At 70.5% G+C, this 57,671-nt stretch carries 47 protein-coding genes and 2 pseudogenes (1 of these 49 only partly in view); 32 read left to right on the top strand and 17 right to left on the bottom strand.

The genetic code is table 11. The annotated features are described in order from the left end of the window. Window positions 1-168 precede the first annotated feature (168 nt). Window positions 169-1,512 carry an amidase family protein gene (locus ABZ396_RS24025; RefSeq protein ID WP_358916967.1) on the bottom strand — a complete coding sequence of 448 codons (1,344 nt, stop codon included), beginning with the start codon at window positions 1,510-1,512 and terminating at the stop codon, window positions 169-171. A 254-nt stretch (window positions 1,513-1,766) separates the two neighbouring features. On the opposite strand from ABZ396_RS24025, the gene ABZ396_RS24020 reads away from it, so the two are divergent. Next, window positions 1,767-4,142: an alpha-L-fucosidase gene (locus ABZ396_RS24020; protein ID WP_358916998.1), complete on the top strand. Its 2,376-nt coding sequence runs from the start codon at window positions 1,767-1,769 to the stop codon at window positions 4,140-4,142. Window positions 4,143-4,189: 47 nt separating this feature from the next. Here ABZ396_RS24020 and ABZ396_RS24015 read toward each other — a convergent pair whose 3' ends face one another. Continuing rightward, the gene (locus ABZ396_RS24015; protein ID WP_358916966.1) at window positions 4,190-5,236 is read right to left on the bottom strand and encodes a LacI family DNA-binding transcriptional regulator; all 1,047 of its coding nucleotides are present in this window, start codon (window positions 5,234-5,236) and stop codon (window positions 4,190-4,192) included. Window positions 5,237-5,463: 227 nt separating this feature from the next. Between ABZ396_RS24015 and ABZ396_RS24010 the strand changes: the two genes are divergently transcribed. The 6 genes and pseudogenes from ABZ396_RS24010 to ABZ396_RS23985 all read left to right on the top strand — a co-directional run bounded on the left by ABZ396_RS24010 (window position 5,464) and on the right by ABZ396_RS23985 (window position 13,351). Further along, window positions 5,464-6,756 (top strand): sugar ABC transporter substrate-binding protein, encoded by a 1,293-nt coding sequence (locus ABZ396_RS24010; protein ID WP_358916964.1) that lies wholly within the window; start codon window positions 5,464-5,466, stop codon window positions 6,754-6,756. A gap of 10 nt (window positions 6,757-6,766) precedes the next feature. Then, the gene (locus ABZ396_RS24005) at window positions 6,767-7,654 is read left to right on the top strand and encodes a sugar ABC transporter permease (protein WP_358916963.1); all 888 of its coding nucleotides are present in this window, start codon (window positions 6,767-6,769) and stop codon (window positions 7,652-7,654) included. Continuing rightward, complete coding sequence (locus tag ABZ396_RS24000; protein ID WP_358916961.1) at window positions 7,651-8,517, top strand: carbohydrate ABC transporter permease; 867 nt, start codon at window positions 7,651-7,653, stop codon at window positions 8,515-8,517. Before ABZ396_RS24005 ends, ABZ396_RS24000 begins: the two co-directional genes overlap by 4 nt. Before the next feature lie 25 nt (window positions 8,518-8,542). Continuing rightward, window positions 8,543-9,781, top strand: a complete 1,239-nt coding sequence (locus ABZ396_RS23995) for a glycosyl hydrolase (protein WP_358916959.1) — start codon at window positions 8,543-8,545, stop codon at window positions 9,779-9,781. A 251-nt stretch (window positions 9,782-10,032) separates the two neighbouring features. Next, window positions 10,033-10,305 (top strand): annotated as a pseudogene (locus ABZ396_RS23990) (fibronectin type III domain-containing protein); the annotation flags it as partial. A gap of 28 nt (window positions 10,306-10,333) precedes the next feature. Continuing rightward, window positions 10,334-13,351 (top strand): glycoside hydrolase family 38 C-terminal domain-containing protein, encoded by a 3,018-nt coding sequence (locus tag ABZ396_RS23985; RefSeq protein ID WP_358916957.1) that lies wholly within the window; start codon window positions 10,334-10,336, stop codon window positions 13,349-13,351. A 23-nt stretch (window positions 13,352-13,374) separates the two neighbouring features. Here ABZ396_RS23985 and ABZ396_RS23980 read toward each other — a convergent pair whose 3' ends face one another. Beyond that, complete coding sequence (locus ABZ396_RS23980) at window positions 13,375-14,076, bottom strand: FadR/GntR family transcriptional regulator (protein WP_358916956.1); 702 nt, start codon at window positions 14,074-14,076, stop codon at window positions 13,375-13,377. Window positions 14,077-14,239: 163 nt separating this feature from the next. Here ABZ396_RS23980 and ABZ396_RS23975 point away from each other — a divergent pair, with 163 nt between their 5' ends. The 8 genes and pseudogenes from ABZ396_RS23975 to ABZ396_RS23940 all read left to right on the top strand — a co-directional run bounded on the left by ABZ396_RS23975 (window position 14,240) and on the right by ABZ396_RS23940 (window position 21,955). After that, window positions 14,240-15,310 carry a sugar ABC transporter substrate-binding protein gene (locus ABZ396_RS23975; RefSeq protein ID WP_358916954.1) on the top strand — a complete coding sequence of 357 codons (1,071 nt, stop codon included), beginning with the start codon at window positions 14,240-14,242 and terminating at the stop codon, window positions 15,308-15,310. Then, window positions 15,307-16,800: a sugar ABC transporter ATP-binding protein gene (locus ABZ396_RS23970; protein ID WP_358916952.1), complete on the top strand. Its 1,494-nt coding sequence runs from the start codon at window positions 15,307-15,309 to the stop codon at window positions 16,798-16,800. Before ABZ396_RS23975 ends, ABZ396_RS23970 begins: the two co-directional genes overlap by 4 nt. Then, window positions 16,793-17,818, top strand: a complete 1,026-nt coding sequence (locus ABZ396_RS23965) for an ABC transporter permease (RefSeq protein ID WP_358916950.1) — start codon at window positions 16,793-16,795, stop codon at window positions 17,816-17,818. Before ABZ396_RS23970 ends, ABZ396_RS23965 begins: the two co-directional genes overlap by 8 nt. 37 nt (window positions 17,819-17,855) lie before the next feature. Next, window positions 17,856-19,205 (top strand): L-fuconate dehydratase, encoded by a 1,350-nt coding sequence (locus ABZ396_RS23960; RefSeq protein WP_358916949.1) that lies wholly within the window; start codon window positions 17,856-17,858, stop codon window positions 19,203-19,205. Further along, on the top strand, window positions 19,202-19,957 hold the full coding sequence (locus ABZ396_RS23955) for an SDR family oxidoreductase (protein WP_358916947.1): 756 nt from the start codon (window positions 19,202-19,204) through the stop codon (window positions 19,955-19,957). Before ABZ396_RS23960 ends, ABZ396_RS23955 begins: the two co-directional genes overlap by 4 nt. Then, complete coding sequence (locus ABZ396_RS23950) at window positions 19,954-20,940, top strand: aldo/keto reductase (RefSeq protein ID WP_358916945.1); 987 nt, start codon at window positions 19,954-19,956, stop codon at window positions 20,938-20,940. Before ABZ396_RS23955 ends, ABZ396_RS23950 begins: the two co-directional genes overlap by 4 nt. Next, window positions 20,937-21,077: pseudogene (locus ABZ396_RS23945) on the top strand (L-rhamnose mutarotase); the annotation flags it as partial. The gene ABZ396_RS23950 and the pseudogene ABZ396_RS23945, both read left to right, overlap by 4 nt. Window positions 21,078-21,124: 47 nt before the next feature. Beyond that, the gene (locus ABZ396_RS23940; protein WP_358916943.1) at window positions 21,125-21,955 is read left to right on the top strand and encodes an amidohydrolase family protein; all 831 of its coding nucleotides are present in this window, start codon (window positions 21,125-21,127) and stop codon (window positions 21,953-21,955) included. Here the strand turns inward: ABZ396_RS23940 and ABZ396_RS23935 are convergent. After that, window positions 21,943-23,364, bottom strand: coding sequence for a lipase maturation factor family protein (locus tag ABZ396_RS23935; RefSeq protein WP_358916941.1), 1,422 nt, complete (start codon window positions 23,362-23,364; stop codon window positions 21,943-21,945). The two genes, ABZ396_RS23940 and ABZ396_RS23935, sit on opposite strands and share 13 nt — an antisense overlap. A gap of 156 nt (window positions 23,365-23,520) precedes the next feature. On the opposite strand from ABZ396_RS23935, the gene ABZ396_RS23930 reads away from it, so the two are divergent. Both ABZ396_RS23930 and ABZ396_RS23925 read left to right on the top strand, forming a co-directional pair. Next, on the top strand, window positions 23,521-25,611 hold the full coding sequence (locus tag ABZ396_RS23930) for a SpoIIE family protein phosphatase (protein ID WP_358916940.1): 2,091 nt from the start codon (window positions 23,521-23,523) through the stop codon (window positions 25,609-25,611). Window positions 25,612-25,642: 31 nt separating this feature from the next. Then, the gene (locus ABZ396_RS23925) at window positions 25,643-26,506 is read left to right on the top strand and encodes a DNA-formamidopyrimidine glycosylase family protein (protein WP_358916938.1); all 864 of its coding nucleotides are present in this window, start codon (window positions 25,643-25,645) and stop codon (window positions 26,504-26,506) included. 7 nt (window positions 26,507-26,513) lie between these two features. Here ABZ396_RS23925 and ABZ396_RS23920 read toward each other — a convergent pair whose 3' ends face one another. From ABZ396_RS23920 to ABZ396_RS23910, 3 genes are all read right to left on the bottom strand, one after another. Then, window positions 26,514-27,170 carry a zf-HC2 domain-containing protein gene (locus tag ABZ396_RS23920; protein ID WP_358916936.1) on the bottom strand — a complete coding sequence of 219 codons (657 nt, stop codon included), beginning with the start codon at window positions 27,168-27,170 and terminating at the stop codon, window positions 26,514-26,516. Window positions 27,171-27,318: 148 nt separating this feature from the next. Continuing rightward, window positions 27,319-27,834 carry a hypothetical protein gene (locus ABZ396_RS23915; RefSeq protein ID WP_358916935.1) on the bottom strand — a complete coding sequence of 172 codons (516 nt, stop codon included), beginning with the start codon at window positions 27,832-27,834 and terminating at the stop codon, window positions 27,319-27,321. Between the two features lie 143 nt (window positions 27,835-27,977). After that, a complete protein-coding gene (locus ABZ396_RS23910) occupies window positions 27,978-28,526 on the bottom strand; it encodes a sigma-70 family RNA polymerase sigma factor (protein ID WP_358916933.1) in 549 nt (182 codons plus the stop codon). Between the two features lie 221 nt (window positions 28,527-28,747). On the opposite strand from ABZ396_RS23910, the gene ABZ396_RS23905 reads away from it, so the two are divergent. Then, the gene (locus ABZ396_RS23905; protein ID WP_358916931.1) at window positions 28,748-29,908 is read left to right on the top strand and encodes a CapA family protein; all 1,161 of its coding nucleotides are present in this window, start codon (window positions 28,748-28,750) and stop codon (window positions 29,906-29,908) included. 6 nt (window positions 29,909-29,914) lie between these two features. On the opposite strand, the gene ABZ396_RS23900 is transcribed toward ABZ396_RS23905, so the two are convergent. Further along, complete coding sequence (locus tag ABZ396_RS23900) at window positions 29,915-30,388, bottom strand: MarR family transcriptional regulator (protein WP_358916929.1); 474 nt, start codon at window positions 30,386-30,388, stop codon at window positions 29,915-29,917. Window positions 30,389-30,486: 98 nt separating this feature from the next. Between ABZ396_RS23900 and ABZ396_RS23895 the strand changes: the two genes are divergently transcribed. Further along, window positions 30,487-31,302, top strand: a complete 816-nt coding sequence (locus tag ABZ396_RS23895; RefSeq protein WP_358916927.1) for an alpha/beta hydrolase — start codon at window positions 30,487-30,489, stop codon at window positions 31,300-31,302. Here the strand turns inward: ABZ396_RS23895 and ABZ396_RS23890 are convergent. Further along, window positions 31,299-32,711, bottom strand: coding sequence for an amino acid permease (locus ABZ396_RS23890; protein WP_358916925.1), 1,413 nt, complete (start codon window positions 32,709-32,711; stop codon window positions 31,299-31,301). The genes ABZ396_RS23895 and ABZ396_RS23890 overlap by 4 nt on opposite strands. A gap of 60 nt (window positions 32,712-32,771) precedes the next feature. After that, complete coding sequence (locus ABZ396_RS23885) at window positions 32,772-33,722, bottom strand: LysR family transcriptional regulator (RefSeq protein WP_358916923.1); 951 nt, start codon at window positions 33,720-33,722, stop codon at window positions 32,772-32,774. Window positions 33,723-33,825: 103 nt separating this feature from the next. Here ABZ396_RS23885 and ABZ396_RS23880 point away from each other — a divergent pair, with 103 nt between their 5' ends. Beyond that, entirely contained in the window at window positions 33,826-35,082 is a 1,257-nt protein-coding gene (locus tag ABZ396_RS23880; protein WP_358916921.1) for an MFS transporter, read from the top strand. Here ABZ396_RS23880 and ABZ396_RS23875 read toward each other — a convergent pair. Then, complete coding sequence (locus tag ABZ396_RS23875; protein ID WP_358916919.1) at window positions 35,018-35,473, bottom strand: universal stress protein; 456 nt, start codon at window positions 35,471-35,473, stop codon at window positions 35,018-35,020. The genes ABZ396_RS23880 and ABZ396_RS23875 overlap by 65 nt on opposite strands. Window positions 35,474-35,561: 88 nt before the next feature. On the opposite strand from ABZ396_RS23875, the gene lysX reads away from it, so the two are divergent. Beyond that, entirely contained in the window at window positions 35,562-38,834 is a 3,273-nt protein-coding gene (lysX, locus tag ABZ396_RS23870; RefSeq protein WP_358916917.1) for a bifunctional lysylphosphatidylglycerol synthetase/lysine--tRNA ligase LysX, read from the top strand. Window positions 38,835-38,983: 149 nt separating this feature from the next. Continuing rightward, window positions 38,984-39,817 carry a polysaccharide deacetylase family protein gene (locus tag ABZ396_RS23865; protein WP_358916915.1) on the top strand — a complete coding sequence of 278 codons (834 nt, stop codon included), beginning with the start codon at window positions 38,984-38,986 and terminating at the stop codon, window positions 39,815-39,817. A 54-nt stretch (window positions 39,818-39,871) separates the two neighbouring features. Here ABZ396_RS23865 and ABZ396_RS23860 read toward each other — a convergent pair whose 3' ends face one another. Together ABZ396_RS23860 and ABZ396_RS23855 are read right to left on the bottom strand one after the other, a co-directional pair. After that, window positions 39,872-40,546: a class F sortase gene (locus ABZ396_RS23860; RefSeq protein WP_358916913.1), complete on the bottom strand. Its 675-nt coding sequence runs from the start codon at window positions 40,544-40,546 to the stop codon at window positions 39,872-39,874. A 344-nt stretch (window positions 40,547-40,890) separates the two neighbouring features. Next, window positions 40,891-41,457: a hypothetical protein gene (locus ABZ396_RS23855; protein ID WP_358916911.1), complete on the bottom strand. Its 567-nt coding sequence runs from the start codon at window positions 41,455-41,457 to the stop codon at window positions 40,891-40,893. A 6-nt stretch (window positions 41,458-41,463) separates the two neighbouring features. Between ABZ396_RS23855 and ABZ396_RS23850 the strand changes: the two genes are divergently transcribed. After that, window positions 41,464-41,769 carry a hypothetical protein gene (locus tag ABZ396_RS23850; RefSeq protein ID WP_358916909.1) on the top strand — a complete coding sequence of 102 codons (306 nt, stop codon included), beginning with the start codon at window positions 41,464-41,466 and terminating at the stop codon, window positions 41,767-41,769. Window positions 41,770-41,850: 81 nt separating this feature from the next. Here ABZ396_RS23850 and ABZ396_RS23845 read toward each other — a convergent pair whose 3' ends face one another. From ABZ396_RS23845 to ABZ396_RS23835, 3 genes are all read right to left on the bottom strand, one after another. After that, entirely contained in the window at window positions 41,851-42,516 is a 666-nt protein-coding gene (locus tag ABZ396_RS23845; protein WP_358916907.1) for a hypothetical protein, read from the bottom strand. Between the two features lie 220 nt (window positions 42,517-42,736). Further along, the gene (locus ABZ396_RS23840) at window positions 42,737-43,501 is read right to left on the bottom strand and encodes a DUF4239 domain-containing protein (protein ID WP_358916905.1); all 765 of its coding nucleotides are present in this window, start codon (window positions 43,499-43,501) and stop codon (window positions 42,737-42,739) included. A 30-nt stretch (window positions 43,502-43,531) separates the two neighbouring features. Then, on the bottom strand, window positions 43,532-43,660 hold the full coding sequence (locus ABZ396_RS23835) for a hypothetical protein (RefSeq protein ID WP_358916904.1): 129 nt from the start codon (window positions 43,658-43,660) through the stop codon (window positions 43,532-43,534). Between the two features lie 733 nt (window positions 43,661-44,393). On the opposite strand from ABZ396_RS23835, the gene ABZ396_RS23830 reads away from it, so the two are divergent. The 3 genes from ABZ396_RS23830 (at window position 44,394) to ABZ396_RS23820 (ending at window position 48,643) form a co-directional block, all read left to right on the top strand. Continuing rightward, window positions 44,394-45,365 carry an SCO0930 family lipoprotein gene (locus tag ABZ396_RS23830; RefSeq protein WP_358916902.1) on the top strand — a complete coding sequence of 324 codons (972 nt, stop codon included), beginning with the start codon at window positions 44,394-44,396 and terminating at the stop codon, window positions 45,363-45,365. Between the two features lie 324 nt (window positions 45,366-45,689). Then, the gene (locus tag ABZ396_RS23825; RefSeq protein ID WP_358916900.1) at window positions 45,690-46,502 is read left to right on the top strand and encodes an SAM-dependent methyltransferase; all 813 of its coding nucleotides are present in this window, start codon (window positions 45,690-45,692) and stop codon (window positions 46,500-46,502) included. Continuing rightward, window positions 46,499-48,643 (top strand): EAL domain-containing protein, encoded by a 2,145-nt coding sequence (locus ABZ396_RS23820; RefSeq protein ID WP_358916898.1) that lies wholly within the window; start codon window positions 46,499-46,501, stop codon window positions 48,641-48,643. The genes ABZ396_RS23825 and ABZ396_RS23820 overlap by 4 nt, the downstream gene beginning before the upstream one ends. Window positions 48,644-48,665: 22 nt before the next feature. Here ABZ396_RS23820 and ABZ396_RS23815 read toward each other — a convergent pair whose 3' ends face one another. After that, a complete protein-coding gene (locus ABZ396_RS23815; RefSeq protein WP_358916896.1) occupies window positions 48,666-48,989 on the bottom strand; it encodes an L-rhamnose mutarotase in 324 nt (107 codons plus the stop codon). A gap of 257 nt (window positions 48,990-49,246) precedes the next feature. On the opposite strand from ABZ396_RS23815, the gene ABZ396_RS23810 reads away from it, so the two are divergent. The 6 genes from ABZ396_RS23810 to ABZ396_RS23785 form a co-directional block, all read left to right on the top strand. Next, complete coding sequence (locus ABZ396_RS23810) at window positions 49,247-50,074, top strand: FadR/GntR family transcriptional regulator (protein ID WP_358916894.1); 828 nt, start codon at window positions 49,247-49,249, stop codon at window positions 50,072-50,074. Between the two features lie 152 nt (window positions 50,075-50,226). Then, window positions 50,227-53,454: a discoidin domain-containing protein gene (locus tag ABZ396_RS23805; protein WP_358916892.1), complete on the top strand. Its 3,228-nt coding sequence runs from the start codon at window positions 50,227-50,229 to the stop codon at window positions 53,452-53,454. Window positions 53,455-53,505: 51 nt separating this feature from the next. Then, window positions 53,506-54,603: an enolase C-terminal domain-like protein gene (locus ABZ396_RS23800; protein ID WP_358916890.1), complete on the top strand. Its 1,098-nt coding sequence runs from the start codon at window positions 53,506-53,508 to the stop codon at window positions 54,601-54,603. A 25-nt stretch (window positions 54,604-54,628) separates the two neighbouring features. Further along, complete coding sequence (locus ABZ396_RS23795; protein ID WP_358916888.1) at window positions 54,629-56,014, top strand: extracellular solute-binding protein; 1,386 nt, start codon at window positions 54,629-54,631, stop codon at window positions 56,012-56,014. Next, a complete protein-coding gene (locus ABZ396_RS23790) occupies window positions 56,011-56,943 on the top strand; it encodes a sugar ABC transporter permease (RefSeq protein WP_358916886.1) in 933 nt (310 codons plus the stop codon). Before ABZ396_RS23795 ends, ABZ396_RS23790 begins: the two co-directional genes overlap by 4 nt. Further along, window positions 56,940-57,671, top strand: the 5' portion of a protein-coding gene (locus ABZ396_RS23785) for a carbohydrate ABC transporter permease (protein ID WP_358916884.1). Its footprint extends 183 nt past the window's final position; only the first 732 of its 915 coding nucleotides appear in the window; its start codon is at window positions 56,940-56,942; the stop codon falls past the right edge of the window. The genes ABZ396_RS23790 and ABZ396_RS23785 overlap by 4 nt, the downstream gene beginning before the upstream one ends.

The following is a 57,671-nucleotide window of genomic DNA, read 5'->3' as shown; positions in this document are numbered from 1 at the left end:
GCCTCGTGACCATGGTGCTCGCCGCCGCCAGGCCTGGTTCTGGGCCGCCGAGGGCGTCGAGGGCGTCGCATCCAAGGAGGTCAGCGAGTCCTGGCCGCGGCAGCGGCCGGCCCGGCACCGCGCGGCGGTCGTCGACGCGGCCCGCCGGATGACCGCGCCGAAGCGGCCTCAGTCGACAGGCGCCGTCCGCTGCCACGGCCGCAGGGTCTCCAGTGTCTGGGCCACCTCCAGCAGAACCGCCTCCGAGCCCGGCCGTCCCACCAGTTGTACGGCACAGGGCGCGCCGGAGGGCAGCGTGCCGAACGGGACCGACATCGCCGGCCAGCCGGTGAGATTCCAGGCCGGCGTCAGCGGCGAGTAGCGGGAGTCGGCCAGCGCATTGCGCAACCAGCCGCGCTCGTGCCAGGGGGCCGCCGCCGGAGCGCGGCGCGCCAGGGCCGGGGTGAGCAGCACGTCGTACTCGGCGAAGAACGGGGTGAGCCGGGCGCGCAGCCGCTCCCTGGAGTCGCTCACCCGGACCCCGCGCAGGAAACGGCGGCCGATCGCCGCGTGCACCCGGGTCCGCCGGCTCAGCAGCGCCGGGTCCAGGCCGGCCGCGTCCACGGCCGTGCCCGCGGTCCAGTGCCGGAGCGCGGTGACACCGATCGATATCGGGTACGGCGGCTCGGCTCGCCGCACCTGGTGCCCGGTGCCCGCCAGCAACCCGGCCGCCTGCGCCACCGCGTTCGTATACGGCTTGCTCACGGTCACCCCGGCCAGCGGGCTGCGCCGCGAGACGGCGATCTTCAGCGGTGCCGGCCTCCCCCCGCTCTCGAACACCTTGCCGGCGAGGACGGTCAGCACCAGCCGGGCGTCCCCGACGCTGGTCGCCAGCGGCCCGTTCTCCGACATGCCGAACCAGTCGCCGTTGCCGATCCCGGCCGGGACCACCCCGAACCCCGGCTTGATGGTGACCAGACCGCAGTTGGCCGCCGGGATGCGCAGCGAGCCCATACCGTCGTTGCCGAGGGCGATCGGGGCAAGCCCGGCGGCGACCGCGGCCGCGCTGCCGCCCGAGGAGCCGCCCGCACTGCGCGGGGCGTCCCACGGGTTGCGGGTGATGCCGTGGACCCCGTCGGTCGTACCGAAGACGCACAGTTCGGGTACGTTCGTCAGGCCCACGACCACCGCGCCCGCCGCCCGCAGCCGCGCCACGGTGACATGGTCGGCGTCGGCGGGCTTGTCCGGTGTCGCGGCCGAACCGTCCAGATGTGCCTCGCCGCGCACCGCCAGATTGTCCTTCACAGCCAACGGCACACCGGCGAGGGGGAGTTCGGTGAGGTCGGTGCGGGCCGCGACCTCGTCGGCCTCGGCGAGCGCCGCGTCGGCCCGGACCTTGCGGAACGCGCCGATCCGCCCGTCCAGCCGCGCGATCCGCTCCAGATGCTCCGCCACCACCTGCCGGGGGGTGACCCGCTTCTCTCGTACGGCGGCGGCTATCTCGGCGGCGGTCCTGCCGACCCAGCTGGTCACGGGCGCTCCTGGAAGTGCGGGAAAGAGGCGTACTCGTCGGTATGGAAGGGCACTCTGCCCCGCCGTGGGCTTCGCGTCGAGAGTGTTCGCTGCGGGACATTCGGGTGGGTGCGCCGCGGGCCGGTCGTCGGTTTCCGCGCTGTTCTCACAGGTCCTCCGACCACTTCCTCAACTCTCGTGCGTGCCTGCCCCATTGACAGGCTTCTGAGCCCGCTCAATCATCAGACATCCGATGAATGGAGCCGCGCATGAACATGTCTCCCTTTCCAAGACGTCAGGTTCTGGGAGTCGCGGCGGGTGCCGCCGCGGCGGCCGCCCTGCCGCTCGCCGCGACGACCCAGGCCCAGGCCGCCGAGCCGGCCGAGGCTCGCGCCGCCGGTTCGGCCGGTGCGGGCGCCGCATCGCCATGGGTCCCCGTCCCCGCTCCGGTCCCCGTACCGCTCGACTCCCTCTACGACAACGACGGCATCGACACCGCCACTGCCCCGGGCGGTGACTTCGACGGCTCCGGCTACACGTTCCCGGGCGAGGAACTCCCGGGCGGCCGCGTCGAGGTCGACGGCATCCCCTTCGACTTCCCCACCGCGGCGGCGGGCGCCAAGAACAACGTTGTCGCGCTCGGCCAGCGCGTCGACCTGCCCAAGGGCCACTACCTGTCCGCCGTCTTCCTCACCGCCGGCAGCTACGGCACCGCCTCCGGCCGGGCCACCGTCCACTACGCCGACGGCACGACCACCACCGCCGGCCTGAGCGGCGGCGACTGGTACTCGGTGGGCGGCCCGCTGGCGGCGCCGTACCGCTACCGGCCGGACGGCGGCAAGGACGAGCACGGCGTCGGGATCGGCACCTCGGAGGTGTGGATCGACCCGCAGCGCGAGGCCGTCGCCATCACCCTGCCGGTCACCAACCCGGCCGAGGCCGGCAAGAGCGCCCTGCACGTCTTCGCGCTCTCCCTCCAGCCCGTCGCCCAGGGGCGGGCGCTGGCCCTGCGCGACGCCCGCTCCACCAGCTCCCTGCTGGACTCCACCGGCGCCCAGAGCGTCGAGGCCACCGTCGTCAACGCGGGCACCGTCGCGATCCTGGCCGGCGACGCGGTGTCCGTGCGCGTCGACGTCCCCGGCGCCCGCACCACCGAGCCCGCCCGCATCCGCCGCCTCGACCCAGGTGAACAGGCACGCGTCCACGTCGGCATCCGCAACCGCACCGGCACCGCGCCCGGCACCGATCGGGACGGCACGGTGAGCGTGCATGGACGGGGCGCCCAAGTCGCCTCCAGTGAGCGCACGTTGACGCTCGGCACCGCCGACTACCAGCCCAGCGAGACCTCGTTGGCCGGTCATCAGGCACCGTACTGGTTCAGCGAAGCCAAGTTCGGCATCTTCATCCACTGGGGCGTCTACTCGGTGCCCGCGTGGGCGCCGGTCGGGGTGCAGTACGCCGAGTGGTACTGGGACCAGATGCAGGACCCGAACAACCCGACCTACGCCTATCACCGGGACACCTACGGCGAGGACTTCGCCTACGACGATTTCATCCCGCGCTTCACCGCCGAGAAGTTCGACCCGCGGGCGTGGGTGGAGCTGTTCCGGGACGCAGGCGCCCAGTACCACGTACTCACCTCCAAGCACCACGAGGGCTTCGCGCTGTGGGACACCAAGGTCTCCGACCGCAACGCCGTGAAGCTGGGCCCGAAACGGGACCTGATCAAGGAGCTGTTCGAGGCGTCCCGGCGCTACACGCCCGAACTCCACCGCGGCCTCTACTTCTCCATGCCCGAGTGGTTCAACCCCGACAACCCCTGGATGGGCCACGCCCCGCGCAACCCGTACACGCTGGATCCGCTGCCGTACACCGGATACACCGCGGGCAAGGACTATGTGAGGGACCTTCAGGCCCCGCAGATGCTCGAACTCATCCACGGCTACGACCCGGAGATCATCTGGTGCGACATCGGCGGCGCGAATGACAGCGTCCATGTCCTCGCCGAGTACTTCAACCATGCCAAGAACCGCGCCCGTCCGGCCGACGTGATCGTCAACGACCGCTCGGGCATCGGCTTCCACGACTTCACCACGCCCGAGTACACGACGTACGCCGACACGGTCGTCGCCAAGTGGGAGGCCAGCCGTGGCCTTGACCCCCGCAGCTACGGTTACAACCGGGCGACCCCGGACGCCGCCTATATGACCGCCGAGGAGGTCGTGCACAGCCTGGTCGACGTCGTCTCCAAGAACGGCAACCTCCTGCTCGACATCGGCCCGCGCGCCGACGGCACCATCCCGGAGATCATGCAGACCCGGCTGCGGGAGACGGGTGCCTGGCTCGCGGTCAACGGTGAGGCGATCTACGGCACCACGTACTGGTCGCGCATGGCCCAGCTCGGCGAGGACCTGCGGTTCACGGTCCGTCCGAACGAGGCCTTCTACATCCACTCCCTGACCCGGCCGGGCGCCAGGCTCACCGTGGAGGCACCGGTGCCGGTCCGCGCCGGCGACAAGGTGACCCTGCTCGGCCACGACCGGCCGCTCACCTGGACGGTCAGCAACGGAGCACTGGTGATCGAGGTGCCCGAGTCGGCCCGGAGGGCGGGACAGCACGTGTGGGTGTTCAAGGTGGAGTGGAACGGCTGAGGCCGTGAAGGGCTGACCAACCGGGCGTCGCAACAAGGGGTTCTGGTCTACGGGCGAGCGGCGGGTGCGGTGCTGCCACGCACCGTGAGGCTCGGCACGGGTACGCGTACGGCCCGTGCCGAGCCGCCGTCCAGCAGGGCCGTCAGCTCGTGTGCCGCCACCCGCCCGAACTCGGCGCTGTCCCGGGAGAGCGCCGACAGCCACGGCTTGACCAAGCGGCACAGGGCGGAGTCCTCCCAGGAGACGACGGAGACGTCGTCCGGCACCGAGTAGCCGAGTTCGGCCGCCGCCGCGACTCCGGCCACCGCCATCACGTCGTTGTCGTAGATCAGGGCCGTCGGGGGCGGGGTCGCGCGCAGGACGCGCCGGGTGACGGCCGCGCCCTCGGCGTCGGAGTAGTCGGTGGTGACCGAGCGGACCTCGGTCAGGCCCCGGCCGTCCGCCTCCGTGCGCAGGGTGCGGATCCGGCGCTGGGTGTGGGCGAGGCCGGGGAGGCCCGCGATGTGCACGATCCTGTGGTGGCCCAGCGCCGTGAGCTCGTCGACCACCGAGGCCATCGCGGCCGCGTCGTCCGCCCAGACCGTCGACAGTCCGGGGTGGCGTTCGTCGGGGGCGCCGCCGATCACCACCGCGGGCAGGCCGAGTTCGTCGAGCAGGCCGGGGCGGGGATCGTCGGCGCGCGGGTCCGCCATCAGGATGCCGTCGACGCGGTGTTCCGCCCACCAGCGGCGGTAGACCGCGCACTCGTCGGCCACGTCCTCCGCCATCTGGAAGAGCAGGCCGAGATGGCGTTCGGCGAGTACTTCCTGGACGCCGGAGACCAGTTGGAGGAAGAAGGAGTCCACGCCCAGGGAGTGCGCGGGGCGGGCGAGGACGAAGCCGACCGTGGCCGCGCCCTCGCCGGACAGGGCGCGGGCGGCCGTGCTGGGCCGCCAGCCGAGCTGCTCGGCGACCCGGCGGACCCTGGCCCGGGTCGTCTCGGAGACCCCGGGGCGGTCGTTCAGCGCGAAGGAGACCGCGCTCTCGGAGACTCCGGCCCGGCGTGCGATGTCCTTCATCGTCGGCCGGCGCGCGGGCGAGCGTTTCTCCGTCAAGTCACTTCCTCATTCGGTCGGGACCGTGATCCGCTAATGCGCTTGAGCTCAAACACCCTAAAGCGCATTAGTGATCGGCCGCAATACGCTCGTAACACGTTACTGAGCAGGGGTTTTGAGCCACTAATGACTTTAGTTGTGTCGAATCCATTGACTCGTCGGGAAAACGGCGTGCAAGGTCTGGCGCGGCACCTTCGGCCGCCCCCGCTGCAAAGGAGCAACGGACCATGCGTATCTCCCGCAGAGCCCTCGCCCTCACCGCTGCCGCCGTCCTCGCCCTGCCGCTGAGCGCCTGCGGTTCCGGGGGAGACGGCGGCGGTTCCACCGACGCCTCGGGCAAGGTCGAGGGCGACATCACCTTCCAGACCTGGAACCTGCGCGCGAACTTCAAGTCGTACTTCGACGGCCTGATCGCGGACTTCGAGAAGAAGTACCCGGACACCCGGGTGAAGTGGATCGACCAGCCGGCCGAGGGCTACGCCGACAAGATCAGCGCGGACGCGGCCGGCGGCACCCTGCCCGATGTCGTCAACGTCTCCCCGGACCTCGCCGCCCCGCTCGCCAAGGCGGGCCTCGCCCTTGACCTCGACAAGGTGGCGAGCACGTACAAGTCCGAGTATCTGTCGGGGGCTTGGGCCAGCCATCGGATACCGGGGATGAGCGGGACGTACGCCTTCCCGTGGTATCTGAACACCGGGCCGCTCTTCTACAACAAGGCCCTGTTCAAGCAGGCCGGACTCGACCCCGAGCAGCCGCCGAAGACATACGACGACCTCTTCGCCGACGCCCTGAAGATGGCGCGGCAGAGCGACGGCAAGGTGGCCACCCTCGCCAGCATCCCCAGCGTCGAGGACTTCGGGCGCTACGGCGTCGAACTGATGGACAGGCAGGGGACCGGTTTCGCCTTCAACGACGCCAAGGGAGTCGAACTACTCACCAAATACAAGGAGTTGTACGACGCCAAGGCACTCGACCCGCAGGCGCTGACCGCGACCCCGGAGTCCTCCGGCAAGAAGTTCCTCACCGAGGCCGTCGCCATGAACCCCGGCAGCGCCCTCGACCTCGCCAACTTCAGGAAGCAGGCGCCGAACCTGTACAAGAACATCGGCATCACCGACCAGATCACCAGCACCGGCCACGTCAACATGTACGTGATGGGTGTGATGGTCAACTCCAGGACCAAGCACACGGCGGCCTCCGTCGCCTTCGCGCACTTCGTGACCGACGCGCGGAACCAGATGTCCTTCGCCAGGAAGGTCGCCATCTTCCCCAGCACCGCCGGCTCCCTCGACGACCCGTACTTCACCAAGGAGGACGGCACCGACGAGACCCGGGTGCGCATCGCTGCCGCCAAGTCCCTGAAAACGGCGGTCAATTACACGCCGGTGCTGTTCAGCGACCAGATGAAGACCGCGCTGCGCAACGAGGTCGCCAAGGCGTTGCAGGGCAAGCAGAGCCCCAAGGCGGCTCTGGACAACGCTGTCAAGGCCTGCGACCAGCTGCTCCAGCAGCAGGGCTGAGGGACGGGCCATGGCCGGCATCACTCGCGTGCAGCGCCAACTGCCCACCAGCCCCTGGCTGTTCGCCGCTCCCGGGCTGCTGGTCGTCGGCGCCTTCGTGCTCTATCCGTTCGTCTCGACGGTGGTCAACTCCTTCACCGACCGCCGCACCCTGATACCGGGCCGGTTCGTCGGCCTCGCCAACTTCCGTGAACTGGTCCACGACGACATGTTCTGGACTGGCCTGCGCAACAGCACGCTGTACGTCGTCGTGGTCGTACCCGCCCTCGTCGTACTGCCGCTGCTGCTCGCGTTGCTGGTGCAGAAGAACATCCCGGGCATCACCTTCTTCCGCTCCGCCTTCTACACCCCGGTCGTCGCATCGATCGTCGTGGTCGGGCTGATCTGGGTCTGGCTGCTCGACGAACGCGGCCTGGTCAACTCCCTGCTGGAGACGGTCGGGATCGGCCGGATCGGATTCCTCAGCGACCAGTGGCTGCTCCTGCTGAGCGCGATGGCGGTCACGGTCTGGAAAGGCCTCGGCTACTACATGATCATTTATCTGGCCGCGCTCGCCAACGTGCCGCGCGAGCTGCACGAGGCCGCCGCCGTGGACGGTGCGGGGGCGGTGCGCCGCTTCCTCACCGTCACCGTGCCCGCCGTGCGTTCCACCATGGTGCTGGTCGCCGCGCTCTCCTCGGTCGCCGCGTTCAAGGTGTTCTCCGAGGTGTACCTGATGGCGGGCCCGAGCGGCGGCCCGGCCGGCGAGGACACCACCCTCGTGATGCTCGTCCAGCGCACCGGCACCGGACTGACCGGCCGCGTCGGCTACGCCTCGGCCCTCTCCGTCGTCGTCTTCGTCGTCACCGTCGCGCTGATGCTCCTGGTGCTGCGCGCCGACCGGAGGGAGCGCCCATGAGCGCCACCCGGGCACGCTTCACCGACGAGCACGGGCGCCGCATCCGGATCGGCGAGCTGGTCCTGCGGTACGCGCTCCTGCTGCTCGTCCTCGCGGTCACCGTCGGGCCGTTCCTTTGGCAGCTGTCCACCTCGCTCAAGGGCCCGACCGAGGACATCTTCAGCGCGCCCCCGAGCTTCCTGCCCGAGCAGCCCACCCTGCACAACTACCAGCGGGTCGCCGACACCATCCCCGTCTGGGACTACGCCCTCAACTCACTGAAGGTGGCGGGCGCGAGTGTCGTCACGAACTGCGTCGGCTCGGCGCTCGCGGGATACGCCCTGGCCCGGCTGCGCTACCGGGGACGCCGGATCGCCACGCTCGTCTTCGTCCTCGCGATGCTCGTGCCGGTGGAGGGGATCATCATCGCCCAGTTCACCACCATGCGTGAACTAGGCCTCAACAACACCCTGATCGGTGTCGTGCTGCCCGGCTCCATCGGCGCCATGAACGTGCTGCTGATGCGCAACGCCTTCCTCAACCTGCCCTACGAGATCGAGGAGGCGGCCTACGTCGACGGCGCCGACGTCTGGCAGCGGTTCCTGCGGATCGCCCTGCCGTCGGTCAAGGGCACCGTCGCCGTCGTCGCGATCTTCGCCTTCATGGGCGCCTGGGACGACTTCCTCTGGCCGCTGATCGTGCTCAGCGACCCCTCCAAGTTCACGCTCACCATCGGCCTCAACTATCTGCACGGCACCTTCGCCAACGACGAACGCCTGGTCGCCGCCGGCACCGTGATCGCCGTGGCCCCGCTCATCGCCCTGTTCGCCTGTCTCCAGCGGTACTTCTTCCGCGGGGTCGGCGAAGGCGCCGTCAAGGGCTGAACCCCCTTCCCCGCAAGGAGACCGCATGCCTCCTGCCGTGCGCTTCGGCGTCAACTACACCCCCAGCGAAGGGTGGTTCCACCACTGGCTTGACTTCGACCTGGACTCGGTGCGCGCCGACCTCGACTCGATCGCCGCTCTGGGACTGGACCACATCCGGGTCTTTCCGCTGTGGCCCTATTTCCAGCCCGATCGCACCCTGATCCGGCCGCGCGCGGTCGAGCAGCTCGTCGCCCTCGCCGACGCGGCCGCCGAACGTGGTCTCGACGTCAACGTGGACGGTCTGCAAGGGCACTTGAGCAGCTTCGACTTCCTGCCGGCCTGGACCCGGACCTGGCACCGGCGCAACCTCTTCACCGACCCGGAGGTCGTGGCGGGGGAGGCCGCCTATCTCCGCAGCCTGGCCGCGGCCCTCGCGGACCGGCCCAACTTCATCGGGATGACGATCGGCAACGAGGTCAACCAGTTCGCCGCCGGCCCTCATCCGGATCCGGACCGGGCCACCGAGGAGGAGGCGGAGCGCTGGCTGGTACGGCTGCTGGCCGCCTGCGCCGAGGCCGCCCCCGGCCGGCTCCATCTGCACGCCTCCTACGACGCCGCCTGGTACCAGGACGACCAGCCTTTCACCCCCGCCCACTCGGCCCGCCTCGGCGACCTCACCGCCGTGCACTCCTGGGTGTTCAACGGCACCGCCCAACGCCACGGCCGCACCGCCCCGCAGACCGAGCAGCACGCCGCGTATCTGGTGGAGCTGAGCAAGGCCTGGGCCGAGGACGCGCACCGGCCCGTATGGCTCCAGGAAGTGGGTGCGCCCGCGCCGCTGATCCCCGCGGAGCACGCGGCCGCGTTCACCGAGGCGACCCTCACCGCCGTACTGGACTGCCCCGATCTATGGGGTGTCACCTGGTGGTGCTCGCACGACGTCAGCCGGAGCCTCGCCGACTTTCCCGAACTCGAATACGGTCTGGGTCTGTTCACCAACGACCGCAAGCCCAAGGACCTCGCGCACGCCCTCGCGGCGGCCGAACCGAGAGCGGCGAAAGTGCGCGGCACGGCGCTCGTCGTGCCCTCCGACCCGGCCCGGCGCTCCCGGTGCGCGCCAGGCGGGCCCGTCTTCGACGCCTGGTTCCGGCTCGTCGCCGACGGCGCGCGCCCTACCACAGTGCTGGACGCGCACGCCGCCGACCAGGAACACCTTGCCGCTCGCGGCATTACTGAGGTCGTCACACCCGACCAGGTACTCCCCACCGTTCCTGAGCGGTGAGCGGAATGAGTCCGCGCACCGGCACGCCCCGAACGGTCTTGGGCGCACTGGTCGTCTGCTTTCGCAACCGGGCGGCGACACGGATCCTGTCCGTGGTCCGACCCCGGAAGGGCAGAGTCCCTCATGACCTGGCCCGTGAGTGCGGCCAGAGGCGACGGGGAGGCCCTGATTCATCTCGCTGGTGGAGCAGGGGCCCCGTACGCTGGCGTCGCACGCGGCGTCCCAGATCGCGTGATCACCGTACTCCGTGCCCCGCCGCACCCGCCAACCCGCAGATCACAGCGGCTAGCGGCGGCGATCTGCGTCTCGCCTGGGACGCGGCACCCGGAGACGTACGGCACTGCAGCCTGCACCGGCTGCTCCCGGACGGCACCCGGCGCTTCCTCGGCGCCACCGGCCAGCGGGCCTACTTCCTGACCGGGCTCCAGCCGGAGCAGGGCGAGGTGACGGCACGGTTCGAAGTGCGTGCCGTAGGGGAGCTGTACACCTCGTCGGATCCCGTGACCGTCACGCACACCTGGTAACCGGTAACGAACAAACGGAGCACCCCGCATGCATGACGACCGCAGCCTGGTCGAAGCCCGCCTCAGGCGCGTCCTCGACGAGCGCATCCGTCCCGCCGTATACCCCGAGTCCGTGCCGCTCGACGTCGCCGTGTGGCACGCGCCCGGCGAGCCCGTACCGGTCGCCGAGGGGCTCGCGGCCGAGCCCGCGCCGATCGAGGTGGGCGCCCGGTGGGGTGCTCCATGGGGCACCAGCTGGTTCCGGGTGACCGGAACCGTCCGCGACGAGTGGGCCGGGCGTACCGTCGAGGCCCTCCTCGACCTCGGATTCGACGAGAACATGCCCGGCTTCCAGTGCGAGGGCCTCGTCTACCGGCCCGACGGCACGCCGGTGAAGGGCCTCAACCCACGCAACCAGTGGGTCCGCGTCGGCGCCCCGGTGGCGGGCGGCGAGGAGGTGCGGCTGCACATCGAGGCGGCCTCCAACCCCGTCATCCTCGACTACCACCCCTTCCGGCCCACCTGGCTCGGCGACAAGGACACCGCCGGGCACGAACCGCAGTACACGCTCACCCGGATGGACCTCGCCGTCTTCGACGAGACCGTGTGGCAGCTGGTGATCGACCTGGAAGTGCTCGGCGAGCTGATGGCCGAGCTGCCCGCCGACGCACAACGCCGCTGGGAGATCCTGCGCGCGGTAGAACGGGCCCTGGACGCGATCGACCTCCAGGACGTCAACGGCACGGCGAAGCAGGCGCGTTCACGGCTCACCGAGGTCCTGTCCGCCCCCGCCGCGCCCTCCGCGCACCGGATCAGCGCGGTCGGGCACGCGCATATCGACTCGGCGTGGCTGTGGCCGCTGCGTGAGACGGTCCGCAAGGTCGCCCGTACGACCTCCAACATGACCGCCCTCATCGAGGACGAGCCCGACTTCGTGTTCGCCATGTCCCAGGCCCAGCAGTGGGCGTGGGTGAAGGAGCACCGGCCCGAGGTGTGGGCGCGGGTGAAGAAGGCGGTCGCGGAGGGGCGGTTGGTGCCGGCTGGCGGGATGTGGGTGGAGTCGGACACCAACATGCCGGGCTCCGAGGCGATGGCCCGTCAGTTCGTGCATGGCAAGCGGTTCTTCCTCGACGAGTTCGGCATCGAGAACGACGAGGCCTGGCTGCCGGACACCTTCGGCTTCGCGGCGGGCCTGCCGCAGATCATCAGGGCGGCGGGTTCCACCCGGCTGCTCACCCAGAAGATCTCCTGGTCCCAGACGAACAGGTTCCCGCACCACACCTTCCAGTGGGAGGGCATCGACGGCACCCGCATCTTCACGCACTTCCCGCCCGTCGACACCTACAACTGCTCCATGAAGGGCAGCGAACTCGCCCACGCCGCCCGCAACTTCAAGGACAAGGGCCGCGCTCGGCACTCCCTCGCGCCGACGGGCTGGGGTGACGGAGGCGGCGGCACGACCCGGGAGATGGTCGCCAAGGCGGCCCGGGCGCGGAACCTGGAGGGCTCGCCGACGGTCGTCTGGGAGACCCCGGAGGAGTTCTTCAAGAAGGCTGAGGCCGAATACCCGGACCCGCCCGTCTGGGTGGGCGAGCTCTACCTCGAACTCCACCGCGCCACCCTCACCAGCCAGGCGAAGACCAAACAGGGCAACCGGCGCAGCGAACACCTCCTGAGGGAGGCCGAGCTGTGGGCGGCGACGGCCACCGTCCGCACCGGATTTGCCTACCCCTACGAGGAGTTGGACCGCCTCTGGAAGACGGTCCTGCTCCACCAGTTCCACGACATCCTGCCGGGTTCGTCGATCGCGTGGGTGCACCGTGAGGCCCGGGCAACCTATCAGCGGATCGCCGCCGAACTGGGCGAGATCATCGACGCGGCCCAGCGGGCACTTGCGGGGGAGGGCGACCGGCCACTGCTGTTCAACGCGGCGCCGCACGGCAGGAACGGCGTGCCGGCCGGCGGCGCGAGCGTGGAGCAGCCGCCCGAGGGGGCGACGGTGTCGGAGCGTCCCGAGGGCGGACAGATCCTCTCCAACGGCCTGCTGCGGATCGAGATCGACGCCCGGGGCCTTGTCGTATCCGCGTACGACCTCGCCGCAGACCGCGAGACCATCGCCCCCGGTACGGCCGCCAACCTGCTCCAACTCCACCCGGACTTCCCGAACATGTGGGACGCCTGGGACGTCGACGCCTTCTACCGCAACGCGGTCACGGACCTCACGGACACCGAGGGGCTGTCGGTCGGTGAGGACGGCCGTTCGGTGCGGATCGTACGGTCCTTCGGCTCCTCCCGCGTCACCCAGGTGCTGTCGCTGCCGCCGGGGGAGCGCCGCCTGGTCATCGACACGGAGGTGGACTGGCACGAGACGGAGAAGTTCCTGAAGCTGGCCTTCCCCCTGGACCTGCACGCCGAACGGTACGCCTCGGAAACCCAGTTCGGGCACTTCCACCGCCCGACCCACACCAACACCTCATGGGAGGCGGCGAAGTTCGAGGCCTGCAACCACCGCTTCATCCACCTGGACGAGCCGGGCTGGGGCGTGGCGCTCGTCAACGACTCGACGTACGGCCACGATGTGACGCGCACCGTCCGCACGGACGGCGACCGGGGTACGACGACCACCGTCCGTGTCTCGCTGCTGCGCGCACCCCGCTTCCCCGACCCCGAGACCGACCAGGGCATCCACCGCTTCCGGCACGCACTGGTGCCGGGCGCGGCGATCGGGGACGCGGTCCGGGAGGGCTGGCGGATCAATCTGCCGGAGCGAAGGGTCAACGGCGCCGGGGAGGTGACCCCGCTGGTCACGGTCGACAACGACGCGGTCGTCGTCACGGCGGTAAAGCTGGCGGACGACGGCAGCGGGGACGTGGTGGTCAGGTTCCATGAGGCGCACGGGGGCAGGGCCCGCGCGACGCTGACGACCGGCTTCGAGGCCACGGGTGCCACGGTGACGGACTTGTTGGAGCGACCGTTGGACACGCCGGCCCCGGACCGGGACGGTGACAGCATGACGGTACGACTGCGCCCGTTCGAACTGATGACCTTGCGCTTCAAAAGGACCTGAGCCCACCCGCCGTCGCCACAGCGTCAACCCCCGAGCTGCGCGCGCAACCACTCCTCCACCTCACCCACATGAGCCGCCGCCGCAGCCCTCGCCGCCTCCGGATCCCGGGCGACGAGGGCCCGGTGAATGGCGGCATGCTCCCTCCGGGTCCGTGCGAACGCCCCTTCCTCCTGATACCCCCGCCACACCCGGGCCCGGAAGGTCCGCGACGACAACCCCTCCAGAATCGCGGCCATCGTGTCGTTCCCGGCGGCGCCGGCGATCACCCGGTGGAAGGCGAGGTCGTGGGCGAGGATCTCCTCCGGATCGTCCGTGGCGTTCATCGCCGTCACGTGCTTCTCCACCTCGGCCAGCTGGTCGGCCGTGATCCGCGCGGCGGCCAGCGCCGTCGCCGTCGACTCCAGTACCCGCCGCACCTCCAGCAGCTCCACCAGCCGCGGCCCACGTGACAGATCGGCGACCACACCAAAGGTCTCCAGCAGGTCACCCGCCTCCAGCTGGGTGACGTAGATGCCGGAGCCGTGCCGCGCCTCCAGGACGCCCAGGACCGTCAGCGCGCGGATCGCCTCGCGCATGGAGCTGCGGGAGATGCCCAGCTGGACGGCGAGATCCCGTTCCGTCGGCAGCCGCTGGCCCGGCTCCAGGCGGCCCTCCGCGATCATCGCCTTGATCCGCTCGATGGCGCGCTGCGTCACCGTGCCCTTCTGTGGGGCTGTCTCGTCCACACCGCTCCTCGAGTCGCCGGTGCGCCGCAGTCTAACCAGCGATGTGGTCGGACCACTACGACTCGTTTCGCCGAAAAAACGCATCCGCAGGGTGTTGAAAGCGCTGAGTGGTCTGATAAGTATGCGGGCATCTGCTCGAACACGCTCGATGAGGAGCTGCCAGATGCCCGGCAGAACGCTGAGGAAGCGGAACAGGTCCCAGATCATCGGTGCGACGGCCCTGGCCGTCGGAGCCTCGCTCCTGCTCGCCGCATGCGGCAGCACCAAGGACACCGGCAGCGGCAGTGCCGGAGGCGGCGGCACCGGCAAGGTCGGGGTGGTCCTGCCCCTGCTGACCTCGCCGTTCTGGCAGTCGTACAACGACTATGTGCCCAAGATGGCGACGTCCGAGGGTGTCGAGGCGCTGAAGACGGTCAACTCCAACAGTGACCCCTCCCAGCAGATCACCGACATCAACAACGAGCTGAACCAGGGCGTGAAGGGGCTGGTCGTCGCCCCGTTGGACAGCGCGGCCATCCAGGCGGGGCTCGACCAGGCCGAGCGCAAGGGCGTGCCGGTGGTCGCCGTGGACGTAGCGCCCGACAAGGGCAAGGTCGCCATGGTGGTGCGCGCCGACAACGTCGCCTACGGCACCAAGGCCTGCGACTATCTCGGCCAACACGTCACCAGCGGCAAGGTCGTGCAGATCATGGGCGACCTGGCCTCGGTCAACGGCCGGGACCGCTCCGAGGCGTTCCGCTCCTGTGTGAAGCAGAAGTACCCGAAGCTCAAGGTGCTGGAGGTCCCCGCCAAGTGGGAGTCCGACACGGCCGCCTCCAAGCTGGACACGCTCCTCAACGCCAACCCCGACATCAAGGGCATCTACATGCAGGCCGGCGGTGTCTACCTCGCCCCCACCCTGCAGACCCTGAAGTCCAAGGGCATGCTGAAGACGGCCGGGCAGAGCGGCCACATTGTGATCGTCTCGAACGACGGCATCCCGCAGGAGTTCGACGCCATCCGCAAGGGCCAGATCGACGCGACCGTATCCCAGCCCGCCGACGCCTACGCCAAGTACGGCATGTACTACATCAAGGCGGCGATGGAGGGGAAGACGTTCAAGCCGGGTCCGACCGACCACGACTCCACGATCGTCAAGCTGCCCAGCGGCATCCTGGAGGACCAGCTCCCCGCGCCGCTCGTCACCAAGGACAACGTGGACGACCCGAAGCTGTGGGGCAACACGGTCAAATGAGCACGCCACTTGTTGAGGCCCAGGACATCGTCAAGCGGTACGGCCCCACCGTCGCCCTCGCCGACGGCCGGCTCACCGTCCTGCCCCGCGAGTCCCACGCCCTCGTCGGCCGCAACGGCGCCGGCAAGTCCACCCTGGTCAACGTCCTCACCGGCCTCCAGGCCCCCGACGAGGGCACGGTCCGCTTCGACGCCGAACCCGCGCCCCCGCTCGCCGACCGGGACGCCTGGCGGAGCAAGGTCGCCTGCGTCTACCAGAAGCCCACCGTCGTACCCGAACTGACGGTCGCCGAGAACCTCTTCATCAACCGGCAGCCGCTGCAGCGGGGTTTCATCAGCTGGCGGCGGCTGAGGAGCGAGGCCGCCGCTCTCCTCGACACCTGGGACGTGCATGTCGACCCTGAGGCGCGGACCGCCGACCTCAGGGTCGAGGACCGTCAAATGGTGGAGATCGCCAGAGCGTTGAGCTTCGGCGCCCGGTTCATCGTGCTCGACGAACCGACCGCCCAGCTCGACAACCGGGAGATCGAGCGGCTGTTCAGCAGGATGCGGGCGCTCCAGGACTCGGGCGTGACCTTCCTGTTCATCTCGCACCACCTCCAGGAGGTCTACGAGGTCTGCCAGACCGTCACCGTGCTCCGGGACGCCCGCTGGATCACCACCGCCCCGGTCGCCGACCTGCCGAGGGCCGCCCTGGTGGAGGCCATGGCGGGGGAGACCGTCACCCGGCAGGAGCAGCGGGCCCGGGACGCGGTGCCCGCCGAGGCGCCCCTCGTGCTCGATGTCCGTGGGCTCACCTCCGAGACGTACGACGGCATCGATCTCACCGTCCGCAGCGGCGAGGTCGTCGGCCTCGCCGGCACCAGCGGCAGCGGCAAGATCGAGCTCGCCGAGACCGTCGCCGGGTTGCGTACCCCGACCGGTGGCACGGCTCGACTGGCCGACCGGAAACTGCCGTTCGGCGATGTGCGGGCCGCGCTCAAGGCGGGTGTCGGCTTCGTGCCCCGCGACCGGCACGACCAGGGACTGGTCCCCGGCATGAGCATCGGCGACAACGCCACCATGACCGTGCTCGAACGGCTCGGCCGCGGCGGGTTCGTCGGCACCGACCGCAAGCGCGGCTTCGCCACCGGACTGATCGAACGCCTCGACATCCACGCCGAGGGACCCGACCAGCCCGTCTCCGACCTGTCCGGCGGCAACGCGCAGAAGGTCGTCATGGCCCGCGCCCTCGCCTCCGGCCCCCGGCTGCTCGTCCTGGTCAACCCCACCGCAGGCGTCGACGTGAAGTCCAAGGAGTCCCTGCTGGCCCGCGTGGACAGCGCCCGTGAGGACGGCACCGCCGTGCTGGTCGTCTCCGACGAACTCGACGACCTGCGCCGCTGCGACCGCGTCCTCGTCCTCTTCCACGGCCGGATCGTCGCCGAACACCCGGCCGGCTGGCACGACCACGAGCTGATCGCCTCCATAGAAGGAGTGGACCATGGCTGACACCAAGGCCCCGCCGCTCACCCCGGTGCGCTCCCCGGACCGGCGCGCGGCCCGTACCGTCATCCTGCGCCGCGCCCGTGAACTGGCCCTTGTTCCGGCCCTGTTGCTGCTCATGGTGCTCGGTGCGGTGGTCAACGACTCGTTCCTCACCGAGCGCAACCTGATCTCCATCCTCGGTGCCTCCGCCGCCCTGGCGATGGTGGTGCTCGCCGAGTCGCTGGTCCTGATCACCGGCAAGTTCGACCTCTCCCTGGAGTCGGTCGTCGGTATTGCGCCCGCCGTCGGCGCCCTCCTCGTGCTGCCGTCCGCAAAGTCCGGCTGGGGTACCGAATTCCCCGCCGGAGCGGCCCTGTTGGCGATCCTCGTGGTCGGCGCGGCCGTCGGCGCCTTCAACGGCATCCTCGTCGTGAAGTTCAAGCTCAACGCGTTCATCGTGACGCTCGCGATGCTGATCGTGCTGCGCGGTGTGCTGGTCGGCGCGACCAAGGGCAAGACTCTGTTCGGGATGCCCGACAGCTTCTTCTCCCTGGCCACCACCACCTTCCTCAGCGTTCCCATGTCGGTGTGGCTGGCGGCGGCCGCCTTCGCCATCACCGGGCTCGTCCTGAAGTACCACCGCGTCGGCCGTGCCCTCTACGCCATCGGCGGCAACTCCGACGCGGCCCGCGCCGCCGGCATCCGCGTCGACCGCGTGATGCTCGGGGTGTTCGTGGTCGCTGGGGTCCTCGCCTCCGTCGGCGGCATCATGCAGACCGGGTACGTGGGCGCGATCAGCGCCAACCAGGGCAACAACATGATCTTCACCGTGTTCGCGGCGGCCGTGATCGGCGGCATCAGCCTGGACGGCGGCAAGGGCACCATGTTCGGCGCCCTGACCGGCGTACTCCTTCTGGGTGTCGTACAGAACCTGCTCACCCTGGCGCAGGTCCCGTCGTTCTGGATCCAGGCCATCTACGGCGGCATCATCCTCGTCGCCCTCATGATCGCCCGTGTCACCACGGGACGGGCACAGGACTGACCCCGCGACCCGAACCCCCCTGACGGAAAGGCAATCCGTGTCCCCGAGTCCCGGCCCCTCTTCTCGCGTCACCGCGGTCGACACCTACGACATCCGCTTCCCCACCTCGCGCGAGCTCGACGGCTCCGACGCGATGAACCCGGACCCCGACTACTCGGCGGCCTATGTCGTGCTGCGTACCGACGCGGCCGACGGGCACGAGGGGCACGGGTTCACGTTCACCATCGGGCGGGGCAACGACGTCCAGGTCGCCGCGATCGACGCGCTGCGGAACCATGTGCTCGGCCGCCCGGTCGACGAGATCTGCGACGACCCCGGATCCCTCTTCCAGGTCCTGATCGGCGACAGCCAGCTGCGCTGGCTCGGCCCCGAGAAGGGCGTGATGCACATGGCGATCGGCGCGGTGATCAACGCCGTCTGGGACCTCGCCGCGCGCCGGGCCGGCAAGCCGCTGTGGCAGCTGCTCGCCGACGCCGAACCCGAGTGGATCGTCCGCCAGATCGACTTCCGGTACCTCACCGACGCCCTCACCCCCGAGGAGGCCCTCGGCATCCTGCGCCGCGCCCGCGAAGGCGCCGGCGAGCGCCGGACCCGGCTGCTGGAGCGCGGCTTCCCCGCCTACACCACCTCCGCCGGCTGGCTCGGCTACGACGACGAGAAGCTCACCCGGCTCGCCGCCCAGGCGGTCGCCGACGGCTTCCAGCAGATCAAGCTGAAGGTCGGTGCCGACCTGGCGGACGACATCCGGCGCTGCCGGGTCGCCCGCTCGGTCATCGGCCCGGACATCCGCATGGCCATCGACGCCAACCAGCGCTGGAACGTGGACGAGGCGATCCAGTGGACCAAGGCCCTCGCCGAGTTCGACCCGTACTGGATCGAGGAGCCCACCAGCCCTGACGACGTCCTCGGCCACGCCGCCGTCCGCCGGGCGGTCGCCCCGGTCAAGGTCGCCACCGGCGAACATGTGCAGAACCGGATCGTCTTCAAGCAGCTGCTCCAGGCCGGCGCCCTCGACATCGTCCAGATCGACGCGGCCCGGGTCGCCGGCGTCAACGAGAACCTGGCCATCCTGCTGCTGGCCGCCAAGTTCGGCGTCCCCGTCTGCCCGCACGCGGGCGGTGTCGGACTGTGCGAACTCGTGCAGCACCTCTCGATGTTCGACTACCTCGCGGTCGCCGGCACCACCGACGACCGGGTCATCGAGTACGTCGACCATCTGCACGACCACTTCCTCGATCCGGTGGTGATCAGGGAAGGTCACTACAGGGCACCCACCGCACCGGGCTTCTCGGCCGCCATGCGACCGGAGTCCATCGCGGAGTACACCTATCCGGGCGGCACCTTCTGGGCCGCCGACGCACAGACGCAGAAGGGACAGGCGGCATGACCGACTTCGAGGGTCTGAAGGCACTGGTCACCGGCGGGGCCTCCGGGATCGGCCGGGCAACGGCCGAACTCCTCGCCGATCGCGGCGCCCAGGTCGCCGTCCTCGACCTCGATCCGTCCTCCGTCGAGAAACCGCTGCTCGCCTTCCGGGCCGACGTCACCGACGACGCGTCCGTGCGTACGGCCGTGGAGGGCGCGGCCGAGGCCCTCGGCGGCCTCGACGTCCTGGTCAACAACGCGGGCATCGGCGCGCAGGGCACGGTCGAGGACAACGACGACGACGAATGGCGCCGTGTCTTCGACGTCAACGTCCTCGGCATGGTCCGCACCGCCCGCGCCGCCCTCCCGCACCTGCGCCGCTCGGCACACGCGGCGATCGTCAACACCTGCTCCATCGCCGCCACCGCCGGGCTGCCGCAACGCGCCCTGTACAGCGCCACCAAGGGCGCCGTCTACTCCCTCACCCTGGCCATGGCCGCCGACCACGTCCGCGAGGGCGTCCGCGTCAACTGCGTCAATCCCGGTACGGCGGACACCCCGTGGATCGGCCGCCTGCTCGGCAAGGCCCCCGACCCCGACGCCGAACGCGCCGCCCTGGAAGCCCGCCAGCCCACCGGACGCCTGGTTTCCGCCGCCGAAGTCGCGGGCGCCATCGCCTACTTGGCCAGCCCGCTCTCCGGTGCCACCACCGGCACCTCACTTGCGGTCGACGGCGGCATGCAGGGCCTGCGGCTGCGCCCGGCGGGCCAGTGAGCACCCTCGGCCGAAGCGGCGTCCGGGTCAGCCCCCTGGGCCTCGGCGCCGCCGTGATCGGCAACCTCTACACCGAAGTCCCCGACCAGCAGGCGCACGACACGATCACCGCCGCCTGGGAACAGGGCATCCGCTACTTCGACACCGCCCCGCACTACGGCCTCGGCCTGTCCGAACGGCGGCTGGGGGAGGCGCTGCGGGACTACGACCGGGACGCCTTCACCCTCTCCACCAAGGCCGGCCGCCGCCTGGAGTCAGGGCCCGGAGACGGCGACGACCTCGCCAACGGCTTCGCTGTGCCCGATACCTACCGCCGGGTCTGGGACTTCACCGCCGACGGCATTCGCCGCACCCTGGAGTCCAGCCTGGAACGGCTCGGCCTCGACCGGGTCGACGTCGTCTACCTCCACGACCCCGACGACCACGCCGAACAGGCCTTCCGGGAGGGCTACCCGGCCCTGGAGAAGCTCCGCTCCGAGGGGGTCGTGGGGGCGATCGGCGCCGGTATGAACCAGACGGCGATGCTCACCCGGTTCGTGCGCGACACCGACGTCGACGTGGTGCTGTGCGCAGGCCGCTACACCCTCCTCGACCAGAGCGCCCTCACCGACCTGCTGCCGGCCGCCGAGGAGCGCGGTACCTCGGTGGTGATCGGCGGGGCCTTCAACTCAGGCCTGCTGGCCGATCCGAAGCCGGATGCCACCTACAACTACGCCCAGGTCTCGAACGAGTTGCTCGCCCGCGCGCTGCGCCTCAAAGCGCTCGCCGAACAGCACGGCACCACGCTCCGCGCGGCCGCCCTCGCCTTCTGCGCGGCCCACCCGGCCGTGGCGAGCGTCCTGGTCGGCGCCCGCTCGGCGGCCGAGATCGAGGACGGAACACGGCAGTTCACCACTCCGGTCCCCGCCGCCTTCTGGCAGGAACTGAGCGACAGCCGGCTCCTGCCCGCGGACACCCCGCTCCCGACGGAGGAGCCGTCATGAACGTCGCCCTGCACACCGAGATCCGCGCGGACCGCGTCGCCGAGTACGAGGCCGCCCACCGCCAGGTCCCCACCGAACTCACCGACGCCGTCCGCGCCGCCGGCGCCACATCCTGGGCCATCTGGCGGTCGGCGTCCCCCCGCGCGAGCGAAGACGCCGACCTGCCCGTCGTATGGGAGCTGCCATGACCGTCGACGCCCACCACCACGTCTGGGACCTCTCGGTACGGGACCAGGACTGGATCGCGGGGCCGGAACTCCGGCCGCTCAGAAGGAACTTCACCGTCGAGGATCTCGAACCGGAGGCACGGGCGGCGGGAGTCACCCGCACGGTGCTCGTCCAGACGATCACCGTCCTGGATGAGACCCCCGAGTTCCTGGCCCTCGCCGACGCCCACGACCTGATCGCCGGGGTCGTCGGCTGGACCGACCTGACCGCCCCGGCGATCTCCGACGAACTGGCCCGCCTCCGCGAACTCCCCGGCGGCGCCTACCTGAAGGGCATCCGCCACCAGGTCCAGGGCGAACCCGACCCGGAGTGGCTGCTGCGACCGGACGTCCACCGTGGTCTGACCACGATCGCCGACGCGGGCCTCGTCTACGACCTGATCGTGCAGCCCCACCAGCTTCCGGCCGCCGTCAAGGCGGCTGAGTCCCACCCCGAACTCACCTTCGTACTCGACCACTTGGGCAAACCCCCGATCGCCTCCGGAGCCCTCGGCCCCTGGGCCACCGCCGTACGCGCCCTCGCCGCCCTGCCCAACACCGTCTGCAAGCTCTCCGGCATGGTCACGGAGGCCGACCCCGCCTCCTGGTCGGTCGACGGCCTCCGCCCGTACGCCGAGACGGTCCTGGACGCCTTCGGCCCGGACCGCCTGATGTTCGGCTCGGACTGGCCGGTGTGCACCCTCGCCGGCACGTACGGCGAAGTCTTCGACGCGGCAGTCGAGTTGATCGGCCCCGACGAACGCACTCGTGTCTTCGAGACCACCGCCACCCGTGTCTACCACCTCTGAGCCGCCTCCGCCAGCCGCGTCGGCGGCATGTACTCCCGCACATACGTCCGATCCCAGCACGCGCCCGTCTCCCGCAACTCCCGCCAACTGGTGAAGCGGTAGCGGAAGAGACGGGCGCGGACGAACCGCGGGGGCCGGTCCGGTGGGAAGGGGGAGCGGCGCAGCAGCCGTAGCGTGTCGCGGTCGTTCTCCAGGAGGCGCTCCACCAGGCCGCCGAACCAGTCGCCGGCGTACGCGGGGGAGAGGGCGGCGAACCACATCAGCCAGTCAAGGCGGAGGTGATACGGCGCGAACTGGCGTGGCCAGTACCGTGGATCCCCCGGCTTGCCCTTGAACTCGTACTCCCGCCAGTCCGAGTCCTCGCGCGGTGCGTCGTCCAGCGTGCCCTCGATCACCACCTCGTACCGCACCCGGCTGACGCTGCCGAACGCGCCGTAGGTGTTGACCAGGTGGAGCGGGTCGAAGGAGCGGTTCATGACCTGGCGGCGGGAGACCATGTTCACCACCGGGCGGTAGCTCAGGAAGAGCAGCAGCGCGGCCACGGCGAGGACGACGATCTCGTACCAGAGCGGGGCGGGGGCCGCGGAGATGTGGTCGGTCGGCAGCCGCAGCGCCGACAGGGCCAGCACGATGGTGATCCAGTTCAGCCAGGAGAAGTTGCCGGAGGCCACCAGCCACAGCTGGGTGAGGATCATCAGCGACGCGGCCGCCGTCGCGATCGGCTGGGGAGTGAACAGGAGGAAGGGGACCACGAGCTGGGTGAAGTGGTTCGCGGCCACCTCCGCCTTGTGCACCGGTTTCGGGAGGTGGTGGAAGAACCAGCTCAGCGGGCCCGGCATCGGCTGGGTCTCGTGGTGATAGTGGAGGCAGGTCAGCTTGCGCCAGCAGGCGTCCCCGCGCATCTTGATCAGGCCCGCCCCGAACTCCACCCGGAACAGGATCCAGCGCAGCAGGAACAGGACGACGACCGGCGGGTCCACCTTGTCGTTGCCGAGGAAGGCGGCGAGGAAACCGACCTCCAGGAGCAGTGACTCCCAGCCGAACGCGTACCAGGTCTGGCCGACGTTGACGATCGAGAGATACAGGGCCCAGGGGATCAGCCACAGCACCATCCCGGCCCACAGCGGGAGCCAGGAGTCCAGCCCGGCCAGCAGCGCCACCGACACCGCGCAGCCCGCCCAGGCGCAGGCCGCGAAGAAGCGGTCCGAGTAGTGCAGGTGGAAGAGGCTCGGCGCCCGCCTGAAGGGGACCCGGGCGACGAACCTGGGGATCGGCAGCATGCCGCGCTCGCCCAGCAGGGCCCGGAACTGGAGCGCCGCCACCAGGAACGCGAAGAGATACACACCGGCCAGAGCCCGCTGGAAGACCAGCCGGCTCAACCAGTACTCGGGTGCGGTGAACCAGTCCACGGCCGTGCGCTCCTGCCTGTCTCCGGTGTGCGGCCCCGGTGTCGGGAAGGGCCTGTCACCCTGTGTACCGCGCGGCTCCGGTCCTGTAACCCGAGCGAGTGAAGTGGACAAATAGGAGAAATTGCCCGGGAAGGGTTCCCCTGGCAAGGTGGCCCCATGGCTGATCGGGGAGCGAGTGCTCCGTCACTCCCGGACGACTGGCCCGCCCACCCGGACCACCCGATCCTGGCGCTCAACCGCATGGGCACCTTCGACTGGGACCTGGACGCCGGGCTGTTCCATATGGACGCCCAGGCGTACGAGGTGTTCGACCTGACCCCCGAGGAGTACGACGGGCGCCCCGAGAGCCTCGCCATCCGGGTGCCCCTGGCGGAGGGAAGCCGGCTGGACGCGGTGGTGTCCCAGGCCATCAAGGACGGCAGCGAGAACTACGGGGCGTACTTCCGCATCCGCCGCCGCGACGGCACCCCCCGCTGGACCCACACCCAGGGCTACATCCGGCGTGACGAGACGGGCCGCCCCCGCCGGGTCGTCGGGGTGGTCCGGGACGCCACCCAGGAGCTTGAGGACAGTGAGGCGCGCAGCCTGCGGGCCGCCAAGGACCAGGCACTGCGCCAGCAGACCGGTGTCGTCCAGGTGGTCACCGCGGCCCTCGCGCACGCCCGCAGCGTCCAGGACGTCATCGACGCCCTCAAGGACACCCACGGCATTCCCAACCTGGGCGCGACCAGCCTGGTGATGGGACTGGTCGAGGCCGGCCGGATCCGGCTGGTCGCGGAGGGACCGGCGGGCAGCTTCGTGCCCGGCACCCGGATCACCCGGATAGACGAGCCCTACCCGATGGGCGAGGTGGTGCGGACCCTCACCCCGCGCTTCATCGAGTCACCGGAGGAGTTCGCCAAGGGCTATCCGATCCTGTGGCCGCACATCACCGACCTGCACATCACCTCAGCCGCCTACCTGCCCCTGATCGCCCAGGCCCGGCCGATCGGCGCCATGGGCCTGCTCTACAACGACCGGCTCGGCTTCTCCACCGAGGAACGCGCCGTCCTGGTCGCCCTCGGCAGCAGCATCGCGCAGAGCCTGCAGCGGGCCATGCTCTACGAACAGGAGAAGGACCTCGCCCAGGGCCTCCAGCAGGCGATGCTGCCGCGCACCATCCCCAGTGTGCGCGGTGCCGAGGTCGCCGTCCGCTACCGCTCCGCGACGGCCGGCGGCGCCCTGGGCCGGGACATCGGCGGCGACTGGTACGACCTGATCCCGCTGCCCGGCGGCCGGGTCGGGGCGGTCATCGGGGACGTCCAGGGGCACGACACGCACGCGGCGGCCGTCATGGGCCAGCTGCGTATCGTGCTGCGCGCCTACGCCGCCGAGGGCCACGCCCCGGCCACCGTGATGGCCCGTGCCTCCGTCTTCCTGGACGAACTCGACACCGACCGCTTCGCCACCTGCCTGTACGCCGAGGCCGACCTGTCCACCGGCGTCGTCCAGGTGGTCCGCGCCGGGCATATCGACCCGCTGGTCCGCGCCGCCGACGGGAGCTGCCGCCGGGTCCCCGTCGAGGGCGGGCTGCCGCTCGGCCTGTCCGCCGAGTTCAAGAGCCTGGAATACCCGGTGTCCACCCTGGAGCTCGACCCCGGCGAGACGCTGCTGCTGTGCACCGACGGGCTCGTCGAGCAGCCCGGCACCGACCTCGGGGACGGCATGAAGGCCCTGACCGAACAGGTCTCGCAGGGGCCGGAGGACGTGCGGGGCCTCGCCGACCGGCTGATCGAGATCGCCGAGGAGCGGGGCGGCGACGACGACGTGGCCCTGCTCCTGCTGCGCCGCCGCGGCCCCGACACCGCTCAGGCCGTCGGCCGTCTCCGGCAGCATGTGGCCTCCGGCGACCCCGAGGCGCTCACCCTGGCCCGGCACATGGTCCGTGCCGCCGTCCGCGCCTGGGGCGCCGGGGACCGCGCCGACGAGATCGAGCTGGTCGCCGACGAACTGATCACCAACGCGCTGATGCACACCGAGGGCTCCGCGATCGTCACCCTCAGGGTCCTCGGCGGCGGCGACCGCCGGCTCCGCGTCGAGGTCGAGGACTCCTCCAGCGCCCTGCCGCGCCGACGCGAGGCGGGGGAGGACGGGGTGTCCGGGCGGGGGCTGGTGCTCGTCGACGAGATCGCTGACGTGTGGGGCGTGGAGGCACGCGGCGGCGGCAAGGCGGTGTGGTGCGAGTTCCGGATGCGGGAGCCCGGCTGACCCCGGCCGCCACGGATGGCACCCTGGACGCATGCCCGAACTGCCCGAGGTCGAAGCGCTCAAGGACTTCCTGACCGACAACCTGGTCGGTCATGAGGTCATGCGCGTCCTGCCGGTCGCCATCAGCGTCCTGAAGACGTACGACCCTCCCGTCGGCGCCTTCGAGGGCAGCGCGGTCGTCGCCGTGCACCGGCACGGCAAGTTCCTGGACATCCAGGGCGACGGCGGTCTGCGGTTCATCACCCATCTGGCACGTGCGGGCTGGCTCCAGTGGAAGGACCGGCTGCCGGACGGGCCGCCCCGGCCCGGTAAGGGCCCTCTCGCCCTGCGGGTGGCCCTGGAGAACGGTGCGGGCTTCGACCTCACCGAGGCCGGCACACAGAAGAAGCTCGCCGTGTACATCGTCCACGACCCGCGGGAGGTACCCGGCGTCGCACGGCTCGGCCCGGACCCGCTCGCCGCCGACTTCGACGAGGCCCGGCTCGCCGCCCTGCTCAAGGACGAGCGACGGCAGCTCAAGGGCGCTCTGCGCGACCAGAGCCTGATCGCAGGGGTGGGCAACGCCTACAGCGACGAGATCCTGCACGCGGCGAAGATGTCCCCGTTCAAGCTGGCCGCTGCCCTGACGCCCGCGGAGGTCCGCGGGCTGTACGAGGCTCTGCGCACCACCCTCACCGAGGCGGTGGAGCGCTCCCGCGGCCTGGCGGCGGGCCGGCTCAAGGCGGAGAAGAAGAGCGGGCTGCGCGTCCATGGCCGGACCGGCGAGCCCTGCCCGGTCTGCGGCGACACCATCCGCGAGGTCTCCTTCAGCGACTCCTCGCTGCAGTACTGCCCGACCTGCCAGACCGGCGGCAAGCCGCTCGCGGACCGACGGATGTCCCGGCTGCTCAAGTAGCCGGCGGTCACTTGGGGTCGAGGGTCACGAGGAGTTGCCCGTCGGCGCTGCGCACCTCGTAGCGGTCGATCTCGGCGGGGTGCATGGAGGAGCCGCCCGTCATGGTGGACACCCGGTCGTCGTGGTCCCGCTCGGCCCAGGTGGTCACGGTCTGCTCGGATCCGTCCCTGCCGACGGCGACCAGCCGGCAGGAGCGCGGCCCGTCGGCGTCCTTCACCTGCAACTCGAGCGTGCTGCCCGAGTCCGTGTCCGCCGACTTCACCTGCGCCCACACACCCGACCGCGCGTCGGTGGCCGCGGTGACCTGCACGACGGGCGGGGCGTCATGAGCGGCGTAGGTCATGATGCCGGGGCCGGCGGTCGCGAGCACGACCGAGGCGGCGAGGCCGTAGAGAAGCCTGCGGCGCTTGGCCCGGTGCCGGCTCGCGACCTCGGCGAGCAGCCGGTCCAGCAGCCGGGGACCGGGATGGGCCATGGGGTGCACGAAGCGCGGCGTGGCGCTGCGATACAGCATCAACTGCCGTGCTGTGGGGCCGAATTCGGACACGTGTGCCGCGCAGCGAGGGCACTCCATGAGGTGGTCCTCGAAGCGGAAGGCCTCCGCCTCGTCCAGCACGCCGAGCGCGTACGCGCCGGCGTCGCGATGCCTTTCCAGGGACCTCATGCCGAATCCTCGTGCCTATGGGTGCGGGTGGGGTTACTCATTGCTCCTTGCTCCCACCCGTACGCACCCGGCAGCCGATTCACTCAAGGCGTGCACAGAATCGTAATCAACGGATTCGGAGCGGCCGGGGCCGCGGATTGGTGCTGAATCAAAAAAGATGGATGGCGAGATGTCCGAGGGGCAGACCGAGCCGCCAGGCCGGGGTCCACACCTTCGGCCCGTCGTCCTCGCCGAACACCGAACCGCCGCCGGGCACCGCGTCCAGGTCGGGCGCGAGCAGCTCGGTCTCCTCCAGCCAGCGCCAGGCCGCCGTGGCCAGATCCAGGTCCGGGGAGGGCCCGCCCGACTCGAACGCCTCGGCGGCCAGCCCGGCCATACGTTCGCTCACCCAGTCCTGCCACGGCTGGTCGTACGCCGTCAGTGAAAGCCAGTTCTCCAACTGGGACACGACCCGGATGCCCGACAGTTCGCCGTCCGTGTCGGAGAGGAAGATCGTCAGCGCCAGCGCGTCCCGGCCGGCCCGGAACTCGAAGGACGTCGGTGGCATGAGATCGCCGGTGCGCAGCAGTTCGTCGGCGATGTACTCGGCGTACAACCAGGCCATCGGGACCGCCAGTTCCCCGCTCCCGGCCCCGTCCGTGCTCTCTTGACCTCTGTGCAGCATCCCGTCCTGCCTTCCTCCGATGCGCGCGTGGCCCCGACCCCGGGTCCGTCCCTCTCCCGGTGCGGAACACGGATGAAGACAGCTGATTGCTCAAACATGGTCCTCAGCAAGGCGCTTTACCGAGGTTTGACCTGATGTAGGTTTCATCGCAGATCGGATGCGTAACCGGGCAGGACCCGGCGCAGGGCGCGCAGCGCGTAGTACGCCCGCGACTTCACGGTACCGGGTGGAATCCCGAGGATCTCGGCGGCTTCCGCAACACTCGCCCCTTGGAAATACACCAGCACCAGGACTTCACGGTGTTCCGGGGTGAGAGTCTTCACAGCCTCCCGCACGTCGAGCGTCGCTGCGGCGCGTTCGGCGTGGTCGCCGGCGGCCCGGGTGTTCTCCAGGACGGCGTCGTGGACCTCGGGCGGCCGCGCCTGCCGGGCCCGGCGCGCGTCGATGGCGAGCCGCCGCCCGACGGTCAGCAGCCAGGGCAGTACGGAGTCGAAGTCGTCGGCGCGCAGTGCCTCGGGGTGCTGCCAGGCGCGGACCAGGGTCTCCTGCACGAGGTCCTCGGCCCGTTGCCGGTCCCCGTCGCTGAGCCGCAGCAGCAGCGCGAAGAGCGGGCGGCCGTGCTCGCGCTGGAGGGCGGCTAGCTCATGCTCGGCGGTCGTCGTCCCGTGGGGAAGGGTGGTTCCGGCCGTCATGGGCGTATGGCATCGCAGGGCCGGGCCGGGGGACAGGGGGCGCACAGGGAAGTGCGACGGACGGTCGATCGCGTCGGCGAACGGTGCGACGAACGGTCCGTCACACCCCGTACCCGACCCGGATGGGTCAATCGGGGCGCCTGAGTTGTTTGCGACCCCTCCTGGATTCGTACCCATTGATCTGTAAATCGGACAAGGCTTGCGACTCTGGGGTGCTCCTGATGATCAATCGCAGACGCCAGGCGGCCCTGGCCCTGACCGCCCTGCTCGCCACCGCAGCCGCCTGCCAGAACCAGGTACGGCAGGAACATGCCGCCCCGCCCGGCAACCCGGCACCGGCCGTGCCCGCCTCCGGCGGCTTCACTCTCGTCGCCTCCGGTGACGTGATGCCACAGAACTCCGCGATCGACCACGCGAACTTCGACGCCGGCGGCAACGGCCACGACTTCGGCCCGATGCTCGCCGGCGTCGAACCCGTCGTCGCCCACGCCGATGTGGCGCTCTGTCATCTGGCGACCGTGGCCGACGCGGACGGCGGGCAATCCGGCCCGTCCGGCGTGACGTCCCCGCCACAGCTCGCGGCGGGCCTGGCCGCCACCGGTTACGACGGCTGCTCCACCGCCTCCGACCGGGCCCTCGACGACGGCGCCGGAGGCGTCCAGCGCACCCTGGACGCCCTGGACCGGGCGGGCCTGCGGCACGCCGGCACCGCCCGCACCGAGGCGGAGGCGGGCGCCGTCACCCTGCTCTACGCGGGCCGCGCCAGAGTCGCCCACCTGTCCTACACCTTCGACGTCAACGGCAACACCCTGCCGCCCGGACAGCCCTGGGCGGTCAACCTCCTCGACGAGAACCGCGTCCTCGCCGACGCCCGCGCCGCCCGGCAGGCCGGCGCCGACGTGGTCGTCCTCTCCGTGCACTGGGGCACCGACGGACAGGACGCCCCCGACCAGCAGCAGCTCACCCTCGCCAAACGGCTCACCGCCGCCCGGACCGGCGGCCGCCCCGACATCGACCTGATCCTCGGCACCCACGCCCACATCCCGCAGGCGTACGAGAAGGTCAACGGCACCTGGGTGGTCTACAGTCTCGGCGACCAGCTCGCCGGCGAGCTGTACAACCGCCAGGGCCACCAGGACCCGCGCGGCAACGAATCCACCCTCGCCCGCTTCACCTTCACCCCGCCCACCCGCCCCGGCGGCCGCTGGGAGGTGGCCAAGGCCGAGTTCATCCCTCAGCTGTACGACCTCGACTCCGGCCGGGTCGTCGACCTCAACGCTGCCATCGACCAGGGCGCCGACTTCACCGCCGTACGCGACAGCATCCGGGACGTGGTGCTCAGCCGCGGAGCCGCCAAGGACGGGCTGGTGATGGGGGAGTAGCGGCGGTCACTCGACGTCGACGTGGTCGAACGTCCTCAGCAGCTGCTTCAGCACCCGTACGCACGCCGTGATCTCGGCGTCGGTCAGATCGCCACCGACCTGCCGGTTCAGCGCGTGCTCGCGGGCGAGGATCGCGGTGATCGTGGTGCGGCCCTCGGCCGTGAGCCGGATCAGGGAGGAGCGCTGGTGTGCCGGGTTGGGGACGACCTCGGCCCAGCCGCGCGCCACCGCGTCGTTCACCATGCGCTGCACGAACTGCCGGCTCAGCGCCATGATCCGGCCCATCTGGGGCACCGTCATGGGCTCGTACCGGCGCAGCAGGTCCAGCACGGAGCGCACGCCGACGGAGGCGCCCTCGATCTGCTCGCCCTGCTCGATCTTGCGGAAGGCGCGCCGGTAGAGGGGGCCGATGAGGTCGTACACCTCGGTGATGCGCTCGCCCAGCTCGTCGGGGGCGAGGGGCTTGTCGTTGTCGTTCACCCGGCCATCATGCACCGAGCCATTGCGACAACCGGGGTGTCAAAGTCATCATGACAACTCGGTTGTCAAACCCTGCTCGAGATGACACCTTGGTTGTCATGAATGGTGCTGCGGACGTCCGCTTCTTCCCGTCCTCCGACGGCGACCTGGCCTACCTCGACACCGGCTCCGGCGACCCGGTGGTCCTGCTCCACCCCGGATACGTCGACCACCGCTTCTGGGCCGGACAGATCCCGGCCCTCGCCGCCGGGTACCGGGTGATCGCCCCGGACGTGCGCGGCCACGGTTCCTCCGCCAACGCGAGCAAGCCGTTCCGCTGGGCCGACGACCTCGCCGAACTGCTGCGCCACCTCGGCGCCGGGCCCGCGGTCCTGGCCGGCGTGTCGATGGGCGGGGTGATCGCCACCGACACCGTGCTGGAACATCCCGAACTGGTCAGGGCGGTGGTCACCTGCGGCGCCGTCACCGGCGACTTCCAGTACACGGATCCATGGCACCAGGAGCTCCAGGCCGAGTACGCCCGCACGCTGGCCGCCGGTGACATCGAGGGCTGGCTCGACGCCTTCGTGCGTGTGGCGTCGGGCGAACACCGCGACCTCGACGCCTTCGACCCGGAGATCGCGCGCCGGCTCCGGGAGATGGCCCGCCACACCCTCTCCAAGCACGCGCCCGGCGAGACGGACTGGCATGTGCGGGTGACCGACTCCTGGCCCCGGGTGCCGAAGATCGACGTCCCGGTGCTCACGATCAACGGCAGCCTGGAGCCCGCCGATCTGCTCGCCGCCGCCGACCGCCTGGCCCGCGCGGTCCCCGACGGCCGCGCCGAGATCGTCGAGGGTACGGACCACTACCCGAACCTGGAGAAGCCGGAGATCTTCAACTCGATCCTGCTCGGCTTCCTGCGCAGCCTCTAACGCCCGGCCAGCCGGGACCTCTTGTACGAGTAGCCGAAGTAGATCACGCACCCGATCACGAACCAGATCGCGAACCGCACCCAGGTCTGCCACTTCAGGAACGTGATCAGCCAGACCGAGAAGACGACACCCAGCGCCGGCACGAACGGCATCCACGGCGTACGGAAGGTGCGCGGCAGTTCCGGCTGCCGGTAGCGCAGCACGATCACCGCCGCGCACACCACCACGAACGCCAGCAGGATGCCGATGTTGGTGAGTTCGGCGGCCTCGCCGATCGGCACGAAACCGGCGAGGAGGGCCGAGGCCACCCCGACGATCCAGGTCACCCGCGTCGGCACATGCCGAGTCGGGTGCGTCTTCGCGAACCAGGCCGGCAGCAGTCCGTCCCGGCTCATGCTGAACCACACACGGGTCACGCCCAGCATGAACGTGAACATCACCGTGAGGATGCCGATGATCGCGCCCACCGCGATCACGTCCGCGAGCCCGCTCAGCCCCACCGACTTGAACGCCGTCGAGAAGCCGCTCTCCGGATCGATGTCCTTGTAGTTCTGCATGCCCGTCAGGACAAGACAGGCCGCCACGTACAGCACCATGGAGATCGCCAGCGAGTAGATGATCGCCTTCGGCATGTGCTGCTGCGCGTCCCGCGACTCCTCGGCCGCCGTGGACATCGCGTCGTACCCGAAGACCGCGAAGAACACCGTGGCCGCACCTGTGAACGCCCCGCCGACACCGAAGGGGAAGAAGGGGTGGTAGTTCGCCGAGTTGATGTGGAACACACCGACGCCGATCACCATCAGCACCACCAGCACCTTGAGCACCACCACGACCGTCTCGAACCGGGCCGCGCTACGGATACCGAGGTTGAGCAGATAGGCGATCAGCAGGCAGAGCACGGCGGCGAACAGATCGACCCGGTGGCCGGCCCCGGAGCCGGGCGCGCCCAGCATCCACCGCGGCAGCTCCGCGCCCATCTCCGCGACCAGGAAACCGAAGTACCCGGAGATGCCGATCGCGACCACCGCCACGATCGCCGTGTACTCCAGCAGCAGGTCCCAGCCGATGAACCAGCCCGCGAACTCGCCCAGTACCGCGTAGCCGTAGGTGTACGCCGACCCCGCCTTCGGGATCAGCCCGGCGAACTCGGCGTACGACAGCGCGGCGCAGGCGCTCGCCACACCGGCGATGAGGAAGGAGACCAGGACCGCCGGTCCCGCCGTGCCGTGGGCGACCGTGCCGGCGAGGGTGAAGATGCCCGCGCCGATGATGCCGCCCACGCCGATCGCGGTCAGCTGCCACAGCCCGAGCGATCTGTCGAGCCGGGTCCCCTCGCTGACCTCGGTCTCCTCGATGTGTTCGATGGGTTTGCGACGGAGAATTCCTTCACCCATGCGGAGTTTGGCCATGTGCCTCACCTCTTCGCCGATCGCGAACGGCTGACGGCGGATCATGATGGCTCAGGGGCGTCACGGACGGAAGACGCCACGCACGCTCCCGGCCCAGCCGGGCACCCAGGTCCGGGCCGCCGGGCGGGGCGGCCGGGTGCCGTCGAGACGGGCACGCAGGGCGACGAGCGCCGGGTGCGGGTTGGCGGCCGCCCACAACAGGGAGTGCGGGTAGACGGGGGTCGGGTCGAGCAGCGGGATACGGCGCAGGTCGTAGCCGGCCGGCCAGACCAGCCGGGTCTGCTCACCGACCAGCGTCGCCAGGGTGTCGGAGCCGGCGACCGCCTCCTGCACCGCCCCGGTGAAGTTGGGGCCCGAGGAGTCGATGGTGAGGCCGAACTCGGCGGCGAGGGAGGCGTAGTAGGCGGCCCACTCGGTGCCGTCCACGAGGCCCGGCATCCAGATCCGGTGCCCGGCCAGCTCCCCGGGCGAGACCGAGCGGCGGCCGGCCAGGGCGTGCCCCGGGCCGGTGAGCAGCTGCACCGGCTCGTCGTACACACGGGCCGCCTCGACGCCCCTGGGCAGTGGCCGGCCGGGCATGGCGACGGCACGGAAGGACGCGTCGATCGCACCGGAGCGCAGTGCGGTGAGCGCCGAGTCCACGTCGAAGAGCGTGACGACGTCCAGGGCGATCTCCGGGTGGGCCTCGTGGAAGCCGCGCAGCAGCGCCGCCGGGGCGAGCCGCGCGCCGATCACATCGACCCGCAGGGCGCGCCGCCCGGACCGGACGGAGGCGGTCGCGCGCTCCTCGGCCAGCAGTAGCTCGCGGGCGTGCGGCAGAAAGGTCCGGCCGTCGGCGGTCAGGTCGGCGCCCCGGGCGGTACGGGTGAACAGCCGCACCCCCAGTTCCTTCTCCAGCGTCGCGATCCGCTTGGAGACGGCCTGCTGGGTGACCGCCAGCACCGCGGCGGCTTCCTGGAACTGTCCCGAGTCGGCGACCGCGACGAAGGTGCGTACGGCTCTGAGGTCCACGCCCGCCACCGTACAACCGCTGGTTGTGGCAGGTGGCCCATGAGTTGTTTGATTCGGCGGCCACCTGCACGTTTTCATGTCCCGGGGCAACGGGAGGTTGTGCATGGGGCGGCGGTTCGGGTGGCTGTGGGCCGCGTACTCGGTGAGTGCGCTCGGCACCTTTCTCGCCTTCGACGCGTTCTCGGTGATCGCGGTCATCGCGCTGCAGGCCGGGCCCGCCGAGGTGGCGCTGCTCGCCGCGACCGGGCCCGCCGTGGGCGCGGTCGCGGCGGTGCCGCTGGGGCCGTGGGTGGAGTTCCGGTGCAAGCGGCCGGTGATGATGGCGATGGACCTGGTCCGGTTCGCCGCGCTGCTGACCGTCCCCGCCGCCTACGCGCTCGGCGGGCTCGGCCTCGGTCAGCTGCTGCTGGTCTCGGTGCTCGTGGCAGCGGCCGACATCACCTTCAACGCGGCCTCCGGCGCCTTCCTGAAGAGCCTCGTACCCGCGGACCGTCTGCTCACCGCGAACGCGCGGTTCGAGTCCTCGAACTGGACCGCGCTGGTCCTCGGACCGCCGCTCGGGGGTGCCGCGATCGGCGTGTTCGGCCCGGTCACCACGGTGGTGGCGAACGCCGTCAGCTTCCTGCTGTCGGCGTTCGGCATCCGGGCCGTCGGCGGCGGCGAGCCCCGCCCCCGGCGCACGACCTCGGAGCGCCTGCGCGCCGCCGACCTGCTCGACGGCTGGCGGCACATCCTCGGCAGCCCGGAGCTTCGGCCGCTGTTCTTCAACAACCTCGCCGGCAACGCCCTGATCATGGTCGCCGCGCCGCCGCTGGCCGTCCTCATGCTCGGCCCGCTCGGCTTCGCCCCCTGGCAGTACGGCCTCGCTTTCGCCGTGCCCTGCCTGGGCGGCCTCCTCGGCTCACGGATGGCCCGCCCGCTGGCGGCCCGCTACGGACAGCGGCGGATGTTGCGCACCGCGGCCACCCTTCGCACCGTCTGGCCCCTCGGGCTGGCCTTCGTCCGGCCCGGGCTTCCCGGCCTGCTACTGGTGATGATCCTGGAGTTCGGGGTGATCACCTGCTCGGGCGTCTACAGCCCGCTGTACGCCACCCGCCGCCTGGAGTGCACCCCCAACGACCGGGTCGCCCGCACCCTGTCCGCCTGGTCGATCACCGGCAAGGCCACCACGGCCGCGCTCACCGCCTTGTGGGGCCTGCTGGCCGGCCTCACCGGCCCCCGCACCGCCATCGCCGTGGCCGGTGTCCTGCTCATGGCGACCCCGGTCCTACTCCTCAGGGAGCCCCGGAAGGCGGCTACGGTACGACCGTCACCGGCCACCGTCCCGCCTTCACCAGGCGGATCGCCACCGAGCCGATGAACCGGTGACCGGCCTGCTCTGAGGCGCCCACCACCACCGCGTCCGCCTTCAGTTCGTCGGCCGCCTTCACCAGGCCGCTGTAGGCATCCCCGCGGAAGGTGTGGAACTCCCAGCGCACCTCGAATATCCCCTTGAGCCGCTCGGTCGCCTCCCTGACCTGGGCGACCAGTTCCTCCGCGATCTCGTCGGTCGTCTCCGCCACCGGCGCCCCGAGCGCCGCTCCGGCCGCCAGGACCGGCTGCACGTACACCACGGCGAGCAGCGCGTGCTGCCGCCGGGCCAGACCACCGGCGTAGGAGGCCGCGCGCCACGAGGAGTCCGAGCCGTCCACACCGACCACGATGACCTTGGGGCCGTCCGTGCCCCGCTCGAACTGGTGTTGTTCCGCCACGGTCCGAGGCTATCGGAGATCGCGGGTCCCCCAGGTACCCGGGGTCACTCGACGGGCGAGCCGGGCAGGGCCTTCCTACAGTCGGAACATGAGTGCCGCCGTCGAGCCCGCACCGGGGAAGGAGACCGCGGGCCCGCCGCGCCCGCCCGGCGGCGGGCGGCTGACCTGGGTGCCGGAGGCCTTCGGAACCTTCTTCGCTGCCCTCGCCCTGCTGTGCGCCCTGCTCTCCTTCATCGCCCCGCTGCGTGTGCTGCTCCGCCCGGTCGTGCACTTCCTCGACGCCGTCGTGGTGCCCGTCAGTCCCAACCTGGCCTACGCCGTCTTCCTGTTCCTGCTCGGCGGCGCCACCGCCGCCCGCAAGAAGGTCGCCTGGTGGCTGGTGGTGACCTACCTCGGCCTGCTGGTGCTGGCGGACATCCTGACGGTCGTCTTCGGCTTCGACTGGGACCCCTTCAGCTCACTGCTGGTGTGCGCCCTCGCCCTGGCCCTGCTGATCGCGGCCAGGCGGGAGTTCTACGCCGCCTCCCGCCGGGCCGCCGTACGCCGGGCCCTCGCCGTACTGCTCGTCGGCCTGCTCGTGGCGATCCTGGCCGGCTGGGGCCTGGTCTCGCTCTTCCCCGGCTCGCTCCCGCACGGTCAGCACCTGGCCTGGGCGGCCGACCGGGTCTGCGGCGGCCTGGTCTCCGGCGGCAGCTACGGCGGCCATCCGCCCCGATTCGTCGCCTTCCTCCTCGGCCTCTTCGGCGCCCTCGCCCTGCTCAACGCCGCCGCCACCCTGTTCCGTTCACAGCGCCTGGAAGCCGCCCTGCACGGCGACGAGGAGGCTCGCATCCGCGCCCTCCTCAAGGCCTACGGCGACCGGGACTCCCTCGGCTACTTCGCCACCCGGCGTGACAAGGCCGCGGTCTTCTCGCCCAGCGGCAAGGCCGCCGTCACCTACCGGGTCGAGGCCGGCGTCTGTCTGGCCAGCGGCGACCCCGTCGGCGACCCGGAGGCCTGGCCGCACGCCGTCGCCGCCTGGCTCGACGTGGCCCGCCGGCACGCCTGGGTCCCCGCGGTGATGGGCGCCTCCGAGGACGGCGCCAAGGCCTACGTCCGTGCCGGGCTCGGCGCTCTGCAACTCGGCGACGAGGCGATCCTGCACGTCGCCGGCTTCGACCTGGGCGGCCGGGAGATGAGGGTCACCCGGCAGGCCGTCAACCGGGTCCGGCGCACCGGCGCCACCACCCGTGTGCGCCGGCACGCCACCCTCAGCGAGGCGGAGATGGAGGAGGCCGTCGACAAGGCCGACGCCTGGCGCGACACCGAGACCGAGCGCGGCTTCTCCATGGCCCTGGACCGGCTCGGCGACCCCGCCGACGGCGACTGCCTGCTCGTCGAGGCCCTCTCCGAGGACGGCCGGCTGCTCGCCCTGCTCTCCTTCGTGCCCTGGGGCGGCGACGGAATCTCCCTCGACCTGATGCGCCGTGACCGCGCCGCCCCCAACGGGGTCGTGGAGTTCATGGTCGCCGACCTGTGCGCGGCCGCCCCCAAACTGGGCGTCCGCCGCGTCTCGTTGAACTTCGCCGCCTTCCGCTCGGTCTTCGAGGAGGGCGCCCGCGTCGGTGCCGGACCGGTGCTGCGCCTGTGGCGCCGGCTGCTGCTGTTCTTCTCCCGCTGGTGGCAACTGGAGGCCCTGTACCGCTCCAACGCCAAGTACCACCCCGAGTGGTACCCGCGCTTCATCTGCTACGGCGAGACGGCCTCCCTCGCCCGTATCGGCCTTGCCTCCGGAATCGCCGAAGGCTTCGTGTCCGTACCGTCCTTGCGCAAACTCTGGGGAAGGGGGCACCCGAGGACCGGACCGCGGCCCGTCGAGGCGCCGCAGTCCTCACCGGTGCCCGGTCTCGACGGAGGGGACGAGGCCGGGCCCGGCGCACCGGACGCGGGCCTGCCGGACCAGTTCCGCGTCCGCCGTCAGAAACTGGACCGGCTGCGGGCGGCGGGCGTCGACCCCTACCCGGTGGCGACCGTACGGCCCACCCGCGCCCTCGCCGACGTCCGCGACGGCGAGACGGTCACCGTCGCCGGGCGGATCATGCTGGTCCGCGACTTCGGGGGCATCGTCTTCGTGACCCTGCGCGACTGGTCCGGCGACCGCCAACTCGCCCTCACCCGGGCCGAGTCGGGCCCCGCAATGGGCCGCTTCACCGCCGACACCGACATCGGCGACCAGATCACCGCCACCGGCCGGGCGGGCCGCAGCGACAAGGGCGAGCCCACCGTCTTCGTCACCGACTGGCAGCTCACCGCCAAGTGCCTGCGGCCCCTGCCCGACAAACACCGGGGCCTCGCCGACCCCGAGGCCAGGGTCCGCCGCCGCTACCTCGACCTCGCCACCAGCCCCGCCGCCCGAGCCGTCGTGCGCGCCCGCTCCACCGGGGTACAAGCCCTGCGCCAGGGCCTCCTCGACCGCGGCTACCTGGAGGTCGAGACCCCGATGCTCCAGCAGATCCACGGCGGCGCCAACGCCCGCCCGTTCACCACCCACATCAACGCCTACGACCTCGACCTCCACCTGCGCATCGCCCCCGAGCTCTATCTGAAGCGGCTGTGCGTCGGCGGCCTGGACAAGGTCTTCGAACTCGGCCGCACCTTCCGCAACGAGGGCGTCTCCTACAAGCACAACCCCGAGTTCACGATGCTGGAGGCCTACCAGGCGTACGCCGACTACGACGTGATGCTCGACCTCGCCCGCGAACTGATCCAGGGCGCCGCGAGCACCGCCTTCGGCTCGCCGGTGGCCCGCAGGGACGGGCGGGAGTACGACATCTCGGGCAGCTGGCCGGTCAAGACCGTGTACGGGGCGATCTCCGAGGCGCTGGATGAGGAGATCGGCCCCGGCACCGAACTGCTGCGGCTGCACCGCCACTGCGACCGGACCGGGGTGCCGTACACCGCCGACGACGGGCCCGGGGACATCGTCCTGGAGATGTACGAGCGGCTCGTGGAGGAGCGGACCCAGCTGCCCACCTTCTACAAGGACTTCCCGACCAACGTCTCCCCGCTCGCCCGGCAGCACCGCACCGACCCGCGGCTCGCCGAACGCTGGGACCTGGTGGCCTTCGGCACCGAACTCGGCACCGCCTACTCCGAGCTGACCGACCCCGTCGAACAGCGCCGCCGGCTGACCGCCCAGTCGCTGCTCGTCGCCGGCGGGGACCCCGAGGCGATGGAGCTCGACGAGGACTTCCTCGACGCCCTCGAATACGCGATGCCGCCCACCGGCGGGCTCGGCATCGGCGTCGACCGGCTGGTCATGTTCCTCACCGGTATGACGATCCGGGAGACGCTGCCCTTCCCGCTGGTCCGCCGCCGCTGAGGCCCCCCTGGTCCGGGACTCGCCGCCGCTTCCGCGTACTTGACCGTTTCTTTCCGTAACGTCCGTTCGCTGGTCCGTGCGGGTGTTTTCGCACCGCCGCACCGGTGTCTTAGTGGTGCGCCCAAGCCCGGCCGGGCGACTGATGAGTCATGGAGAAGGATCAGTTGTTCACCCGGCGCCGGCTGCTGCTCGCCGGCGCCGCCGCTGTGGGGGCCGCGGGCACCGCGGGAATCGTGCTGGCGAGCGGCGGCGAGAAAGCGGCGGGCACCGTGGGCCCGGCCCCCGGACCGCCGCCCCGCCAGGCGCTCAAGTCCTCCGCCTTCCGGCTCCAGCCGCTCACCGGATACGGCCCGCCGTCCACCGTGCCGCGCAGCCTCAAGGTCCGCAAGGAACCCATCCTGCGGATCTCCGGACGCGGCAGGCGCATGATGCTCACCTTCGACGACGGGCCCAACCCGCTCTACACCCCGCACATCCTGGACACCCTCGCCAAGTACGACGTGCGCGCGATGTTCTTCCTGTGCGGGGAGTGCATCGTCGAGAACCGGGAGCTGGTGGCGCGCATGGCCGCCGAGGGCCATGTCGTGGGCAATCACACCTGGACGCATCCGCTGCTGACCGCCATGAAACGCCGTGAGATCCGGGACGAGATGGAGAGCACGAGTGACGTCATCGAGGACACCTACGGCGAGCGCCCCCAGTGGTTTCGCGCCCCGTACGGCGCCTGGAACCGCGCGGCCTTCCAACTCGGCGCCGAGATGGGCATGGAGCCCATGGCCTGGACGGTGGACAGCACCGACTGGACGACCCCGGGCACCCGCACCATCGTCGACACGATCGAGGAGGGCGCCGCGCCCGGCGTCGTGGTCCTCTCGCACGACGCCGGGGGTGACCGCTCGCAGAGCGTCAAGGCCCTTCGGGAGTATCTGCCCTATCTGCTGGACAACGGCTACCACCTGACCGTGCCGGGCCGCCGGACCTGAACCGGATTCGGCCCGTTGCCGCGAACGGGCCATCGCCCGCCCGGCTGGGCCGCCTCAGCGGGCCTCGACCAGGCGGGCGAAGACCACGACGTTCCCGTCGTAGCCGTTCTGCTTCGAGAAACCGCCGCCGCAGGTGATGACCCGCAACTCCGGCGTGCCCTTGGAACCGTAGACCCGGTCGCCGGGGAAATCGGCCTTCGCGAAGACCTCGATGCCGTAGATCTCGAACACCGCCGTCTTTCCGTCGGTGCGGTCGATCTCGACCCGGTTGCCCTTCTTCAGGGATCCGAGACCGTAGAACACCGCAGGGCCCTTCGCGTTGTCGACATGGCCGACGATCACGGACGTGCCCGTTTCGCCGGGCGAGACGCCCCCGGTGAACCAGCCGGCCAGGTTCGGGTCGTCCGGCGGCGGTGCCCCGACCCAGCCGTCCGCGTCCAGACCCACCGACATCACGGGTGCGTCGACCCGGATCGCGGGGATCCTGATGCGGTTCGCCGCCGAGAACGGCAGCGAGGCGGGCGCGGTGGCGAAGGTGTCCGGGACCGTGCTACGGCTGTCCGCGGCGGCGGCCGAGGCCGGCTGCGGCGGACCGACGTCGAACTCTCCCGAGCCGTTGCGGATGAGCGCCAGACCGGTCAGCAGAACAAGCGCTATCACGCCCCAGGGGGCACGCTTCCTCCGCCGCTCCTCCTCTTCGGCCAGCTCGGAAAGTTCGGACGCAGACATTCGCCATCCCCTCTCGACGCGGCCGCCGCGATGTCCGTATCGCGCATGGGAAAACGCTAAGTCCCGCGCGCGCGAGCGGCGACGGGGCGACGGGCGAACGGGTGGTCCGCGCGCGTTCCGGTGCGCCATCCGAGTTGCCGTTCTCAGGATTTTTCTGACGGTCCGTGACCTGCGGCAATATCCGATTGTGTGCTTTTCCCTCGGCGTGTCCCCTCACCAGGACGGACCATTCTCGAAATGCGGGCGTGTTCCCAGCATCTGAGGGTCTATTCGGGAGGTGCTTTCTCGCCGATCGACCGGGGACGGTTCCCGGGGCGCCTTCCGCGGAGGAAGAGATGCGAAACTCACGTGCCCTTGCGGCAGCGTGCACAGTGGTCGCCGTTCTCGGAGCTGCCGCCCCCATGGCCGCCGCGGACGGCATGGGCAACGGGGGCGGCCCGGCCAATACCCAAGCGCCGGTCGTCGGTGGGACCGGCGTCGCCCCCGGGACCGGTGTCGCCCCTGGGGTCGGTGTCGCCCCTGGGGTCGGTGTCGCCCCTGGGGTCGGCGTCGCCCCCGGAGTAGGCGTCCCCGGGTTCGGCGTAGGCGGATTCGGCCGGGGCGGGGACGGTCGCGGTGACCGGGGCCGGGACGAGTTCCGTGGCCGGGGCCGGGACGAGTTCCGTGGCCGGGGCCGGGACGAGTTCCGTGACCGGGGCCGGGACGAGTTCCGTGACCGGGGCCGGGACGAGTTCCGTGGCCGGGGTGACGACGGGCGCTTCGACGACTTCGGCGGCCGGGGTGACGACGGGCGCTTCGACGACTTCGACGACTTCGGCGGCCGGGGCGAAGGGGCGCGCGACATCATCGCCCAGCCCAGGGCGATCACGAGCCGTGCCCGCCTCACCGTCACCGTCGACGACTGCCGCCACGGTGAGATGACCTCCCGCGCCTTCCGGACGACCTCGCTTTTCCCGTTCGGCGGAGACATGGCGCGCGGTGTCGCCACCATCGAACGGGACGCCCGCCCCGGCCCGTACGACCTGACCGTCCGCTGCGACGGCCGGACCTTCACCCGGCCGTCCGCGTTCTTCGTGATCGGCGGGGTCAGGGGCGGCGTCGGCGGCAGCGTCTCCAGCGGGGCCACCCCGGCCGACATGGCGATCGGCGGTGGACTGGTGGGCACGGCCGTGCTCGCCGGCTGCGGTTTCTGGCTCCGCCGTCGGCACGAGAAGCGGTTCTGACCCGTGCGGGCCGTCTTCGCCCCTCCCGCGCGCGGGGCCGGGGCGGAGACCCGCGCGGTCGAGCGGCGGGCCGGGAGGTGATCAGGTGCCGCCCTCGCCGCTCTCACCGGCCCGTCGGCGTGCGAGGCGGTACGCCGTGCCGACCGAGCCCACGACGAGCGCCGCGCCGAGGCCGATCTCCTTCAGGTCGAACCCGCCGATGCTGCCGCCCGCACCGGCCCGCACACCGCGCTCGGGCGGGAGGGGCTGCGGATTGAGTTCCTCACGTCCGTCGGTGCCGCTGTCCGATTGCCCGTCGGTCCCGCCGCCGGTACGGCCGTCCGTGCGCCCGTCGGCGGCCCCGTCCGTACCGCTGTCGCCCTGCCCGTCCGAATGGCTGCCGGCGATGCTGAGTTGGGCCGACCCCCTCGTGCCGTCGCAGTCGCACGTCACCCGGTACGAGGTCTGTGATCTCGCGTGCCGGTCGACCGTGGCCGTCACCGAGTCCCGTCCCGCCGGGATCCGGACCGTGCCGAACACGTCCGAGGTGACCGTCGCGGCGCCCCGGCAACCGTCACCGCGGTTCAGTTGCAGGCTGACCCGGCTGCCGGCCGAGACGGTGGACGGCGTGACGTGGAAGCCGAAGGAGGTGTCCCGGCCGCCGGCCCGGCCCCCGTCGCCGTTGTCGTCCGTGAGGGCGGCCGGGGCGCCGAGGACGAGGGCGCCGACGCCGAGCAGTGCGGCCGAAGCGACGCGTATCGCGTGCACGGTGGTTCCTCCGGTCCCCGAGGAGCTGCCCGCGGATCTGTTCCGCTCGTGCTGGAAATGCACCTCGGTGATCGGAACGCTAGGAACATCCGTACACGCGCGCGAACGCAGTCGCGCGAACGGGGGAAGCGAGGGGGCCGACCGGGGGATGTGGATACGGCACCCGGGGGACATCCGCGCGGCGTGATGTCCCCATGGATGGCCCCGGCGTCCGGGAGCCCTAACCCCTGATGTGCGGGAAGAGGTTCAGGAAGGGCTGTGCCGTCGCTGTGATGCCCCGGCTGTAGGGTTCGTCGAAGTCCCAGATCAGGAACAGCATGAAGGCGATGGTCGCGGAGAACAGCCCCGCCAGGATCAGTTCGCGCCGGGTGCGCCTGATCTGCAGCGCGAAGACCATGCCGACGGTGACCACGGCTCCGGTCAGCAGCCCGAACCACACCACGTTCGGCATGGTCGCCCCGGTCGAGTCGGCCCGGGCGCTGCGCGACTGGTCCAGAGCGGCCACCTGGTCCACCAGCGGCTGGTAGGCCTGCGCCTGGAAGTCGGTCTTCGGCTGGTAGTCGGTGACGTCCTGACGGATCGTCGCGAGCAGATCGGCGCCGCGCTGGGTGAGACGGCCGCGGTCGGCCATCTCCTTCCATTCCTTGTCGACGACCTGCCGGGCGTAGGTGTCGACGTCCGCCCGGATCCGGTCACGGACGTCGGGCGGATACACCCGTACCCGTTCATAGATCTCGTGCAGCGCCTGCGCCTCCGCCTGCACATGGTCCTCGGCGGCACTGCGGGCCTCCCACACCCCGGCCACCGCCAGGCCGAGGACGATGGCGTAGATGACGCCGATCCACATGGTCATGTACTCGATGACGTCCGGCGTCTCGGAGGGATCCTCGTCCTCCCCCGCCGTCTTGTGCCGTACGAGGGTGATGACGACCACCACGGCACAGGCCGCGAGCATCGCGAGGACGAGAACAAGCCAATCCGGCAACGGAAGCCTCCAGGAAGCAGTGGGCCGACGTCAGCGCGCACGGAACGCGGCGACGGCGATGATCGCGGGTACGGCGATGAGCAGGACGTAGGTGACCGTGGAAGTGCGGTTCGGGGCCGTCGTGCCGGTCGACTGGATGCGGTGGGGCGGGTAGGTCACCGGGGTCGGTGAGGGCCGCGGGGTGGGCTTCGGTGGCGGTGGCGGGGTGGGCGTCGGCCTCGGCTTGGGCTGTGGAGGCGGTGGCGGGGTGGGCGTGGGCTGGGGGGCCGGCGCCCGCCGGGGTGGCGGCGGTGGTGCCGGGGCCGGCGGGGTGGTCCGCGGCGGCTTCGGTGTGGGCTTGGGCGTGGGGGTCGGCTTCGGAGTCGGTGGGGGCGTCGGAGTGGGGCTGGGCGTGGGCGTCGGTGGTGGGCAGGGCGTCGGTGTGGGGGGCGGGCAGGGCGGGGGAGTGGGCCAGGAGCCGCCGGCGACGGCCACCGCTTGAATGCCGTCGGGGCCCGTCGAGGCGTAGGCGCAGGCGTCGGCCGACGCCGTGCCGACCGGGCAGCCCACCAGGGTCCACGTGAGTGTCAGCAGAGCCAAAACCCTTGGGACGGGCGCGAGTCGGGTCGCTTCGGGTGCATGCACGACCGAGATCATGTGGCGTCGGGTGCCGTCGTACGCCGGAGTGCGGAGGAATTGGCCCTAACGGGGGACAGTTGGCGTAAATCGGTTTGAATCACATGGCCCGTTGAGTGGCTCGAAGCGTACGCCCGTGCGGGATGCGAACCGAGCGCACAGCGATCCGAAAGAATTCCGTGCGGCGGTTGAACACTCCGGCCCCCGGCATCCGTACCTGGTGTCGTGCGGCGGCGCACAGGCGCTGCAATATCCAGGCGATTATGGGGAGTTGAAGATGAAGAGCTCCTGGAGGAGCGCCTCACTGGTGGCCACGGCCGCGGGCGTGCTGGCATTGACGACGGGATGCGGTCAGGACAATGTGACCACTCCGTCCTCGGCGGCCCAGAACGTGGGTGCCACGGCCCCGGCCGGTGTCGGCAGCGTGGGCAGTGTGACCAGCCCCTCCACCGGTGCGGGCAACGGTTACGGCGCGGACGGCAGTCAGGCCTCCGGTTCTCCTGCCACGGTCCAGCCCGCGGGCAAACTGACCGTCGCCGGCAACCCCGATCTGGGCAAGGTGCTGACCGACGGCGGCGGCCTCACCCTCTACCGTTTCGACGCGGACACCGCCAATCCCCCCAAGTCGAACTGTGACGGCGACTGCGCCATCACCTGGCCGCCGGTGCCCGCCGCCGACGCCGCGGCCGGCGAGGGCATCGACAAGGCGCTGCTGGGCGAGGTCACCCGCACCGACGGCACCAAGCAGCTGACCGTCGGCGGCTGGCCGGTGTACCGCTACGCCAAGGACGTCAACGCCGGTGACGTGAACGGCCAGGGCGTGGGCGGCAAGTGGTTCGCCCTGGCCCCCGACGGCAAGAAGGCCACCCTGGCCGACCTGCCCGGCCTGTCCGTCCGCAAGGACGCCAAGCTCGGTGACATCGTCGTCGACAAGAACGGCATGACGGTCTACCGCTTCATCAAGGACAAGGCATGGCCCAAGTCCGTCTCCAACTGCACCGGCGAGTGCCTGACGAAGTGGCCGGCTGTCACCGAGGTCGCCGCGAACGACACCAAGGGCATCGAGAAGAAGGGCCTGATGGGCTTCACCCGGTCCGACAACGGCCAGAAGCAGATGACGGTCAACTGCTGGCCGATCTACACCTTCTCCGGTGACGCGAAGGCCGGAGACACCAACGGTCAAGGTGTCGGCGGCACTTGGTACGCCGTCTCGCCCGCAGGAAAGCTGGTCGGCGCGCCGAGCCAGTAAGGGATCACCTCCCCAGGGTTGATCGCCCCGCCCAAGTCCACATTCGCGCATCGCGGGAGGGAGGGCAGCGGCCGGCGAGAGTCCCGGACGACAGCACAACGGCGCACGACCGCCCGCCCCCTCCACACCGCACGGAGGGGGCGGGCTCCTGTGCTTTGCAATGCACCCGCATCCGGCGGAATACCCCAACACCCCCAAAGCGCACACCGAATTCCCAGGCAGTGACCGGGAACGGACGGTCAATTTCCGTTTCCGCTCGCCCTGTTCGCGGGCGATCAGTAGCCTCTGCTCGAACACCGGATCGCCTCAGCCTTGGAGAGATACATGGAGCGTCCCGCCTGGGCCCCACGGAGCATCGACATCTCGGTGCCGAGCGTTTCGCGTATCTACGACTACTACCTGGGCGGTTCGCACAATTTCGAGGTCGACCGGGAAGCGGCCCGCAAGGCGATGAGGTACCTGCCGGGCCTGCCCAAGGTCATGCAGGCCAACCGCGCCTTCATGCGCCGCGCCGTGCGCTACGCCGTGGGCGCCGGCATCCAGCAGTTCCTGGACATCGGCTCCGGCATCCCCACCTTCGGCAACGTCCACGAGGTGGCGCAGACGGCGCACCCCGGCGCCCACGTGGTGTACGTCGACCACGACCCGGTGGCCGTGGCCCACAGCGAAGCCGTGCTCGCGGGCAACGAGCAGGCGGACGTGGTCGCCGCCGACCTCCGCAAGCCCCAGGAGATCCTGTCGAGCCCTCAGGTCGGGCGCCTCATCGACTTGAATCGGCCAGTCGCCTTGCTCCTCGTTGCCATACTGCACTTCGTGGAAGACGCGGACGACCCGTACGGGACAGTGGCACAACTGCGCGAAGCACTCGCGCCCGGCAGCCTGTTGATCCTCACCCATGCCTCGTACGAGGGAATCCCGCTGTCACCCGAGCGGGCCGAGGGCGCGGTGGACGTATACAAGGACATTCGCAACCCGCTCATCATGCGCTCGCGGGACGAGATCGCAAGGTTCTTCGAGGGGTACGACATGGTGGAACCCGGACTGGTGCCGATGCCGCACTGGCGGCCGGAGTCGGCGCCGGAGGACGAGGATCCGTATGCCTTCTCCGGATTCGCCGGCGTGGGGATCGCGGCGTGATGGCGGAGCCGGACGGACCGGAGGACAGACTGCGCCGGTTCGCGACGATCTGGAGCCGGGCGGTGTTCCCGGTGACCTCGACGTCCCTGACCCGTCCGGAGTTCGAGGAGCAACTCCTCCCGCTGGCCCGCCGGTTGAGCGAGGTGCTGCTGGCGCACGGCTTCGAGGCCGAGGAGGCCCGGCAGGTGGGGGCCGCGCTGGTCGACGCGCACTGCACCGACCCCGAGGCGCTCACCCGCACCCTTGACTGCGTCGACGCCTACCTGGTCCTGTACTGCGGTGCGGACGGCCCCCAGGACGAGCTGCGGATGCGTTCCTCGCGGATCCAGCACGCGATGGCCGCAGGCTTCGCCCAGGCGCTGCGCGAGCGCACGCTGGCCGAGCAGGAGGCCATCGCGCAGGCCGCGTTGCGTGCCCAGGGCGTGGTCGCGCAGGCGCTGCATGCCAGCGAGGCCCGCTTCCGCGCCGTCTTCGAGGGCGCGGCGATAGGAATCGGCATCGCCGATCTGGAGGGCAACGTCCTCCAGGTCAACGGTGCGCTGCTGCGCATGTTCGGCGGCTCCGAGCAGGCCGTGCGCGGCCGCAAGGTCATGGAGTGGGCGCATCCCGAGGACGCGCCCCAGACCTGGCGGCTCTACGAGGAGCTGGTGCGCGGCGACCGCGAGCACTACCACGTCGAGAAGGCCTTCAACCGCTCCGACGGAACGGTCCTGTGGACCAACCTGACCGTCTCCCTCCTCCGAGACGCGGACGGCGACCCGCAGTACCAGCTGGCCCTCATGGAGGACACCACCGAGCGCCGGCTGCTCAATCTGCGGCTGCGCTACGAGGCCACCCATGACGCGCTCACCGGCCTGCCCAACCGCACGCTGTTCTTCGAGCGACTGGAGAAGGCCCTGGCCGCCGGTGAGGGCCAGCGCTTCGGGCTGTGCTACCTCGACCTGGACGGTTTCAAGACCGTCAACGACAGTCTCGGCCACTCGGCCGGCGACCGGCTGCTGGTGGAGGTCGCCGACCGGCTGCAGTCCTGCGCGACCGCGCCCGGCGAGATGGTCGCCCGGCTCGGCGGTGACGAGTTCGTGGCGCTGACCACCGGCCCCGGCACCCAGCGCGAGGTGGACGAGCTGGCCGATCGCATCATGAACGCCCTCGTCACCCCGATCAGCGTCGACGGCCGCGAACTCATGGTCCGGGGCTCCATCGGCATCGTCGAGGGCCCGGCGGGCGAGCGCACCCCGGCCGAGGTGCTGCGCAGCGCCGACATCACGATGTACCGGGCCAAGTCGGCGGGCGGCAACCGCTTCGAGCTGGCCGACCCGGAGGCCGACGCCCGGGCCATCACCCGGCACGGCCTGACCACCGCGCTCCCGGCGGCCCTGGACCGGAACGAGTTCTTCATCGAGTACCAGCCGCTGGTCCACCTCGGCGACGGCAGCGTGCGAGGCGCCGAGGCCCTGGTCCGCTGGCTGCACCCGCAGCACGGCGTCCTCGGCCCGGACCGGTTCATCCCGCTCGCCGAACACACCGGCCTGATCGTCCCGTTGGGCCGCTGGGTCCTGGAGGAGTCGGTCCGCCAGGCCCGCGAATGGGGAGAACGCTACGGCGAGGAATCCAGCGCCGGCCCGCTGCGGATCAACGTCAACCTGTCCCCGTGCCAGCTCACCCACCCCGGTCTGGTCCAGGACACGGTGGACATCCTGGAGCGGATCGGAGTGGCCCCCGACGCCCTCTGCCTGGAGGTCACCGAGTCGGCCCTGATCGGCGCCGACGACGACCTCCTGAAACCGCTGCGGCGCCTCGCCGAGATGGGCGTCGACATCGCCCTGGACGACTTCGGCACGGGCTACTCCAACCTCGCCAACCTCCGCCGCCTGCCGGTGAGCATCCTCAAACTGGACCGCTCCTTCACCCAGAGCATGCAGCAGTTCCCGGCGGACCCGGTCGACCTCAAGATCGTGGAGGGCATCGTCTCCCTGGCCCACAGCCTGGACCTGGCGGTCACGGTGGAGGGCGTGGAGACGGCGGCCCAGGCGGAACAACTCCGGATACTGGGCTGCGACACCGCCCAGGGCTGGTACTACGCCCGTCCGGGCCCGCCGGAGCGACTGCACGACCTGGCGCTGGTGGACGCGACGGGCTGACCCGGCGTCCGTTCGGGGGCCCTCAGTCGAGGTGGAAGACCTCCTCGGCGGGGGCCCACCACTCGCCCTCGGCCACGGTGTCCAGCGGCTGCTGACAGGGGTCGGTCAGCGCCCACCACTCCCGTGTCACCGGGTCGGCTGCGATCTGCGCGGTGTCGGCGGCGTAGTCGCTGCCCGTGTACTCCAGGTAGCTGAACAGCAGTCCGTCCCGCAGGAAGATCGAGTAGTTGCCGATGTTGGCACGCTTGAGGGCCGCGAGCACGCCCGGCCAGGCGGCGGCGTGCAGCGCGCGGTACTCCGCCTCCTTCTCCGGGCGCAGGCGGATGACAGCCGCGTAGCGACGCATTCTGCTCACCTCTCTCAGGTACGGGGCCGGTCGGCTCCGGGGCCGGGATGGATCAGCTTCATCCGGCAGGCAGGACCCTAAGGATCTGATCCTTCCCGCGCAACGGTTCGGACAGATGTCTCCTATGGGCGCTATCCGCCGCCTCAACAGCCTCGGGAATCCAGTTCTGTTCGGCATCTTCCCTACACATGACGCGGATGCCATAGTGACCACCGCCGATGAACCTGATTAATCCGAACGCGGAGGAGGGGTACACCGTGTCCGATCCGTCACCGGGCTCCGGCGGTCCCTACCGGCCAGGGTACGAACTGGTCGCGGAACAGCTGCTGGAGTACATCGCCGGGCAGAAGCTGCGACCGGGCGACCGGCTCCCCACGGAGGCGGGCCTGGCCGAGATCCTGGGCGCGTCCCGCAACGTCACCCGTGAGGCGGTCAAGGTCCTGGCCGCCATCGGCCGGCTGAGCGTACGGCGGGGCGCGGGCATCTTCGTCGCGGAGGCGTCCGGCGGACTGGTGGACGACCATCTGGCGCACTTCCGGCCGACGAGCATGGAAGACGTCCTGATGCTCCTGGACTACCGCACGGTGATCGAGTCGGAGACCGCCCGCCGGGCCGCGACCCTCGCCACCCCCATCGAGGTCCGCACCATCCGCGAGGGCGCCCGCAGTTCGCTGACGGCGGCCCAGCAGCAGGACGGGCACGCCTTCGCCCGGGCCGACGAGGCCTTCCACGACGCGGTGGGCGCGGCCTCGCACAACGTCTTCCTGAGGTCGAGCGTCGCCGGCGTACGGCGTCTGGCCTCGCAGTCCGACGTGCTGCTCTTCCACGGCGACGCCCCGGGCTCGCTGGAGGTCGCAGCACGCCAGCATCTCGCCATTGCCGAGGCGGTCGCCGCGGGGGAGGCCGATCTCGCAAGCGAGTTGATGGTGGAGCACATCGCCACCACGCAGAGCCAGTTCGAGCGGAAGATCCGTGACCGGCTGTTCAACCTCGGTGACCGCGCCGCCCCCGGGGCGTCCACGCGGCCGTCGGCGGACACCGGCCCCGGGGACTCCTCGCTGCCCCCGCGGACGTCGGCGTCGTAAACCGGCATCGCACGGGCGCCGATCGACGTCCCGGGGAGCCGGTGGACGACCGGCTTCCCGCGTCACATCCCCCAGGCGATTGGATATCCGTGTCTCTTCCGTCTGCTCGCAGTGGCCGACGCGCGCCCCTGCGAAGAATCCTCATAGCCGCCGTGTCCCTGGCCGCCGCGGCGGCGCCCCTGACCGTCGCCCCGGCCCAGGCCGCCGCGCCACCGTCCGGCCTCACCGTCTATGTCTCCCCGGCCGGCAAGGACACCGGCCCCGGCACCGCCGCACACCCCTTCGAAACGCTGGAACACGCACGGGACTATGTGCGCGACGCCAAGAACAAGACCGACGGCGACGTCCACGTCCGGCTGCTGTCCGGCACCTACCGGCTCAGCCGCACCTTCACCCTGACCGCCCAGGACTCCGGCAGGGACGGGCAGAAGATCGTCTACGAAGCCGCTCCGGGCGCGCACCCGGTGATCAGCGGCGGCAAGCAGGTCACCGGCTGGACCCCGGCCGACACCGGCGGGAAGGTCTACAAGGCCAAGCTGACCGGCGTCGACACCCGCCAGCTCTACGTGAACGGCGAGCTGAGGACCCGCGCCCGCAGCGGCAAGGACCCCTCCGGCTTCAGTAAGACCTCCACCGGCTACACCTTCACCGACACTGGCATCAGTAACTACCAGCACCCCTCGGACCTCGAAGTCGTCAGCTCCTGGGGCTGGAAGCTCATGCGCTGCCCCGTGGCGTCGATCTCCGGCAACGCCATGACGATACGGCAGCCGTGCTGGCACAACGCCAACCTCCAGCAGGGCCAGGAGATCCAGACCCCGACCTGGCTGGAGAACGCCCGCGAACTGCTGGACCGCCCGGGGGAGTGGTACCTGGACAAGGGTGCGGGCGAGATCTACTACATGCCCGAGCCGGGCGAGAACATCAGGACCGCGGACGTCACAGTACCCGTGGTGCAGGACCTGGTCGACCTGAACGGCACCCGTGACCGCCCCGTCACGGACGTGGCCTTCCAGGGCATCACCTTCTCCTACTCCACCTGGCTCGAACCGAGTTCGCCCGACGGGCTCATCGAGGGCCAGGCCGGCTTCCGGATGGTCGGCGACGGCAACCCGACCTTCGACTCCACCCGCCTGAAATGGAAAAAGACGCCCGGCGCCGTCAATGTCAGCCACGGACAGGGCATCGAGTTCACCGGGGACACCTTCACCCACCTCGGTGCCGTGGGCCTGAACTTGAACACCGGCACCCAGCACACGACGGTCACCGGCAACGTCTTCCGCCAGATCGCCGCGACCGGCATCCAGATCGGCGGAGTCACCTGGGGCGACGCCCATCCCGACGACGCCCGCGACATCACGAAGGACACCCTGGTCGACAACAACGTCGTGACCAAGGTCGCCGACCAGTACAACGGCTCGCTCGGCATCCTGGCCGGCTACACCGACTCCACAGTGATCACTCACAACGAGGTCCACGACCTGCCCTACAGCGGTATCTCCGTCGGCTGGGGCTGGGGACTGACCGACCAGGGCGGCAACTCCGCGTACCCGGACAACGCCGGCATCTCGGTCTCCGGCACCCCAACCATCAGCCGTGACAACGTCGTCAGCGACAACGAGATCAGCGACATCATGAAGTCGCAGGCCGACGGCGGAGCGGTCTACACCCTCAGCAGCGACCCCGGCGGCAAGGTCTCCGGCAACTACATCCACGACGTCCCGGCCCCGGCCTACGGCGCCGTCTACCACGACGAGGGCAGCCGGCACTGGGAGAACACCGGCAACGCCTTCTGCGACATCGCTTTCCAGTGGCTGCTGATGAACCACGCCACGGACAACACGGCGAAGGGCAACTACACCACCCAACCCGCCTTCAGCGTCCAGTACCTGAGCCAGAACAACGATGTCAGCGGCAATGTCACCGTCGGCTCGTGCGAGCAGCTGCCCGCCTCGATCGTGAACAACGCCGGCCTCCAGGAGCCCTACCGGCACCTCGACCCGGGCCCCGCGGTCACCGACCACCAGGCGCCCACCGCACCCGGCACCCCGGCCGCGGTCACCGACTTCCCGACCGTCGCCGACCTCGACTGGCCCGACGCCACCGACGACACCGCGGTCACCGGCTACTCGGTCTACCAGGACGGCAAGCTCGTCAACGCCTCAGGCAAGACCTCCGTACGCCTCTCCGGACTCACGGCGGGCAGGACATACACCTTCACCGTCACCGCCCGTGACGCGGCCGGCAACGAGTCCAAGCCGAGCCCGGCCCTGACGGTCACCCTGCCCGACGGCCAGGACCTGGCGCTGAGGAAGCCGGTCACCGCCTCCTCCGACTCGGAGGGGAACGTCCCGGCGAAGGCGGTCGACGGTGACCTGTCGACGCGCTGGGCGCAGGGCCTGGGGCTGCCCGACCCGTCGTGGATCCAGGTCGACCTCGGAGCCTCGTACGACGTGAACGGCGCGATCACCACCTTCGAGAAGAGCAGCGGCTACGAGTACCGCGTCGAGGTGTCGCCGGACGAGGTCCACTGGCGCAACCTCACGGACCACACCGCCGAGAACACCACGTCGATGACCGACTACGCCCACACCGACGCCCCCGTCGCCGGCCGCTTCGTACGGCTGACCGTGACCGGCTCCAGCGGCAACGGCGGCAGTATCTTCGACTTCCAGGTCTACGGCACCGCCCGCGCACCCGGCTCGGACCACACCGCCCCCACCTCGCCCGGACAGCCCACCGCCAAGGCGCTGCTGCCCGGCCTGGTGGACGTCCGCTGGCCGGCCGCCACCGACGACACGAGTGTGACCAGCTACGTCGTCTACCGGGATGGCCAGCGGGTCGGCGTCACCGACGCGACGACGCTGAGGGTCGGAGGCCTGAAGCCGGAGACTAAGTACTCCTTCACCGTCGTGGCCCGCGACGCCGAACTCAACGCCTCCGAGCCCAGCCCGGCCGCCGAGGTGACCACCCCGCCCGACGACGACCTGGCGCTGGACAAGACCGCTACGGCCTCCTCCGACTCGGAAGGAAACGTTCCTGCGAAGGCGGTCGACGGTGATCTGTCGACGCGCTGGGCCCAGGGCCTCGGGCTGCCCGACCCGTCCTGGCTCCAGGTGGACCTCGGCAAGGACACCAGCGTCTCCGCCGTGGTCACCACCTTCGAGAAGTCCGGCGGCTACAGGTACCGCCTGGAGTACTCCACCGACGGCGGGAACTGGTCGACGTTCGAGGACCACACCGCCGAGAACACCGTCGCACAGACCAATTACTCCTTCGCCGACGAGCCCGTCACCGCCCGCTACCTCCGCCTGACCGTCACCGGCTCCAGCTGGAACGGCGGCAGCGTCTACGAACTCCAGGCGTACGGCGGCTTCTGAGCCCTCCGCTCCGCTCCCGGCCGTCACCTCACCACAGAAACGAAAGCCAGGATGAAGATCACCCATGCCGAAGTACACCGGATCGACGTTCCGGCGGCCAGCCCGCCCTTCCGCTGGCGGGACGGGCTGAGCGGCAGCGCTCCGGCCGGCGACGGGGCGGTGCTGCACCTCGGCACGGATGAGGGGGCCGAGGGAGTGGCCCTGTTCGCCCGCCCTGGAGCCTTCACCACGCTCACGGAGCTGGTGGACCGGGTCTTCCGCGAGGAACTGGTCGGAGCCGACCCGTTCCAGCGGGAGTGGCTGTGGCACCGGGTGTGGGAGCTCGACCGTATCCACGAACTCCCGCTCCCCACCCTGGGCCTGATCGACATCGCCCTGTGGGACCTGGCCGGCCGCTACCACGGCCAGCCGGTCTGGCGCCTGCTCGGCGGCTTCCGGGAGAGCATCCCGGCCTACGCCTCCACCTCGACGTTCGCCAGCACCGCGGAGTTCCTCGACGTCGCGGACCAGTGCCTGGCCCTCGGCTACCGGGGCATCAAGCTGCACGCCTGGGGCGACGCCCGCCGGGACGCCGGGCTCTGCCTGGCCCTGCGCGAGCACGTCGGCCCGGACGTGCCCCTGATGTACGACGGCTCGGCCGGTTTCGACCTGCCCGACGCGATCCGCGTCGGTCGGGCCCTCTCCGAGGCCGACTACCTCTGGTACGAGGAGCCGATGCGCGAGTTCAGCGTCTCCGCGTACCGGCAGCTCGCCGAGGCCGTGGACGTCCCGCTGCTGGTGGCCGAGACCTCCGACGGGGCCCATATGAACTCCGCCGACTTCATCCGGGCCGGCGCCGCCACCTTCGGCGTACGGGCCGGCACCACCCTCCGGGGCGGCATCACCGGCGCCATGCGCACCGCCCACCTCGCCGACGCCTACCGGCTGCGCGCCGAGGTGCACGGTTCGGACATCCCCAACCACCACCTGTGCATGGCCATCTCCAACACCACCTACTACGAGTCCCTGGTGACCGCGACGACGGTCGTACGCGAGCGCCATGTGGACGACCAGGGCCTGGTCCACGCCCCCACCGGGCCCGGCATCGCCCTTCCCCTCGACTTCGGCTACGGCAGGGACCTCCTGCCGTTCGTCGAACAGCCGCGCTGACCGGCAAGAACAGAAAGGCAAGACGATGAGGTCTTCCGTGTCCCTGAGAGCGGGCCGACGCCGCTCCGCTCTGCGTACGACGGCCGCCGTGCTCTCCCTGTCCACCGCGGCGCTCCTGGCCGGCTGTGCCAGCGCCGACACCACCTCCCCGTCCACCCCCAGGCAGTCGACCTTCAAACCGGTGACGCAGAAGGACAGTTCGCAGATCACGGTGTGGACGGACTCGACCCGTCTGCCGTCGGTGCAGGCGTACCAGAAGGCCCATCCGAACGTGAAGATGGACATCGTCACGTACGACGGCGGTGCCGACGGCTCGACCTACCTCCAGTCCAAGGTGCAGCTGTTCGACCGGACCGGCGGCGGCTGGCCCGACGTCGTCTTCGGCTCGCCCACCGATGTGACCTGGGCCTCGGAGCCCACCAAGCCCGGCGTGCAGCCGTTCGCCGCACCGCTGGACGGTGACCTCGTCCCGCGGAACACACTGGACGGCTTCGCCAAGGGCTCCCTGACACCCTGTCAGTTCAACGGCCACACCTACTGCCTGCGCAACGACATCGCGCAGGTCGTCCTCTGGTACGACAAGTCCCTCATGGACAAGTGGGGTTACCAGGTCCCCGTGACCTGGGAGGAGTACCAGACCCTCGGCAAGCGGGCGGCGAAGGAGCACCCCGGCTATGTCGTCGGCTCGGTCGGCGACACCAACTCTCACGAGTCGTACTTCTGGTCGGGCCAGTGCCCGGCCTTCGACCTGGTGCGGCCGGACACCCTGCGCACCGCTCTGCAGGACCCGCACTGCACCCGCACGGCCAAGCTCCTCGACGGCCTGATCGACGCCAAGGCCGTCACCACGAAGGGCTTCTTCAGCCAGGGCTTCGCCAAGGACAGCGGCGGCAAGGTCCTGATGGCGTACGGCCCCTCCTGGTACGGCCAGTACCTCTTCAAGTCCGCCTTCAAGACCCCGGCCAAGCAGATCGCCGCGGCGCCTCCGCTCAAGTGGCAGGGGGAGACCGCCACGGCCACCGGCAACGTGGGCGGCGGGGTCTGGATGGTGTCCTCGCACAGCGCCAACCTCAAGGCCTCCACGGACCTGGTCACCTGGCTCACCACCTCCGACGAGAACCAGGCGACCGCGCCCACCTACCCCGCCTACACCAAGGCCGCGCAGGCCTGGCTGAAGAACCCCGCCAACAGCGACTACTTCGCCAACGACGTGAGCGCGGCGTTCCAGCAGGCCGCGAACGAGGTGTGGACCGGCTGGTCGAACACCAGGTTCTCGGACGCCACCGCCTGGTCCAGTGTCGTCCTGCCCGCCCTGACGGCCGGAAAGAGCCTGACCGAGACGCTGCCGGCCTGGCAGCACGAGATCGGCAACGAGGCGAAGGCACACGGATACAAGGTGGTCGGCCAGTGACCCTGCTGGAGACCGAGCGCGTCGCCGTCTCCCTGCCGCGCCACGGCAGACCACCGCGGCGCGGCGGCCGCGGCCGCGCGGGCTACTGGTTCGTCGCCGGATACACGCTGCTGCTGCTCGCCTTCGGCGTCGTCCCGACCGCCTACTCCTTCTACCTGGCGTTCACCAACGACCGCGGCCAGTTCACCGGGCTGAACCAGTTCATCAAGGTCGCCCAGGACTACCGCTTCGGTCCGGCCTTCGGCCACATGCTGATCTACCTGCTGCTGTGGCTGGTCGCTCTCGTGGTCCTGGTCGTCCTGGTCGCGGTGATCCTGCGCGGCCGGGTCCGGCCCGGCACCTCGGCGCTCTTCCGCTTCCTCTACTACATCCCCGGCGCCCTGGCCGGCGTCGCCGGCGTCCTGGTCTGGCTGTTCATGCTGGACCCGGACGTCAGCCCGGTGTCCTGGCTGCTGAAGAGCATGGGCATGCAGACCTTCGCGGCCGTCCTGGCCCCCGCCAACCTGCCGTTGATCCTCATGCTCATCGCCTTCTGGACCGGCGCCGGCGGCTGGATGGTCGTGATGTACGGGGCGCTCAACAACATCCCCGACGAGGTACTGGAAGCCGCGCGGATGGACGGCGCGGGCCCCTGGCGTACCGCCTGGCACATCCAGATCCCGATGATCAGGCAGTGGATCGTCTACATGACCATCATGGCGTTCGCGACCGGCACCCAGCTGTTCGTCGAGCCGCAACTGCTGCAGACGGCGAGCCTGGGCCGGGTCAGCCCCACCTGGTCACCCAACCAGCTCGCGTACGTCTACGCCTTCCAGCAGGGCGACTTCAACGGCGCCGCCGCCATCTCCGTCGTCCTTCTCGCCGTGGGCCTCCTGGCCGCCGGGCTGCTGGTCGCCCGCTCGAACCTGTTCACGTTGGATGAGTCATGACGCAATCAAGTCCCTTCCCGGCAGCGGCGATCCGGCGCATCCGGCCGTCCCGAGCCCTGTCCTTCCTGGTCGTGGCTGTGCTGCTGGCCTTCCTGCTGGTGTTCTTCGTCCTGCCGGTGATCTGGCTGCTGCTCGCGCCGTCCAAGACGGCCGGGGAGGTCGTCCGCGACAATCCCTTGTCCTTCGGCTCGTTCGGGCAGATCGGAGCCGCCTGGCGCCATCTCTTCGCCTTCCAGGACGGCGCCATGCTCACCTGGCTGCGGAACTCGGCGATCTACTCCGGCGGTTCGCTCGTCCTGACCCTGGCCGTCAGCGTGCCGGCCGGCTACGCCCTGGCCCTGACGAGGTTCAGGGGCCGAAAGACCCTGCTCGTGGTCACCCTCGTCACCATGATCATGCCGCAGGCCACCCTGGTACTGCCGATCTTCCTGGAGCTCAACCGCTTCCACCTCATCGGCACCGTCTGGTCGGTGATCCTGCCCTTCTCCTTCTACCCGTTCGGCGTGTACCTCGTGTACATCTACTTCGGCAGCAGCCTGCCCAGGGACCTGCTGTCGGCGGCGCGGATCGACGGCTGCACCGAATGGCAGCTCTTCTCCCGCATCGCGCTGCCGCTGGCCAAGCCGGTGATCGGACTGGTCGCGTTCTTCAGCTTCGTCGGCAACTGGAACAACTTCTTCCTGCCGTACCTGGTCCTGCCGAACAGCGACCAGTACCCGGTCCAGGTG

Source organism: Streptomyces sp. NPDC005866, from assembly GCF_040629895.1.
In the GTDB taxonomy this organism is placed as follows: Bacteria; Actinomycetota; Actinomycetes; order Streptomycetales; family Streptomycetaceae; genus Streptomyces.
This window is presented reverse-complemented; position numbering and strand designations above follow the sequence as displayed.

What these genes read in the sequence shown, in the direction of transcription:
- ABZ396_RS24020 (WP_358916998.1), top strand. Translation starts at nt 1,767, where the DNA reads ATGTCTCCCTTTCCAAGACGTCAGGTTCTGGGAGTCGCGGCGGGTGCC.
- ABZ396_RS24010 (WP_358916964.1), top strand. Translation starts at nt 5,464, where the DNA reads ATGCGTATCTCCCGCAGAGCCCTCGCCCTCACCGCTGCCGCCGTCCTC.
- ABZ396_RS24005 (WP_358916963.1), top strand. Translation starts at nt 6,767, where the DNA reads ATGGCCGGCATCACTCGCGTGCAGCGCCAACTGCCCACCAGCCCCTGG.
- ABZ396_RS24000 (WP_358916961.1), top strand. Translation starts at nt 7,651, where the DNA reads ATGAGCGCCACCCGGGCACGCTTCACCGACGAGCACGGGCGCCGCATC.
- ABZ396_RS23995 (WP_358916959.1), top strand. Translation starts at nt 8,543, where the DNA reads ATGCCTCCTGCCGTGCGCTTCGGCGTCAACTACACCCCCAGCGAAGGG.
- ABZ396_RS23985 (WP_358916957.1), top strand. Translation starts at nt 10,334, where the DNA reads ATGCATGACGACCGCAGCCTGGTCGAAGCCCGCCTCAGGCGCGTCCTC.
- ABZ396_RS23975 (WP_358916954.1), top strand. Translation starts at nt 14,240, where the DNA reads ATGCCCGGCAGAACGCTGAGGAAGCGGAACAGGTCCCAGATCATCGGT.
- ABZ396_RS23970 (WP_358916952.1), top strand. Translation starts at nt 15,307, where the DNA reads ATGAGCACGCCACTTGTTGAGGCCCAGGACATCGTCAAGCGGTACGGC.
- ABZ396_RS23965 (WP_358916950.1), top strand. Translation starts at nt 16,793, where the DNA reads ATGGCTGACACCAAGGCCCCGCCGCTCACCCCGGTGCGCTCCCCGGAC.
- ABZ396_RS23955 (WP_358916947.1), top strand. Translation starts at nt 19,202, where the DNA reads ATGACCGACTTCGAGGGTCTGAAGGCACTGGTCACCGGCGGGGCCTCC.
- ABZ396_RS23940 (WP_358916943.1), top strand. Translation starts at nt 21,125, where the DNA reads ATGACCGTCGACGCCCACCACCACGTCTGGGACCTCTCGGTACGGGAC.
- ABZ396_RS23930 (WP_358916940.1), top strand. Translation starts at nt 23,521, where the DNA reads ATGGCTGATCGGGGAGCGAGTGCTCCGTCACTCCCGGACGACTGGCCC.
- ABZ396_RS23925 (WP_358916938.1), top strand. Translation starts at nt 25,643, where the DNA reads ATGCCCGAACTGCCCGAGGTCGAAGCGCTCAAGGACTTCCTGACCGAC.
- ABZ396_RS23920 (WP_358916936.1), bottom strand. Translation starts at nt 27,170, where the DNA reads ATGAGGTCCCTGGAAAGGCATCGCGACGCCGGCGCGTACGCGCTCGGC.
- ABZ396_RS23915 (WP_358916935.1), bottom strand. Translation starts at nt 27,834, where the DNA reads ATGCTGCACAGAGGTCAAGAGAGCACGGACGGGGCCGGGAGCGGGGAA.
- ABZ396_RS23910 (WP_358916933.1), bottom strand. Translation starts at nt 28,526, where the DNA reads ATGACGGCCGGAACCACCCTTCCCCACGGGACGACGACCGCCGAGCAT.
- ABZ396_RS23905 (WP_358916931.1), top strand. Translation starts at nt 28,748, where the DNA reads ATGATCAATCGCAGACGCCAGGCGGCCCTGGCCCTGACCGCCCTGCTC.
- ABZ396_RS23895 (WP_358916927.1), top strand. Translation starts at nt 30,487, where the DNA reads ATGAATGGTGCTGCGGACGTCCGCTTCTTCCCGTCCTCCGACGGCGAC.
- ABZ396_RS23890 (WP_358916925.1), bottom strand. Translation starts at nt 32,711, where the DNA reads ATGGCCAAACTCCGCATGGGTGAAGGAATTCTCCGTCGCAAACCCATC.
- ABZ396_RS23880 (WP_358916921.1), top strand. Translation starts at nt 33,826, where the DNA reads ATGGGGCGGCGGTTCGGGTGGCTGTGGGCCGCGTACTCGGTGAGTGCG.
- lysX (WP_358916917.1), top strand. Translation starts at nt 35,562, where the DNA reads ATGAGTGCCGCCGTCGAGCCCGCACCGGGGAAGGAGACCGCGGGCCCG.
- ABZ396_RS23865 (WP_358916915.1), top strand. Translation starts at nt 38,984, where the DNA reads ATGGAGAAGGATCAGTTGTTCACCCGGCGCCGGCTGCTGCTCGCCGGC.
- ABZ396_RS23860 (WP_358916913.1), bottom strand. Translation starts at nt 40,546, where the DNA reads ATGTCTGCGTCCGAACTTTCCGAGCTGGCCGAAGAGGAGGAGCGGCGG.
- ABZ396_RS23850 (WP_358916909.1), top strand. Translation starts at nt 41,464, where the DNA reads ATGACCTCCCGCGCCTTCCGGACGACCTCGCTTTTCCCGTTCGGCGGA.
- ABZ396_RS23830 (WP_358916902.1), top strand. Translation starts at nt 44,394, where the DNA reads ATGAAGAGCTCCTGGAGGAGCGCCTCACTGGTGGCCACGGCCGCGGGC.
- ABZ396_RS23825 (WP_358916900.1), top strand. Translation starts at nt 45,690, where the DNA reads ATGGAGCGTCCCGCCTGGGCCCCACGGAGCATCGACATCTCGGTGCCG.
- ABZ396_RS23815 (WP_358916896.1), bottom strand. Translation starts at nt 48,989, where the DNA reads ATGCGTCGCTACGCGGCTGTCATCCGCCTGCGCCCGGAGAAGGAGGCG.
- ABZ396_RS23800 (WP_358916890.1), top strand. Translation starts at nt 53,506, where the DNA reads ATGAAGATCACCCATGCCGAAGTACACCGGATCGACGTTCCGGCGGCC.
- ABZ396_RS23795 (WP_358916888.1), top strand. Translation starts at nt 54,629, where the DNA reads ATGAGGTCTTCCGTGTCCCTGAGAGCGGGCCGACGCCGCTCCGCTCTG.